The sequence below is a fragment of the Anabaena sp. FACHB-83 genome, from assembly GCF_014697485.1.
Taxonomy (GTDB): Bacteria; Cyanobacteriota; Cyanobacteriia; order Cyanobacteriales; family Nostocaceae; genus Nostoc_B.
Window position 1 is genome coordinate 57,672 of the sequence record NZ_JACJRY010000020.1, and the last position, 57,671, is coordinate 115,342.

Consider the following 57,671-nt stretch of genomic DNA (forward strand, 5'->3'; position numbering starts at 1 on the left):
GTTCAGCAGAGATGATTAAATACGCTGCTAATGCTTTCTTGGCTACCAAGATTAGTTTTATTAACGAAGTTGCTAACATTTGCGATCGCGTTGGTGCTGATGTGACTCAAGTAGCTAAAGGCATTGGTTTAGACTCCCGCATCGGTAACAAATTCTTACAAGCCGGCATTGGCTGGGGTGGTTCCTGCTTCCCCAAAGATGTTTCCGCTTTGATTCACACTGCTGATGATTATGGTTACGAAGCTCAACTACTCAAATCAGCCGTCAGCGTTAACGAACGTCAGCGTTTGATTGCTTTGGAAAAACTTCAGCAAGTTCTAAAAATCCTCAAAGGTAAAACAGTCGGCTTGCTTGGTTTAACCTTCAAACCCGATACCGACGACTTGCGCGATGCACCCGCCCTCAACTTAATTGAGCAACTCAACCGCTTAGGAGCCAAAGTTAAAGCTTACGACCCCATTATTTCTCAAACCGGGATGCGTCATGGGTTGTCTGGCGTTTTGGTAGAAACTGATGCCGAAAGACTCGCCGATGGTTGTGATGCTTTGGTTCTCGTAACCGAATGGCAACAATTCAGCCAGCTAGATTATGCCAAAATGGCACAACTGATGAACAACCCTGTCGTGATTGATGGTCGTAACTTCCTCGACCCTGAAACAATGGTAAGAGCAGGTTTCCAATACGTTGGTATCGGTAGATAATTCTCCAAATGTAGGGTAGGCAATGCTAATGACGTAAGAATTAGAGTTTACACTAATCTTGAGCATTGCCCGCCTGACAAAACTTGCAATTGATATGATCTATTCCCCATCCCTTCTCCAACGCGGAGAGGGGAATTTTAATGTCTGATGCACCTAAAATTGCGGAAAATAGCAAAAGCGATCGCCATCATTAACCCCAAGACAGGGATAATTATCCTCATGCTACAATTACAATCATCCGCTTTGGAAGAGCAAGCGATCGCCCATCCGCAAAGACAAACGATCGCCATCTGTTTTAAACCTCAATACACCGTATTGAATTAAAAGTTGTAACCAATACCGAAGAGTAAACCAACATCAGTCTGATCTAAAAAAGCAGCATTGACAGTACCATTTAGGGTAAAGCGATCGCCTAACGGTACATCCACACCACCAGTTAACAACAGTCCAACATCAGCATCATTGCTAGTTTCGATAGCGACACCAGCACCAACAAAAGGTGAAACAGGAAAACGTTGCTCACCTGTGGGATTAACAGAACGAGGTAAAAAGTCAAAGGTTACAGGTACTAAAACCACAGTGTCATCACCAAAGACGGCGGAAGGACGTACAGAAATATAGTTAGTTAGCCCGACTTTACTAATTACGGCAATATTTCCTTCACTTAAAGCGGAGTCTCCACCCAAACCGATGTTACCAGCAACACCAATATAACTAGAACCGCCACGGGTAGCTCTACCAGCCTCAATATCCGTAGTTGTGCTTCCAGGAGTAGTTTGATTGTTGTCTGGTGGTTGTTGACTCACATTCAAGTTGGGTGGAATTAGAACTTCATTAATAACGTGAATCACACCATTACTAGCTTGAACATTCGCTTGAATCACTCGTGCATCGTTGACAGCGATTTGATTATTTGCACTGTCCACCTTGATATTTACAGACTGATCCTCAGCCGTTCTCAATTCGCCTGGTGTCAGTTGACTAGAAGTTAATGAGCCAGGAACCACATGATATCTGAGAATTTTCACTAACACTTCTCTATTTTCTGGCCGTTGTAGCTGTTCAATAGTACCAGCAGGCAAAGCAGCAAACGCCTGATCTGTAGGCGCAAACACTGTATAAGGGCCTGGTTGTTGTAGAGTTTCAGCTAAACCTGCTGTCCGTAATAAAGTTGTTAAGGTAGTAAAAGAATTATTAGATGCGGCGACGGAAACAATATCGTTACCAGTTTGAGTATTACCAGTATTGCCAGCCACTATATAATTAGCAGCCGTCACATTACTAGCCAGAGGTTGGGCTTGTCCTTGTCTAACCAAGGCTTGATACAACAAACTTGCAGCTTCAGCACGAGTTAAAGGAACTTGGGGATTAAGTTGTTTAACATCGGGATAATTGACAACAATGTTAGCTTGAGTCGCCGCAGCTACAGTGTTGACTGCATAGTTAGGAACTGTTGAAGCATCTGTATAGTAAGTGGTGAGAACATCAGAAGCATTGCCGCTAGTATTTAAATTTAAACCACTAGACAAAGCTGCGATCGCCTGAACTTTGGGAATTTGCAAATTAGGGCGAAACTCATTACCAGGATATCCCGTCATAAACCCAGTTTCGTAAGCTTCTTGAATTGACGGAGCCGCCCAATAGCCAGCAGGTACATCTGTAAACCCACCCGCACTAATTTGCCGAACTGGATTTTGATTAAAAGCTTTTTGAATCATTGTTGCAAATTCGGCACGAGTTACAGCTTGATTCGGCCTAAATGAACCATCTGGAAATCCCGAAATGACATTTCTGGCTGCTAACGCTTGAATAAAAGGAGTTGCCCAGTAATCTGTACTCACATCAGAAAAATTACTAGCAGCAGTTGGAGAAGGTGTCACCGATGGCGCAGGTGTCACCGATGGCTCTGTTGTTTGTGCCGAAACTACTATGGGGTTAAATGCCGCCGTTGCTACTCCTAAAACCACCAAAGTTGTTTGTGCTAATGACCAACCAAGTAAACTACCCATGAAAATTTCCTCCAAAACAAAGTAGAAATATGAAAAATTCAAATATTCCCAGACATGACAAATTCACCCAACATGAAAAACCACAGGCTTTTCATACTAGGAAGCTCATTGCCGTTCATGAGCTAAAACAATACTTCCTTTAAGTAATTCAGTAATCTTCCTGCTGCATGATATTTAGTAATATTAGAAGTAACAAATCGCTGCTACATCTATAGTTAATATTTCCAAAAATTACTAAATTTCAACAACTAGCTAAAAGGTTACATTTTTTAAATAAATTCTCTTACCTTAGATAGTTGGTCTATTTATGATATTTTGCTAAAAAATCAGCCCAAACCAGCAATTACCCTGCATAATTAGAGTATAACCACCATCAGACTGCCAGCTTTTCAGGATGTAGTGCAGTATGCAAAATAATTTTTGAGTTTGTTTTGCTAAACTTCAAAACAAATAAAAAATCTATTTGATTAAGGTGTATAACTGCAAAAGTGTGGACAAGCACTTCCCTACCAGCAAAGTGCGTTTCTCTCCCTTGTCTCTTTTATCCACATATCAAACAGAACTGCGATATCTTTTATTCCCAATGATTCTGTGTCAAAACTCAGTCTGAAGGAGGGGAAATTGCCCCCGAAACAAAATCTCGAACAATTATGGATTGTACGTTGTGGTGCGGCTATTTTGCTGTTTGGTCAAGTTATACTTCATTTGCTTCAGGGAAAAGCTTACTATCGCAAAATTCTAGAACACATGGTGACAGCCGGGCCTGGTTCTATCTCGCCAGTGCTGCTGGTGAGTGGTTTTGCGGGGATGATTTTTACAATTCAAACCGCCAGAGAATTAGTTCAATTTGGTGCTGTGAGTGCGGTGGGGGGTGCGTTTGCTTTGGCTTTTTGCCGAGAATTAGCACCTATTTTGACGGCTAGTATTCTTGCAGGACAAGTCGGTTCTGCTTTTGCGGCTGAGTTGGGTGCAATGCGTGTTACAGAACAAATCGATGCACTTTACATGCTCAGAACTGATCCGATAGATTATTTAGTACTACCTAGAGTCATCGCCTGCTGTTTGATGATGCCTTTAATGATGATTTTTGCTTTAATTATCGGCATCATAGGCGGTGTATTTGCTGCATCACAGTTTTACCAGATTGTTCCAGAAGCCTTTTTAGAATCAGTCAGAAATTTTTTAGAACCCTCAGATTTAATGATTATTTTGTTAAAAGGATTCATTTTTGGAATTTTGGTGGCTGTTAATGGTTGCAGTTGGGGACTAACTACAAAAGGCGGTGCAAAGGAAGTTGGAGAATCAGCCACAACGGCAGTTGTTACTACTTGGGTATCAATTTTTATCATGGATTTTATCATCACTGTATTACTTTCTGGACAGCCTAATATTTAGTAATATTTCATTTTTTAAGTACTTCTGCGGAAGCAAAACTAGTGTTTTTATACTAACTTTCTCGAAGTAAAAAATTCTTGCCAAAATGACATTTGATTTAGCAATCTGGAAATTTGATTGTTATATTGTATTAAATGACTATGTAGCTAATTATGGGGAAAGCTGTGCGTGATGATTTACAGGGCTTAGAAATTAGTCAAAAAGAATTACAACAACTCACTAATTTGCCTGTCAAATATCAACTAGTTTTAATTACTAATCCTCTAAAAGAATTTAGTAAACAATTGGTATATAAAATGAAAGGTTCTGAAGGCGCTACAGTAGTCTTTATTAGCTTTTCTATATTTGTTTTCACTTATTTAATTCTGGATATTATTATTAAATTATTTGCCAATTGGCTCACGATTCCGTCTTGGATATTACTACTATTAATGTGTTTTTTCGGTAGTGCTGGCATACAGTTAATTTTCTATTTGCTGTGGCGCAATATTCAGAAAATATTAAAAGAGAATATGACTAGTTCTCTGCACATTCTCTTAAATGATGTTGACCGATATAATGCAGTGATTAAAGCCATAGATATTAATGACCAAATAGAAGCGGCGGGAAACCACGAAGTTAGTATTCAAGAACGAGAAAAAGTAATTGCTGCATTGCAATTTACTAGAGCCGATTTAGTACGAGCTTTGAAAACCGAAAGAATTCTGCGCGAAAATAAGAATTTTATTATTCATAATGCTGAATTATTTGCCAATAATTTAGCCGCTTTGGCAACAATGCAAGTTACAGAAAAAGCGAGTGAACATGGCAAGTTATTAAATGAAGCATTACAGATTGCTTTAGATGTGCAGTATGAAATGAAAAAATTGCAAAGTCAAGGATGAAGGTGAGACGGCAATTTTAGTGAGGGTGAAAAGGGAGACAAGGGAGACAAGGGGGACAAAGGGGACAAGGAAGATAGTCAATACTAGATTTTTGGGAACTTTTACTGTGACTGTTATAGTTGGAAGCAGGAGCTAAAATCATCGCTATGACTGCAACTACTAAGAAACTAACTTTTGCAGAGTATCTCAAGTATAGTGATGGCAAAGATACTCAATATGAATTAGTAGATGGAGAACTTATCCCCATGAGTCTTGGTACTGGCAAACATGACAGTATTTCCAAGTTTTTAGAAAGAACTTTTGATGATGAAAGTGCCAAGATGTGTAAGAATTGGACAGCACAAAAGTTCTCTGTGGGAGTGCGATCGCCACGCGGGGGACGTTGGGATACTTCACGCATTCCAGATGTAGTGGTGTTATTAACTGTGCAGTGGGAAGCAATGTTGAATCGAGAAGCTGTGATTGAACTTGATGAAACTCCTCCCATATTGGTTGTAGAAGTTGTCAGCGAATCGACTCAAACGACAGATTATCGCCACAAGCGTTCTGAGTATGCAGTGCGCGGAATTCCTGAATATTGGATTGTTGATCATCTTCAACAGGTAGTAACAGTATGCACGTTAGTAGAAGGTTTCTACGATGCTGTTGCATTCCGAGGAGAGGAACGGGTTATTTCTGCGACTTTCCCTGATTTGAATTTAAGTGCTGCACAAATTTTGGCAGGAAGGAACTGAGTTAAACGAGTTGAGTAAATCTGCGATCGCATTATTTTTTCTGTTGTTTAGTCTGCAAAGCTCAGTATTTCTCTGATTCTGACTCCTGATACTAATACCAATTCGCAATGACGCTCTCAGGCTCGCTAACGCTGCGCTAACGCAATTAAGAAATCTAGCTCCAGTAAGACTTTCCTGATTTCTATCTGTCGCATTCTTTTCTTAAATTGGTATAAGAGGATGTTTGGAAAGTCATGAAAGATACTAAAAACCCCTCTCCAAACCTCTCCCCGACGCGGAGAGAGGCTTTGAAACCCCCATTCCCTCGTGGGGGCTAGGGGGGTTAGGTTTTTCAGATTTTGATGTTAACAATAATACTTTTCAAACATCCTCTAAGTTGCGTTCAGAAATAGTATTCCTACTCCCCACTCCCTACTCCCTACTCCCAGCTCAAATTACTATCTTTGATTGCAACTTGGTATGAATTCCCCAGTGTCGCGGTTCCCAGTCTAATATAAAGAAGTGTAAATTAAGCGATCGCCTACAGGCATGGACTGGAAAGAAATTAGAGGTAACTGGGTACTGGTTCCCAAAAATCCTATAGGTATTGTCCATTTTTTAGGGGGTGCTTTTGTGGCTACTGCACCCCACCTAACTTACCGTTGGTTACTGGAAGAGGTAGCCAGTAAGGGATATCTTGTGATTGCGACTCCCTTTGTGAACACTTTAGATCACATAGCGATCGCCCAATCTGTTTTGTTAAACTTTGAACGCACCCTCGAACGCTTACACGACTCTGGTTTATTGCGTAAGCTGTATCTTCCTACTTATGGTATTGGCCATAGTATGGGTTGCAAACTCCATTTACTCATCGGTAGTTTGTATTCTGTAGAAAGAGCCGGAAATATCTTAATATCCTTTAATAATTATGCGGCTAAAGATGCTATTCCTTTAGTTGAGCAACTCAACTCTAGTTTGGCAATTGAGTTTACACCTTCGCCATTAGAAACTAATAAGATTGTCCAAGAAGGTTATAAAATCCGTCGGAATTTACTCATTAAATTCAATAACGATAACCTCGACCAATCAGCAGCTTTAACCAAAATTTTACAACAACGCTTTCCAGAAATGGTTACAGCACAAACCTTACCTGGAACTCATACAACTCCTCTCGGACAAGATATTCAATGGCAAATTGGTACTTCATTCACTCCTTTTGATGCTTTGGGACAATGGTTTAAGCAAGAAGTTTACCGCGATTTACATCAACTTAAGCGTGCTATTCTTCTCTGGATGAATCCTTTATCGCCACCGTAATTGTTGATATGTTCCTGAACAGATATGGCATTCCTAAAGATACCTGATTTTTTTGATAAATTCGGGTATCTGACAGCAAATAACTTTAGGAAAGTTGAGAAATTTTAAATTTGTTAGTTTGTTGATTTTTTATGATATCAAATAATAATTAATTATATCAAAATTTTTATGTTACAAATATTAGTAATCGATGATGATCCAACAATACAAGTATTTCTCAAAAGGCTGTTAGAAAAACAAGGGTATGAGGTGATTACAGCCTGTAATGGCGAAGAAGGCATTGAGAAAGCGATCGCCTACCATCCAGCCCTAATTATTTGTGATTGGATTATGCCTGGATTAAACGGGCTGGAAGTATGTAATTATATTAAGAATGATCCGAATTTATCCACCAGTTTTTTTATTTTATTAACATCATTAGATTCGGTTGCCGATCGCGTTAAGGGTTTAGATGCTGGTGCTGATGATTTTATCACTAAACCTATCGAGCAGAACGAATTAAAAGCCAGAGTTAGGGCTGGATTAAGACTCCATCAATTAAGTCGAGATTTACAAATTCAAAAGCAGCTTTTAGAAACAGAACTAGCACAAGCGGCTGAATATGTGCGCTCACTTTTACCTTTACCAACCACAGAACCATTTAAGATTAATTCCTGCTTTATTCCTTCACGGCAACTTGGTGGTGATTGTTTTGATTATTATTGGTTGGATGATGATTATTTGGCAGTTTATTTATTAGATACAGCCGGACATGGACTTAGGGCTACTCTCCCATCTATTTCGGTGTTAAATTTACTGCGATCGCGGGCTTTAAAAAGTTTAAATTACTATCAACCGAGTGATGTTCTGCGCGGATTAAATGAAACCTTCCAGATAGATTATCAAAATGATAAATACTTTACCATTTGGTATGGAGTTTATCACAAAGTCACCCAGCAGTTAGTTTATGCTAGTGCTGGGCATCCGCCAGCCGTATTAGTATCTGGCAAATCCCCAAAAAATCCCGAAGTGCAGCTATTGAGAACTCCTGGTATGCCCGTGGGGATGTTTCCTGAAGCAAAATATGTTGATGCTTGTTGTCAAATTACTGACTTTAGCAATCTCTATATTTTTAGTGATGGGGCTTACGAAATCACCAAAACTGATGGAACTCTTTGGAGTTTAGATGGGTTAATTCAAATATTAGTCAGCATACAAAATACCTTTGATTGCCCACTAGAACAAGTGCTAAATTACCTAATTGCTTTAAACTCCAAAGAGAATTTTGATGATGACTTATCAATCTTACAAATTCAATTTCAGTAATTAATTTTTAGAAAGTACAACTTGATGAAATTCATCTTGGCTAGGAAAAATTTCAAAAACTTTATCCATACCAGTCAATTCAAATAAAATTCTCACTTGTTCATTAATAGAACAAAGCACTAATTTTGTACCTGTAGCTCTTAATGTTTTGAAAGCTAAAACTAAAGCCCCCAGGGCTGAACTATCCATAAATGTCACATCTTGGCAGTCAACTAGCACAATTTTTGCACCAGTTCCTTGAAGTTCAGTAATATTTTCTCTAAGAATTTGTGAATTGTTAGTGTTGATAATACCATTGAGCTTTACAACTTGTACTTGATTATCCATAGTATTTCCCCATTGTTGTATGAAAAGATGCTGATTTTGTTAGTATTATATACTAATAGCCATTTTGAGCAGAATAAAAGTCATTAATACTAGTATTTGCTAAATTGATGGCATTATTTTGGCGATGTAACGGTTGATAATACATCCTCAATTTTATTTAAGAAGTATCCATAATTTCATTTATCAAGGTTAATAAATACCCAAACATTGCTGTATTCAGAGTACCGTAACTTAAATTACAAAATTATATTTTTGTAGTTAAGTTTTGCAGAATTGCCATCAAAAAGAGTTAGATATATGAACATAACCGAGAAGTAAAACTAATTTTTGTATCAATCGCGCCAGAATATGTAGCAATCTTATTTGATTTCTCAACTACTCGTTTAGGTAGAGAATCAGGAAGGGTATAGTAAATAAGATGGAGAGTCCCTGAATAAATTTACGGAGATTTGCAGCAGCGATCGCCTCGACTTTCTTAGTATTCCCAATATTTGTAATTTTTTTCACAAAATTCCGTTCAGTAATCAATTAAAAATTTAAATATCATTGCCTCAACCTGAATCAATGGGACTTACGGTGACTCGATAAAGTAATTTATCGCCTTGCAAGTAGCCACTGTAGCGGACTTTGACTAATTCACCAGGCTGTGCATTTCCTTTGCTTAATTGATGTTTTTGGGGATCATAGGGGATTTCTGCGCCGATTGGTGCGATCGCTTCTATCTCCCAGGCTTGTAACAGTTTTTTGAGTGAGTTTTCGATTAATGGTAGTATCTTCACCGCTTCCAACTGAGGATTTTCCCGTGCTTTTTGAGCCGCAGCCGGAAACTGCAATAATAAAGATTCCAGCAGTTGCAAACTCGACTGCTGGAATTCTTGGAGTAATAACTCTCGTTGTTGTTTGATTTGTAATTGCGATCGCTGGTATTCGGTTTTTAAATCAGCAATCTCTTGCAACATCTGTTGAGTAGCAACTTGATCAGCTTGATTCAACTCCAGAGATGAAAAAGCTGTAACCAGTTCATTTAACGACACCTGGAGAACAGAAGCCAACTTGAGTAACACATCAACTCTGATTTGTTCTACCTCTCCCCGTCGTAACCGCAATATTTGCCGTTCGGAGACACCGGTCGCTTTACTCAAAGCTTTAAAACTTGTAATCCCGACTTTTTGGGATAAATCTTGCAGTTTTTGCGTGAAATCAAGATTTGCCATCGCTCAGGAAAGAATAAAGGCTTAAGGATGAAGTATGAAACTCATACTTAAAATACTTCACGCTTCATCCTTCACATTCCTTATTCTTCCAGCAAACTTCTCAACATCCAAGCAGTTTTTTCATGGACTTGCATACGCTGAGTTAACAAATCGGCTGTGGGTTCGTCGTTGACTTCATCTACTATAGGAAAAATCGATCGCGCAGTTCGCACTACCGCTTCTTGTCCTTCCACCAGCAACTGAATCATCTCCTTAGCCTTGGGTACTCCTGGGGTTTCGGGAATGGAACTGAGTTTGGCATATTCGCTATAAGTTCCAGGTGCGGGATAACCCAAAGCCCGGATGCGTTCAGCAATTAAATCCACGGCTAAAGCTAGTTCTGTATACTGAGTCTCAAACATCAGGTGTAATGTTTGAAACATTGGCCCAGTAACATTCCAGTGGAAGTTATGAGTTTTAAGATACAGTGTATAAGTGTCTGCCAATAGACGGGACAATCCTTCGGCAATTTTGGTTCTATTTTCTTCGTCGATGCCAATATTTACATTTTTTACTGTTGCTTGAGATGACATAATTTTCTCCTAAACTTATTATTTGAGGATGAGGGGCTAAAAATGATGAAGTTCAAAGGCTGAATTATGAAATTCCATACTTCACCTTCATACTTTATACTTCTTTACGCTAAGTGCATCTTGAGAACGCTGCGAGGAGCTTTACGGACTCTGGCTAATATGGTTTCTTGTCCTAAACGCTGACAAGCTTCATAACGATGGCAGCCAGAAAAGCCATAATATTGGCCGTCTACTTCTAAAACATCGATGGGTTCTTGCTGTCCAATCTCCGCAATGGATTCCATTAAGGCTTTGACCTTGTTGGGATCGTTAACACGGGGTAGGGGACGTTTAATTTGATTTAAGGGAATTTCTTGGACTTTAGCCATCAGGAGTTAATCCAACTAATTCTGTTCTGTGCCTATAGATAAATCATAGTCGTTATGACTTTGATTTGCAAGTAATTTAGGTAGCTAAATTGGCAATGGTACTATTGGAGCGTTCATGCGACAAAACCACTACGCTACAAAGCAAATGGTAACTCTGCCCCAGCGCAATACGAAAAGGCAGAATCAAGTCACAGTCGAATTTTCGTTTTGGCGTTTGTCTTACACAGTAGTAACGACATTTTGCCTATTGGGGCTGACAGCCGCATCCGGGCCGGGAAGTAACAGCCAAGATGTAGAATTAAGAGTCGGAATTATTCAGAGATTTGGCGAAAAATCCACAGCCAAGCTGCAACTAGAACCGACAAAAGGCGATCGCTTGCGGTTAAGCTTTCCTCTAGGTAACAAGCAACAGACCATAGTCACTGACAAACCTGTAAAACTAGAAACAGTGATGCAAGCTGTGGCTAAACCTGTAGTTCAGGAAGTAGTGGTTTTAGGGACATACCGTACCTTTGAAACAGCAGAAGACAGTGCCAAAAAATGGCGATCGCAAGGGGTAGAAGTAGAAATTGCCCAGCCAGAACGTTGGCAAGTTTGGGCCAAGCGGGATGTTTACAGCACAGCTTTATTGCGTCGCTTGTTATTTGAGAACTTGCAAAAGTCTGGCGCAAAAATGGCATATATCGATACGAAAGTGCAGAAAGAAGTACCGCAAATCAGTTGGGTAGTAAATGGTAAACGTTACAACCCGATGAACTTAGCCATCAGCGCCGATAAAAACTTAATTCGCATCAACAAAGGTGAAAAATCGGGAACTGGGCGGGTGTATGCGGGGCGAATGGCGTTGCAGCCCAACGCTTACGGTACATATACATTAGTCAATGAAGTCTCCTTAGAAACGTATTTACGTGGTGTTGTTCCCAACGAAATTGGGTCAGATGCGCCCAAAGCCGCCTTAGAAGCCCAAGCAATTTTAGCCCGTACCTACGCTTTAAGAAATTTGCGGAGATTTGCTGTTGATAACTACCAATTGTGTGCTGATACCCACTGTCAAGTTTATTATGGGCTGAGTGGGGCAACTAGCAAAACCGATCAAGCGATCGCGGCGACTAGAGGCATGGTAGTAACTTATAACAACCAATTAATTGATGCCTTGTATTCTTCTACAACCGGGGGTGTCACAGCCTTTTTTAGTGATGTCTGGAATGGGGAAGATCGTCCTTATTTAAAACCAGTAGTTGATACGCCGATTAATTTTTGGGACTTATCACAACAGAGTTTGGCTGATGAAGAGAACTTCCGCAAATTTATTAACATGAAGCAAGGCTTCAATGAAAGCAACTGGGATGTATTTCGCTGGAATAAAGAAACTTCCATCGAAGATATAGCCAAAGATTTACAAAAATTCTTGCGCGTCAAAAACAGCCCCTACGCTAAATTTAAAACCATTGAAGCGATCGCAGTCACCAAACGTAGTCACAGTGGGCGTATCCTCGATTTAGCAGTCAAAACCGATATCGGCGTATTTACCTTACACAAAGATGAAGTACGCAGTGCCTTTGCTGCACCTGTGAGTACATTGTTTTACTTACAACCCTTAAATAAAGGCCAAGCCGAACTATGGGGTTACGCCTTTATTGGTGGAGGACTAGGACATGGTGTTGGCTTGAGTCAAACTGGCGCACAAAACTTAGCCAAACTGGGCTGGGAAACGTCAAAAATTCTCCAGTTTTACTATCCAGGGACGAAAATTCAAATCTTCAACGACAAGATTAAGTTGTAAATCGGGCTGATTGACATCAACTTATACTCTAATGACTTACGCCAGCAAACAAAAAATGTAAGAAGTTAGAAAGGTGTAGGGGTGTATGTATCCAAAGCCCTTACACCGTTCGGCTGACGCTCACGGCGAAGCCCCATACCCTTATACCCCTATACCTAATCTCCACAGACAAACTTTGTACGTAAATCCTCTATTAGTAGAGTTCTTCTTCTTTGTGAGTTTGGATTGTAACATCAGAGGTAGGATAAGCTACACAAGTTAGTACATATCCAGCTTCGATTTGATCATCATCTAAGAAAGACTGATCGGACTGGTCAACAGTACCACTTACCAACTTACCTGCACAGGTGGAGCAAGCACCAGCACGGCAAGAGTAAGGTAAATCTAAACCTTGGTCTTCAGCCACATCTAAAATATATTCATCATCTTTAACATCAATTGTCTTTTCATTGCCTTCTTGATCTATCAGAGTAACTTTGTAAGTAGTTGCCATTTCAGTTTCCTCTCTTTTTTAAACGGCGGTATAAGTTATGCTAAAGCAGCACTCACGGCTGAACTGATCAAATTAGCCGTCTATGCAAATTTCCTTCAACTTTGATACTAAGGGAAAATTTAAACCTTGTAACCGGAAATTGAATGCGATTAGGAATGAAATTTACTTATATATAAGTAATAAGTTTAATTTATGACTACCAACTTGTAGGTGAGCAGAAAAAACAGGAACGCACCTTTTAATCAGGGTACATTCCTGCTAATTTTTATTTGCTCTAATACTCAAGTCCTTACGTTGCAGTTACACATCTCACTTAAATCAATAACCTGTAAGAACTGATAGAACTTAACTTTTAGTAGAGGTCTTCTTCTTTGTGGGTTTCGATTACAACATCAGAGGTAGGATAAGCTACACAAGTCAGGACATAGCCTTTTTCGATTTGATCGTCATCCAAGAAAGACTGATCAGACTGGTCAACAGTACCAGAAACAAGTTTACCTGCACAGGTAGAGCAAGCACCAGCACGGCAAGAATAAGGTAAATCCAACCCTTTGTCTTCAGCAATATCTAAAATATATTCATCATCAGGAACTTCAATTGTGGTTTTATTACCTTCTTGGTCTATCAGTGTAACATTGTAAGTTGCCATTTCAGGATTCCTCTCTTTTGTAAACGGCAGTATAAGTTATGCTAAAGCAATACTTACGGCTTAACTTATAGGATTAGCCGGTCATGAAAATTTACTTCAATTCTGATACTACGGGAAAAACTAAACCTTGTAACTGGAAATTCAACGCGATTAGTAATGAAATTTAGTTACATCAAAATAATAAGTTTCATTTATACTTGAGAGTCAAAATAGGGGCGTGGAGAGTACGGATATGCAGAATGCAAGGGGCTTAGGGGTGTAAGGGTTTGTGGCGGAAGGGTTTTAGATACATACACCCCTGTTTCCTGTGAAAATCATGTATAATTCAGAGGCAGTTTTGGGACAAGCATAAGTGCGCGTCGGCTTGGTAGGTACTGGGTATGCAGCAAAACTCAGGGCAGAAGCACTGCTGCAAGATGAGAGAAGCCATCTCGTTGCAGTGGTTGGTCATACCCCAGAAACAACAGAAATTTTCGCAAAAGAATATCAAACCTCAGCTTTAAATTCTTGGCAAGAGTTAGTAGCGCGGGAAGATGTGGATATGGTGGTGATCTCCACAGTGAATCGAGATCATGGAGCGATCGCCCGTGCTGCCCTGACCCACGGCAAGCATGTAATTGTAGAATATCCTCTAGCAGTGGATTTCACAGAAGCCGAGGAGATTATCGCCTTAGCCAAAGCCCAAAAGAAATTACTGCATGTAGAACATATAGAACTTTTGGGTGGCTTACACCAAGCTTTAAAACAAAACTTAGAGCAAGTGGGGGACGTGTTTTATGTCCGCTACAGCACGATTAATCCCCAAAATCCGGCTCCGCGCAAATGGACTTATAATCATGAATTATTTGGCTTTCCGTTGATTGGAGCAATTTCTCGGTTACATCGCCTGATTGATTTGTTCGGTAAAGTCTTTACAGTTAACTGTCATCAGCGATATTGGGCAGTAGAATCAGAGTACTACCAAACTTGTATGTGTGTGAGTCAACTGTGCTTTCACAGTGGACTGTTAGCCCAAGTAATTTACGGCAAAGGTGAAACAATTTGGCAGCCAGAGCGAAAATTTGAGGTTCACGGCGAAAAAGGCGGTTTAATTTTTGATGGTAATACTGGCTACTTAATTAAATCAGGAGAAACCACAGCCATAGATTTGGGAACACGCCGGGGTTTGTTTGCCAAAGATACAACTATGGTCTTAGACCATTTGTTTGATGATGCTCCGTTGTATGTCACTCCCGAAGCAAGTTTATACACGCTCAAGGTGGCAGATGCTGTCCAAAGAGCAGCAAACTCAGGTTTAACTATATTTTTGAATGATGCTTTAGATTAATGCCCATGAAAACCGAAACAATTGTTATTTTATCCTCAAGAGAAATTGAAAAAATGCGTCGGGCAGGACGCTTGGCGGCTAAACTTCTAGAGCATCTGGAACCACTAGTGAAACCTGGGGTAAGTACACTGGAACTCAATGATGAAGCGGAACGTTGGACACAAGCGCACAATGCTAAAAGCGCACCCTTGGGTTACAAGGGTTTCCCAAAATCAATCTGCACCAGCGTGAATGAGGTCATCTGTCATGGCATTCCCAATGCTAAACAAATCCTCAAAGACGGTGACATTATTAATATCGATGTTACGCCGATTGTAGATGGATATCACGGTGATACATCAAAAACATTTATTGTTGGTAATGCTGCTGCTAAAACGCAACAATTGGTAGAAGTAACTCAAGAGTGCCTATATCGTGGAATCGCGGAAGTCAAACCAGGCGCAAAGGTTGGTGATATTGGCGCAGCGATTCAAGAATATGCAGAGTCTCAGGGTTTTTCTGTGGTGCGGGATTTTGTCGGACATGGCATTAGTAATATTTTCCATACAGCGCCTGACATACCCCATTATGGGACTCGCGGTAAAGGTAAGCGTCTCAGACCTGGAATGGTATTTACCATTGAGCCGATGATTAATGAAGGCACTTGGGAAGTAGAAATGTTGAGTGATGGTTGGACGGCTGTAACACACGATCGCAAGTTGTCAGCCCAATTTGAACATACAATTGTGGTGACAGAAGATGGGGTAGAAATTCTGACTCTGCCTGAAGCTGAGTAAAGGCTCTAGACCGCTTGGGCGTTTGCTAGTATATGAAGTAAAAAGCTGATGAGGTCTATGACTCTAGCAATTGCCCTTGAACCTACGCCTATAGAGACTGATTCTGATGGGGTTGTCAGAGTTGCAAAGACTCGTGTCACCCTAGACACTGTTGTGACAGCTTTTTTAGAGGGATGTACGCCAGAGGAAATAGCAGAACAGTATCCATCGCTGCAATTACCGGATATATATATGGTCATTGGTTACTATCTTAGACATCGAGATGAGGTTCATACCTATCTTGCAGAACGCCAGTATCAGGCAAACATGATTCAGCAGGAGGTTGAACAGCGTTTTAGTCCCATTGGGATACGCGATCGCCTATTGGCTAGGCAAAATCAATCCATCGGTGCCAGCAAAAGAAGTTCGTAAACAGCGATCGCTTCATCCTTACCTTTTAACTTTACTGCTTGCTCCACCAATTTTAATGAGAATAAATCTGGTTGAGATAAACTCTCAATCACTGCTTCTGTTACCAAAATTTTGCAGCCATATTGTTTAGTTAAGCCTTCAATGCGTGAGGCAATGTTCACAGCATCACCGATGACTGTAGAATCAATGCGGCCAGTAAATCCAACTGTCCCCATAACTACTTCACCGCGATGCAAGCCAATGCCAATGTTAATTTTGGGGAGGTTTTTTTGCATACGTTCTTGATTAAACTGATCTAGGGCTTGGTGCATTAAAATTGCTGCTTTGAGTGCGCCATCGGTGTTGTCATCATCAAATAATGCCATGACAGCATCGCCAATATATTTATCAATAAACCCACCTGAACGATCAATTACTTGCCCAATACAAGCTAGGTAGTCATTCAAAAATGTAAATATCTCTATTGGTGTCATCATTTCTGAGATGGAAGTGTAACCGCGAATGTCACAAAATAAAATTGTGATGTGGCGTGTGACTGCGATACCTACCTCAATATTTTCGATGCCTTGGGGTGCGATCGCTAAAATAAATTTATTCGGCACAAATAATTCAAACGATGCTAAAGTCTTCTGCAATTTATGAAATGAACTTTGCAATGCAGCAGACATCTCATTAAAAGAATTTGCTAATGCACCAATTTCATCGGCGTTGGTAATTTCGGCGCGGTGTTGCAAATCCCCAGATGCAATTTGAGCCGCACTGGTTTGCAAGCGGCGGATAGGGTTACTCAAGCGTCGCGCCAGAATATATGCACAAACCAAACTCACCAGCAGGCTAATAAAACCAACTATTAAGGCTTTATTCACCGCATTAGCGACAGCCAAGTTAACCTGACGTAGAGAAACACCGATGCGTAAAGTGCCGATTTTGTCCCCTGATAATCTGTAAATTGTCGAAGCAACTTCAATAATGCGATCGCCACGTTTAGCCCTGATATGATTGCCAAAGTTGATATCTGTTAATGCAAATGTTTCAATTGAGTTCGACTTTGGCGACGCTTTCCAGGCGGCATCACTGACTTTTAATGGCACAATATCGGGAATGTATTGTCCTTGTAAATATTCTGGATAGGCAGCAATAATTTGATTTTCTAGCCGCGCATCCGACACTAAAATATACACAAAATCTGCATTTTCTCGCAGCATCACATTTAAGTTGAGGCGCATTTGACTCCAGTTGCGCTCTTCCAGGTGATTCGCAAAGGTAGATGTTCCTAACACCCTAGATACAAATCTCGCTTCATTTAATTTCTGCTCTCGGTAAAGGGTATTTTCAGTTTTCGCCCATACCAAAACAATTGCACCTACTAACGCCACATTTAATAATGTCGTTGCAGTGATGATTCGCGTCCGAATCGAGCGGAAACTAAATAATTTCATGGTGTAGTAGTTAATTCTTCTACAAATGTTACCCAGCGCGACTGGCTAAGTTTAGCAGGACATTGAGAACTGAAAGCCAAAGTTAGAGGGCCTCCCATTTTGGCGGGAATCAATTCGCGGCTTTCTCCCCAACGGGTAACGAGTAAAATATCGCACTCAGATAAATCTTGAGTCGCCAACCGCACCGGAGCATCTTCATAAAAGGGTGCTTTACCCCGAATTATGACTCCTCCCTGGGCGGGTAATGGTTCTGGAAAACTAGAGAAAATATCCCGCAGTCTCACTCCAGAAAGCTTGACTTTACCACTAGGCCAAGAAATGCGATAACCAACAGTTTGTTCTAAAGTGACTTGCGGTAATTTATCTAAGGTAGCTAAGTTGACTTGATGTTGATTAACTCGTAATTTAACTGGTTCTGTTCCCACTATGATATTGCTTACGTAAAACGCCCAATTGGTGGAATCATACTTTTGTTTTAGCTGGGGATATTGAGTATAGGGAAAAACTAAATAAAGTGGCCCACCTTGAGCGCGAGCAATTGGTTTGTTATTTTTAGCGATCGCTAGTGTAATTGGATATTGCCATAAATCTTTCAGGCTGAGGGTAGTGTAGTAAGAATCAAAGGAAACAAAAGTTACATCGGTGACATGACTGGCGACAGCAAACTGTTGTAAAAGTACCGCCACAGGCACACCCCGAAAATCAAAAATCTCGTTAGAATGCAGGATGTCTAGAGGATCAGTTGTTTTGAGATGATTGGTTGCTAAAGTTTGTAACTGCTGCCAATTGAAATTTAAAGATTTGCCAGTAGTCGTTTCACCTTGAATAACCAAATTCCACTGACTTTGCTGTGCTTTTTTAGTGTTATTTGCAACAATTTCCGCATTGCGGGCGATCGCTTCTTTGCGCCATACTTCCAGTTGTTTATCTGTTGGTTGGTTTGTGCAACCACCCACACAGACAATTGCGATGGTTAAAGGTGTTAAGGCTAAGTTTTTCCACAAATTGAGATGCAACCACATTGTTAAGTTGATGAGTGCGGAGTTAATAGATGATCCCCCCGCCTGCGGCGACCCCCTTAAAAAGGGGGTTATAGAAGCTTGTTAGCCCCCCTTTTTAAGGGGGGTTGGGGGGATCTTAGTTGAGTGCTGAGAAAGATCCAAGCACCGTAATACTGTTTTACTCTGCGTGCCAGAATGTCCTAGAAAAACTTAACTATCCTAAGAATCTGGTAGCAACAAAATCTAAAAGCCACAATAGAAGACGCGGACTGTCCACAAACAGTTATGCACTAAATTAAGGAGATTATTATCTGTGGTATTACAAATACAAACCAGCATCTACGAACCTAAAACCCAGGAAATTGCTAAACAACTGTTAACAGCTACCCAAGAAAATCGTTCGTTTTTAGCTTCCTTGCGTGATCAGATGCGCTGGGATGATAAACTACTCGCTTGGGCAATGAGTAATCCGGGTTTAAGGGTGCAACTTTTCCGCTTTATTGATACTCTGCCAGCGTTACGCAGTAAGCCAGAAATTGCCGCCCATTTACAAGAATATTTAGGCGATGAAACTGTCGAATTGCCAGCTGCCCTCAAGGGGATGCTCAATTTTGCCAATCCTGATTCTATGCCGGGACAAGTGGCGGCAACAACTGTCTCAACGGCGGTGGAAACATTAGCACATAAATATATTTCTGGCGAAAACATTAAACAAGTCATCAAAACAGTTGAACGCCTGCGGAAAGAAAAAATGGCTTTCACCATTGATTTACTTGGTGAAGCTGTGATTACAGAAGTAGAGGCGCAGTCTTATCTAGAACGTTATCAAGAATTAATTGCTCAATTAGTCGAAGCATCGAAGAATTGGACGCATATTCCGGCGATTGATGAAGCTGATGGTGAAAAGCTACCAAAAGTCCAAGTTTCTGTGAAATTAACCGCTTTTTATTCGCAATTTGACCCTTTAGATGCTAAAGGTAGCGAGGAAAGAGTTAGCGATCGCATTCGTAACTTATTACGTTATGCCAAAGATTTAGGCGCAGCTATTCATTTTGATATGGAACAGTATGCGTATAAAGATTTAACGCTGAATATTTTGCAAAAGTTATTGTTAGAAGATGAGTTTCGCCAACGCACAGATATCGGCGTGACTATCCAAGCATACTTGCGTGACAGTGAGCAAGATGCCAGAAATGTGATTGCATGGTTAAAACAGCGCGGATATCCTTTAACAGTTCGCTTGGTGAAGGGTGCGTATTGGGATCAGGAAACGATTAAAGCAGCCCAAAAGCATTGGCCGCAACCTGTTTACAATGACAAGGTAGCAACAGACGCGAATTTTGAAACGATAACTCAGTTGTTGTTAGAAAATCATCAATATGTCTATGCTGCCATAGGTAGTCATAATGTGCGATCGCAAGCACGGGCAATTGCCATAGCGGAAAGTTTAAAGGTTCCCCGCCGTTGTTTTGAAATGCAAGTTTTGTATGGGATGGGGGATAAACTTGCTAAGGCTTTGGTTGATCAGGGTTATCGGGTGAGGGTTTATTGTCCTTACGGGGAATTATTGCCGGGGATGGCGTATTTAATTCGGCGGTTATTGGAGAATACGGCTAATAGTTCGTTCTTGCGGCAGAATTTGGAGAATCGGCCTGTGGAGGAATTACTAGCACCTCCAGTTATGTCTCACGCAGAGGCGCGGAGGCGCGGAGAGGAAGAGGGGAGATTTGAGGGGGCTGCGGATACGGATTTTGCGGAGGAGGAAAGGAGGAGGAGGGCGGCGCAGGCTTTTGAGGGTGTGCGTCGGGAGTTTGGGAAGAGTTATCTACCTTTGATTAATGGGGAGTATGTCAATACTCTGGAGGTGATTGATTCTGTTAATCCTTCTAATTACAGTCAGGTGATTGGTAAGGTTGGCTTGATTAGTGTGGAACAGGCTGAACAGGCGATGCAGGCGGCGAAGGCGGCGTTTCCTGGGTGGAAGAAAACGCCTGTGAAGCAACGGGCTGATATTTTACGCAAGGCGGGGGATTTGTTGGAACAACGTCGGGCGGAGTTGTCGGCTTGGATAGTGTTAGAGGTGGGTAAGCCAGTTAAGGAAGCTGACGCAGAGGTTTCAGAGGCGATAGATTTTTGTCGTTACTATGCTGATGAAATGGAACGGTTATATCAAGGTATTAATTATGATGTACCTGGAGAAACTAATCGTTATATCTACCAGCCACGGGGAATTGCGGTGGTAATTTCGCCGTGGAATTTCCCGTTAGCGATCGCCTGTGGAATGACTGTGGCTGCGTTGGTTACGGGTAACTGTACACTGCTCAAACCTGCGGAAACCTCTTCGATTATTACTGCCAAACTCACAGAAATCTTGGTTGAGGCGGGGATTCCCAATGGTGTTTTTCAATACGTCCCTGGTAAGGGTTCGCAAGTTGGGGCTTATTTGGTAAGTCATCCTGATACTCATGTAATTGCTTTTACTGGTTCTCAGGAAGTCGGCTGTCGGATTTACGCAGAGGCGGCAACTTTGAAGCCGTTGCAAAAGCACATGAAACGAGTGATTGCCGAGATGGGCGGCAAGAATGCGATCATTGTTGATGAAAGTGCTGATTTAGACCAAGCAGTTGTGGGTGTTGTACAGTCAGCCTTTGGTTACAGTGGGCAGAAATGCTCGGCTTGTTCGCGGGTGATAGTTGTGGAATCAATCTACGATGCTTTTGTTGGGCGGTTGGTTGAAGCGACAAAATCATTGAATATTGGGGAAGCTGAGTTACCTAGTACCCAAGTAGGGCCAGTGATTGATGCTAACGCCCGCGATCGCATCCGCGAGTATATTGAAAAAGGTAAGGCAGAAGCAAAACTAGCCTTAGAGTTACCATCGCCAGCCCAAGGTTATTTTATCGGCCCAGTTATCTTCAGTGAAGTCCCACCCGATGGCATCATTGCCCAACAAGAAATCTTCGGCCCTGTGTTAGCTGTAATTAAAGTGAGGGATTTTGCTGAAGCCTTACAAGTTGCTAACGGGACAAATTACGCCTTAACTGGCGGGTTATATTCCCGGACACCTTCCCACATCCAGCAAGCACAGGAAGAATTTGAAGTCGGCAACTTGTACATTAATAGGAATATTACGGGAGCGATCGTAGCTCGGCAACCCTTCGGCGGCTTCAAACTTTCTGGTGTCGGTTCTAAAGCAGGCGGCCCTGACTACTTGCTACAGTTCCTCGAACCACGGACAATTACAGAAAATATTCAGCGCCAAGGCTTTGCACCCATCGAAGGGGCAGAGTAATCTCGTCAAAACTCTCCGTGGCTCTGCGTGAGCTTTAAAACAGAAAAATCAGGTGGGTGATACTCACCTGATTTTTTATGTAGATAGAGCAAAAGATTGGAAATAAACTAAACGTTAAGAAAAACAATGTAAAAGCTTGTAATCTGTCAAAATTGAGAGCATAAGTTTAAGCAGTAGAAATTTTTGTAAGTCAAAAGTAAACAGTTCAAATGGCAAAATTTGCATTGCTGATTGGGGTTAGTGAATATCAGCCAGGGTTAGATGCTTTACCTGGGGCTGTGCAAGATGTCAAAGCAATGCAGCGAGTCTTACAGCATTCAGAAATGGGTGATTTTGCCGATGCTGATATGACAGTGCTGGAAAATCCCTCACGCCAGGTAATAGAAAAAGCAATTGAAACTTTGTTTTCTAGTCGTCAAAAAGATGACTTAGTGTTGTTTTATTTCTCTGGACACGGAATTAAAGATGATAGTGGCAAATTATATTTAGCAACTAGCGAAACCAGTAAGCATAAATCTGGTGAACTTATTCAAACTACTGCTACTGCTGCCAGTCTGATACATGGAATGATGGAAAGAAGCCGTTCCCGGCGACAGGTAATTATTCTTGACTGTTGTTTTAGCGGTGCTTTTGCTGAAGGTATGAAGGCAAAAGATGATAAAAGCGTAGATATCAAAAATCAGCTGGGAGGAGAAGGGCGGGTAGTACTAACTTCTTCTACATCTACTCAGTATTCTTTTGAACAAGAAGGAGAAGATTTATCAGTTTACACTCGCTACATTGTCGAAGGGATTGAGAAAGGCGCGGCTGACACTGATAACGATGGCATAATTTCTGTAGATGAACTGCATGAATATGCTTGTAAAAAAGTGCAGGAAGCAGCCCCGGCAATGAAGCCAGAGATTTATGCTGCGAGAGAAGGCTTTAAAATCAAGTTAGCAAAAGCTCCTGTGGGCGATCCGCAATTGGAGTACCGTAAGGAAGTAGAGCGAAGTGTCAGAGAGGGTAAGATTCCATCTGTGAGTCGTCGCATTTTAAAACGTCGCCAAAGTGAACTGGGTTTGTCCGTTGAGGTAGCAGCCCAAATTGAAAACGAAGTTTTGGAACCTTACCGCAAATATCAAGCAAATCTCAGAGAGTATGAAGAAGCATTAGCTGAGGCGATACAGGATGAAGGAACTCTAACTCAGCATACACGAGCAGAATTAAAGCGTTTTCAGCAACTTTTACAACTGAGAGATGAGGATATTGCACAGATTGAGGCGCAAGTTAACCCATCCCGAACACCTCAGAGCAAGCGAGAAGTAGAGCAAGAAGTTGCAAAAGATACTAAGCCTGAACCGCCTACAACCGAAGATGACCTCAGTTCAGAGAAAGGTGTAAACTACAACAAGCTACGCGACTTACTCGCAGCAGGAAACTGGAAAGACGCTGATTATGAAACTTATCTGGTAATGCTGCAAGCTGTTGGGCGTAAGGAAAATGACTGGATTAGGGATAAAGAATTATTAAACTTTCCCCGTACTGACCTCCGCACAATCGACCGTCTATGGGTCAAATACAGCAATGGCCACTTTGGCTTCAGCATTCAAAAGGAAATTTACTTGAGCGTAGGCGGTAAAGCAGACCGTATGTATTACAAAGAAGCCTGGGAGAAATTTCGTGAGCTTGTAGGATGGAAAAGAGAAAACTTCTTCTTGATAAATTATAGTATGCTTACTTTTGATATATCTGCCCCTGTTGGACACCTACCGGTTTGTGCAGTGGCAATGGGGAGGTTCTTGATATCAGATTTTTATGGACGCGCACTTCAAGAACAGATAGAGGCTCTATCATCGAGTAAAACGTTACAAGGAAGGCTTGTCCGGTGGAGTGTAGAGGTTCAAGGTAATAGACTTGATTTGGTGTCTCTTTTCTCGCATCGAGACTTATAAAGTTTAACATCTAAGGCTGTCAAATATTTACCAAGTGAATAGTAGGTTGGGTGTAGCGATAGCGTAACCCAACAGGTCTTGAGAATGTTGGGTTCCGTTCCTCCACCCAACCTACACCTGACTTTTAGCTACTCCAGATTCAAGTTCAGCAACAGTAACAGAGGAGACATCCACATCAGAAATGCTCAGGGTTTGAAATTTATCTAGCACTTTCTGAGGTTTTTACTTGATGAGATAAATGCAAATATTGGTATCAAGCAAGTACCGCATTTACAAACTCTCTCTGATGTCAATTTGTGGTTGATCCCTAGTAGTCATGAAATCTTCAGAGAAGTTGTCTAAACTCTCGATGAGAGATCGCCAAGGGTTATCTTTGGCAATAAGAACAATAGCGTTACCCATTTTTTTAATATAAACTTCTGTGCCAGTAAGTTGAAAATCTTCTGGCAAAATCACAACTTGGTGAGTGCCATCAGTGCTAAGTTTGGCAGTGTTCATAATTTATCTTTTCGCATTTTCTTTAAGCATATCTAAAGTTATAAACTTACCATTTCTATACTCAGCGCGAACAAATCCAATTTCTGCCTGTGTCTGAGCATCATCTTCATACAATGCTTCTTCAGCTTCAAAAATTTGTTGCTCAATTAGCTCTTGAAGTTGGCGTTTCTCTTTTAAATCAAGAGAAGATATTGCTTCTGCTAAAGCTTCTAGGGAAAGTTGTACTTTAACAATGGCTGGCATTTGCGTTTATGGGGTGTTTCCTGCACATTTACACCATTATGCTGATTTTAACAGCTATATTCCATTGTTTACTGATGTGCGACTTATTCTTTAAAGCCCTCTCCAAACCTCTCCCCGTTGGCGTTAGCCTGCCGTTAGGCAAGCGGAGAGAGGCTTTGAATCTTGCTCCCCTTCCCTAATATAGGACTTACGCATAAAAACGAAAAATCAAGGGTTTTGGCGAGGGTGTAGGGGTACAGGGGAGACACTGGCGTGGGCGGGTTTCCCGACTTGAGCCAAGTGGCGTGTGTATGTATCTAAAACCTTTACGCCACACACCCTCACACCCTTACACCCAATTTTCATAGACAATATTGGTGCGTAAGCCCTGTAATAATTGCTTTCAACTATGCTGGTGCTGGAACAATAAGACCTTTCTTCCTGCCTCTAGAATCCCGACACCTTCAGGCTAAAATTAAGTAAGAACACTCAAGGCTAGTCAGTGAACTTTTTTATTGGTTGTGCAGTTTGGGCGTATAAAGGTTGGGTGGGTGAATTTTATCCCCCAAGTACTCGTGCTACGGAGTTTCTGCGAGTTTACAGTCGTCGCTTCACTACGGTTGAAGGCAACACTACTTTTTATGCTGTGCCTAACCAAGAAACTGTGAGTCGTTGGGCGGCAGAAACACCTCTAGGTTTTGAATTTTGCCTGAAATTACCGCGCGATATCACCCATAAAGGTTTACTCCAACCCCATATTCCCGCAGCTTTGAAATTTTTAGAAGGAATGCAGCCTTTAGGGAAACGCTTGGGGCCGATGTTTGTGCAGTTACCTCCCAGTTATCCAGGGAAATTAATTGATGATTTAACTGCTTTTCTAGAAGCTTGGCCGAGAAAAACTGTACCTCTAGCTTTAGAGGTGAGACATTTAGACTGGTTTAAAGAACCTTACAGCAGTCAATTAACAGCGTTGCTAGAAAGTCTCGGTGTCGGAAGAGTGTTGTTAGATTCACGTCCAATTTACAATGGCGAAGATGACCCCCAGTTACAATCAGAACGACGCAAACCCAAATTGCCTGTACAATTCAGTGTAACTGCGCCTTTTAGCCTGGTTCGGTTCATTTCCCATCCCACATTATCTGAGAATCAGCAGTTTATGGCAGAATGGGTGACGCAGATTCAACAATGGTTGCAAGCAGGAACAAAAATCTACTTTTTTGTCCATTGTCCACTAGAAGAGCGATCGCCACACAACGCCCGTCACTTTCAACAGCTATTAGAACAAAGCGGTGTCCCAGTTTCGCCTTTACCTTGGAATCAACTAGAAAATCCACCAAGTCAGCTAAGTTTGTGGTAAGCTTTCTGGGAAATTTCTCTAATTTTTTGCTTTCATAACATTAGGACTTACGCATCAAAACAAAAAATCAAGGGTTTTGGCAAGGGTTCAGGGGTTCAGAGGTATATGGTAGCCAGTGGCGTGTGTACTGATTCAAAATCCTGACACCCCAAACCCTTTCACCCTTACACCCAATCTCCACAGATAATCTTTGTGCGTAAGTCCTGAACATATTCAACTCATACTCACTTCAAAAAGAGTAATAATAGTTATTGCAAGACATTTTTAATAAAGCTAAAGTCGTTCTCTTTTTTAAAAAGGAGATTATATATCCCTGGTTAAATTTGCCAAGAGGATATTAATAATGCTTAAAAATAGCTAACAGAAATGGCTTGATTTTTTATGTGGATTGTGATTAGGGCAATCATTGATAAGTAGTTTCATCAAAGGAGGTTCAGATGAGTCGTCTTCTTTATGAAAAATCAATTTCATATCAAGGATATCTCATCATTCCGTTTGTTTACGGTAAAGCTGATGCTTACGAAATCTATTCCTACAAGCTGTTGTCAGAAATTGGCAATAGAAGTAGATTTCATAAAACAGAAAATCCATCAGGCATCTACGGTAATAGCATTAATAATATTATTGATATTGCCAAAGAACATCTTGACAAAAATTTAGAATTTATCAGTCAACAAGATTGTTTTAAGTTGCGCTATATTTTCCGTAACAACCTGATCATCATCTTTCAACAAAACGGTAAATATTTCTACGATCATTATCCACCAGAGTTATTGAATAATATTGCCGCCCCAAAATTATTCAATTCCGAGTATGAATGCTTGAGTTGGATACAAGCAGGGTTAAATGGACAATATGTCCGACAGCAAGCAAGCTAAACCAAAGTCATACTTGACTTATAGGAGTTACACATAAAAACGAAAAATCAAGGGTTGGGAAGAGGGTGAAGGGGTTTATGGGTGTATGTATCTAAAAACCTTACATCCCACCCCCTTTCACCCATTCTTCACAGACAATCTTTGTGCGTAAATCCTGCTAACAATATTTTACTTACCAAGCTAAACTGGCATAAATTGGATGATTGCTAGTGCTTATACAATATTTGGGATGAGTGAAGTTAGTACCAGGATTCCCAGTGCGATCGCAGGAGTTTTGTGCTTATTTCTCATCTATGAAATCGGCAAAATTATTTTAAATCAAAAAGTAGCTTGGTTAGCTGCTGCTATTTCAAGTATGCACCTCTGGGTTTAATAGTGGGATTAAGCTGCTTGATTTTACCAAGTGTGTGGATTGCTCGTCACCACTACAATTACAAGTTTTTGACAGCAAGTTATTGGTTAGCTGGGTGGTTGATTCCCTGTTGGTTAGCTTTAGCGGTGGCTGGTAGTTTGGGGTTAATTGGTGATTATAATCCCGATTTTTTTAACATATAAAGACGTTATATATAACCAGGACTTACGCACCACAATTGTCTGTGGGGATTGGGTGTGGGGGTGAAAGGGTATGGGGTGTAAGGGTTTTGAATACTTACACCCTTACACTCTCATACCCCTGCACCCTTTACTAAAACCTTATTTTTTCGTTTTTTTGCGTAAGTCCTAATAACGTCTCTACATAGTTTTGGGTTTTGCTGGAAATAAAATTTTGATAATTTTCCAATATTTAATCACTTTTATTTATGAGATTAAAAAAAAAGAGTGTTTGATTTTACTAGTCAAAATGAATATTTTGAAGATGTACTAGTGTTCATCGCCTTAAAAGCAAATTTTTATATATACAACAGGATGCTTCTAACAAGGAGGAAGTCAATGAAAGCCTGGAAAATGCTGCTGGTTACTGTGTTATTTTTCGTGAATTTTTTCGTCGCTCAACCTTCTTGGGCAGATAAAATGTCAAAAATTAGTCCAGACTATCCGGTAGTAGTGCAGAATCTCAATAGTCTATTAATGGCTCAAAATAACCCAGAACAAGCTGGTTATACCGCAGAAGAATTACAGCAAAAAATTGCGGCACTACAATTACAAAAACAAACTCTAGAAACTTCCGAAGATTGGGCTAGTTGTCGAAACGAAACAGGAAAACCATTGGCGATTTATACTCGTAAACCAGAAGATGCAATTCCTAACAGTCTCTACTATTTAGGAAATCGCCAAACTACTGATGAAGACTGGGACTGTGATGCTGTTTATTTACCAAATGATGCTCAAGTTACAGGGTTAAATGTACCAGCAGGAGAACCAGCGATTTTGAAGCTTGTTGATGGCGCACAACTCATTGCTAGAATCAATCCCACTACGCAACAACTTCAATTTGATGTTCCACCTGCATTAGTCGAAGTTCTCAAGCCGGAACAAGTAACTTGGAATGTTCCGAATTTAACTCAAGCAGATATTGATGTCCAAATTCCTAACGCCCCAAATGATTGACATTAGATAAATCAACGGCGATATCGTGACTGATATCGCCGCTAATACACACCCTCAAGAATAAATTTATTGTGCTACCAGGTGGTGAAGATATTGTCGATTTCTGTGTAGGAATTTTAGGGAAAACCAGTGATATTAATTTATTTCGAGCAAACCAACATAAATTTATTGATACACAAAAGTTTCTCAGCAATAAAGCCTACATTAAATTACAATCGCCATCTTTTGTAGGTTGGGTGGAACGCAGTGTAACCGAACATTTTCCTGTAGTTAATTTACCATTTTTAAACTTCTATACAAGAATTTCTTGTTTACTAAAAGCATTGATGTAGAGCAAATGGTGCGATCGCCTGCCTAATTTATCCACAATTTTTTCTCACTTCTAACTTTTGCTGATGGCTAACTTCTAGAGGTAAGAAAATTGTTAAAACTTCGCCATATTGAGGTCTTTGACGCACAATCAGCTTACCGCCAATCGCTTGGAACAAGTGTTTAGTAGCATTTAAATTCAAACTAATTGTCCCTGTTTCTGGTTGAAACATCAGTAATTGCCCCAGAGCTTTCCGAATTGGTGGTGTAACAAATGTATCTGGCGTTTCTGAATTTTGGCATTGGAGTTGCGGTGACAATTGCAGTTTGAGTTGATCGCCGGCGGGAATAACTTGTACTTGAATATGGCTCCCAGCAGGTAAGCTACGGGTAAAATTCTCCATTAATCCCGTCAGTACCCGATCTAACATTGTCGGATTACTGACTACTGTAGGCAATTGTTGGGGAACCACCACTTCTAAGGTGAGGTTGCGTCGAGATGCAGCTTGTTGCCAACGGGGAATACTCTGTTGCAGAACTTGATGCAGCGACATCGGCGTAAGATGAGTCTTAGCCCCTTTTGTAGCAGTACAAGTTTCTAATTCTGCCGCCTTAAACAGCAACTCCATCCGATCAATTTGCTCAGTACACTCATGATCAATAATTTCTAAGCGGTTAACCACAGCCGCAGGTAAGTCACGCCGCTTGAGTAGCAGACGTGTCATGGTGCGAATGGTAGTTAAGGGAGTGCGAACCTCATGAGCAAAGGCTTGCAGCAATTCAACATCGGGAACTGGATGTTGGGTATTGGGAATTGAAGGTTGGGAATGAGGTATGTTGCTTGCGGTTTCCGACTCTTTCGCAACTTCTGGTTCTGGCAATTCTTGAAGTAGCAACTGACTAAACTGCATCGCAACGCGATAATCCGGCGCGACTGGGGAATATTGCTGTACTAACCCATCAAGTTCCGCGCAAAAATCAGGATTAGTCAGCATCACCCGCGCCCCGATCGCTCGCCATGCTTGGTGAACTATTTGGGGTTCAAAGGAAAATGAAAATCTTTTGTTGCCATTTTTGCATTCTGCCAAAACCAAGACTAATCGGAATTTCTCTGTAAATACCAAGCAAAACTGCTCGGAAACTAAAGGATCAGCAGGTAGTATCGGCAGTACTGCTTCTTGAAAAGAATGTTCTTGGGCTACCGTGGTTGTGGTAGGCATTTGAAACGGCATCAAAGCCAAAGGGTTAAAGGGCTTGGCTGTGAAAGTCACCGTCTGGATGTTTTGAGTTAAGATTGGTTGACTAAATAAAGGTGCTGGTGCGGCTAATACTAGTGCTGGTGTAGCCGATGAAGTGATTGCTAAACTCTCGATTAATAAATGTTCTGTTGCGGCTAAACTCATCCGCCACTGTCGCTCTGCCTTGGCTGGTGAACATTCAGCCATAGTTGATTGACTGTCGGCTAAAACTTCACTCAGACTTGGCAAGATCCATTCGTACACAGGTTTTCACCCCTTGGTTGAAGAGCGACTAAATTTTGACTACTACTTAAGAGGTTATAGTCATTTGTGTACAACAGACAGTCGTATAACCGAACAAGATAGGCGCGATTTCCGCGTCACTTAGGAAAATTTTACATTGCATTTTATAGGGAATAGGTTACAGGTTATAGGTTATAGGAAGAGAATGTGTTTGACGAAAATGAAAAGCCCGAAAAATCCCATAGATAAAACTAGATAGTAATGGGAACAATAAAGCATCAATTCCTTGCTCAATACATGAATGCTTAACCAAACAACATCTTTCACGGCATCAGAACTGAAATCTGCGATCGTTCCCCATCCGCTCATCGTGACACCAGCAACACTAGTAACGGAAGTGATTAACCAAATGAGTGGTATTCGCAATATTTGTGATGCTACTCCGCGTTTGGGTGAGCAACTAGATAAAGTTTATCTAGAAGCACGCTCCAGTTGCGTATTAGTAGTAGAAGATGGCAGCTTAATCGGGATCTTCACAGAAAGAGATGTTGTGCGGTTGAGTGCAGAACAGCATTCTTTGGCAAATTTGGTAATTCAGGAAGTGATGATTTCTCCAGTCGTCACCCTGTATGAATCTGATTTGACAGATTTATTTTCGGCGGTGAATTTGCTCCAGCAGTACCATATCCGCCATATACCCATTTTGAACGAGCAGGAGCAGGTGGTAGGGCTAGTAACTCATGAAAGTCTCAGCTATGCCTGTCGTCCGGTGGATTTGTTGCGGTTGCGTTTGGTGTCGGAGGTGATGATTACTGAGGTAATTACTGCCTCTGCTGATAGTTCAATGTTAGCGATCGCTCAACTGTTGGCTAAACATCGCATTAGTTCGGTAATGATTGTAGACACTGGTGGTAACGAAATTCAACCACTGCAATTTCCTCTGGGAATTATTACCGAGCGTGACATTGTGCAGTTTCAAGCCTTGGGCTTGAACTTGAAACATTGCCTAGCTCAGATAGTCATGAGTTCACCAGTATTTACAGTCAAACCCCATGATTCCTTGTTGGTGGTGCAGCAAATCATGGAACAACGCTTTATTAGAAGATTGGCAGTCATTGGCAAACAAGGTGAACTCTTGGGAATTGTTACCCAAAGCAATCTGCTACAAGCACTCAACCCCTTAGAACTATACAAGTTAGCAGGAATACTAGAAAAAAGGGTGGTGCAATTAGAAGCCGAACATCTGGCTACCTTAGAAAGTCACACTGTGGAACGAGAACAACAAGTTGACTTACAGACAAGCACCCTCCAAGCCAAAATCAGCCAGGAAAATTTAATTGCAGAAATCGCCGTCCAAATTCGCTCTTCTCTGAGTTTGCAAACTATTTTAAACACCACAGTCGAAAAGGTGCGGCATTTATTAGGCTGCGATCGCGTTAATATTTGGCAATTTCATCTAGATGGGCAAATGACGGTGGTGGCAGAGTCTACCAACTCAACACTATCACTAGTGGGTGAACAAATTCATGACCCCTGCTTTTCGCTACATAACACAGATAGTTATCGCCAGGGAAAAATTCGTGTTGTCTCAGATATCTACACAACACCATTATCTGATTGTCACCGCCAGATGCTGATACGCCTGCAAACAAGAGCCAAAATTTTAGTGCCACTGTTGTGCGGTCAGCAATTATGGGGTTTACTAAATGCAACTGAAAGTCAACACCCCCGTGAGTGGCAACCAGAAGAAATTGAACTGCTACAAATGTTATCAGTGCATTTAGCGATCGCACTTCAGCAAGCTACAACTCACCAAAAACTCCAAGATGAACTGCGTGATCGACAACGCATTGAATTGACTTTACAAAAATTGGTTGAAGGTACAGCCGCCGTCACTGGTGAGGAATTTTTTCCCGCCTTAGTCAGCCACATTGCCGAAGCTTTAAATGTCTCCTATGTGCTGGTGACGGAAAAACTTGGCGATCAACTACATACCTTGGGCTTTTGGGCAAAGGGAGCCTTGCAACCACCAATTTCCTACCCTATGGCTCTAACTCCTTGCGAATATGCTTTGAATAACGGGGAATTTTACTGCCAAAACCAAGTCCAAGCTTTTTTCCCTGACGATTTAGACTTAGTAAATATGCAAGCAGACAGTTATCTGGGAATTGCCCTCAAAGATAATGAAGGTAATAGCATTGGCACTCTGTGTATTTTAGATTTACAACCCATACAGGACAATCAATATACTGAAGCTATCCCTATTCTCCAAGTATTTGCAGCCAGAGCCGCCGCAGAATTACAGCGCAAAGCCGCCAATCAAGCACTACAACGTTTGAACCAAGACTTAGAGCAGAAAATTGCACAGCGCACCCAAGAACTCCAGGCGCGAGAAGCACAATTACGAGATTTCTTTGACAACGCCACCGATTTAATTCAAAGCATTGCCCCGGATGGGCGAATTTTATTTGTAAATCGGGCATGGAAGGAAGCTTTGGGATATGACGATAGCGACTTGGAGCAGTTATCAATTTTCCAAGTCATTCATCCCGATGAATTGGTACATTGCCAAACAGCAATGCACAGCTTGTTTGCAGGCACTTTGTGTTTAGGTATCGAAACCAGATTTCTCACCAAAGCCGGCAGAGAAATTATTGTTGAGGGGAATGTGAATTGTCAATGGCAAAATGGACTGCCGATCGCCACACAAGGTATTTTTCGAGATATTACCGCTCGTAAACAAACCGAAAAAACAATTTATCTCCAAATACAACGGGAAAAACTACTGCGAGAAATTTCCCAAAGGATTCGTGAATCATTAGACTTACAAACGATTTTTAACACTGCTTGTCAGGAAATTCGCCAAGTAATTCAAGCTGATCGGGTGGGTATTTTCAAGTTTTATCCTGACTCCAACTTTGATGACGGCGAATTTGTGGCGGAATCAGTAGGTGAGCGTTTTAATTCAGTTGTCGCCATTCCCATACATGATCACTGCTTTGGCAAAAATTATTCCTCCCTTTATGCCAAAGGCCGATTTTTTGCGGTTGATGATATATACAAAAGAGGAATGAGTTCTTGTCACAGCGATATTTTGGCTGAGTTTCAAGTGCGGAGTAATTTGGTGATGCCGTTACTTTGTGGTGATGAATTGTGGGGTTTGTTGTGTATTCATCAATGTGGCAAAACTCGCTCTTGGCGACAGTCGGAGATTGAGTTTACCCAAGAATTATCCTACCAGTTAGCGATCGCCATTCAACAAGCCAATCTCTACGAAAAAATTCAGGCAGAATTGTTAGTCCGCCAACGAGCCGAAGCGAAAATTGCCTTGCAACTGCGACGACAAGAAACCCTGGAAATTATCGTCCAAAAAATTCGTGAGTCATTAGATATTCACGAAATCCTCGCAACGGTAACTCAGCAAGTAAAAGAGGTATTACATTGCGATCGTGTGATCGTCTTCCGGCTGTTTGCTAACGGTAAGAGCCAAATTGTCGAAGAAGCTATATCTGAGGGATTGCCTAGACTCAAAGACCAACACTGGGAAAATGAAACTTGGTCTCAAGAAATCCTTGATTATTATTGGCAAGGCAAACCGCGCATTGTCTGTGATGTTATGCAAGATATCTGGACAAAGTGCCTAGTAGAATACTCCCAGACAGGTCAAATTCAGTCCAAAATCGTCGCACCAATTCTTCAAGAAGTGCGAGACAGCGAAGATCATCGCTGGGTAACTCCTTGGGCAAATAACAAACTCTGGGGCGTTTTAGTTGTTCATGCTTGCCAAGAAAAACGTGTCTGGAAAGATTCAGAAGCACAAGTTCTCCAACAAATTGCCAATCAGTTAGCGATCGCCATTCAGCAAGCAAGTTTATTTCAACAATTACAACTAGAACTCGCCGAACGCCAGCAAGCAGAGGCAAAACTCACCGAAAGCAATCAAAAACTAGCAATTTCTAACGAAGAACTAGCTCGCGCTACCCGTCTCAAAGATGAATTTTTAGCCAACATGAGTCATGAACTCCGCACTCCCCTCAATGCCATTTTGGGAATGACGGAAGGGCTACAAGAGGAAGTGTTTGGCATTATCAATGAGCAACAACTCAAAGCATTACAAACCATTGAGCGCAGTGGTTCCCATTTACTAGAGTTAATCAACGATATTTTAGACTTGTCCAAAATTGAAGCCGGTCAGATCAAACTTGACTACCTCTGGACTTCCGTGAATCATCTGTGCCAATCCAGTCTGGCATTTATCAAACAGCAGGCATTACGCAAGCAAATTCAAGTTGAACTAAAATTGCCAATGAATCTCCCAGAAATACTGGTAGATGAACGGCGGATTCGTCAAGTGTTGTTGAATCTGTTGAACAACGCCGTCAAATTTACTCCCGATGGCGGACGCATCACCTTGGCAGTAACGCAAATTTCCTCCCCGATATCAACTAGCGATGCAACCATGCAACACTTCTTGCACTTCGCCATCCAAGATACCGGCATTGGGATTTCACCAGAAAATATCCAGAAACTCTTTCAGCCTTTTGTGCAGATTGACAGCGCCTTAAATCGGCAATATACAGGTACAGGTTTAGGGCTGGCATTAGTCAAACAAATTGTCGAACTTCACGGTGGCCGGGTGGGACTGACGAGTGAATTAGGCGTGGGTAGTTGTTTTACAGTCGATCTACCCTGTCATCCTAGTGCTGATCTTGCACCGGAACTCATCACCAATTATCAAGTAATTAATACTCCAGAAGCTTGCTGCTGCAACACCAATGAATCACCAAGTCTTACCCCCCTCATCTTGCTGGTAGAAGATAACGAAGCCAATATTAGTACAGTTTCTAGCTACCTCGAAGCCAAGGGGTATCGCATTGTGCTGGCTAATAACGGTCAAGAAGCAATTGACTTGACAATAGCACACCGTCCTGACTTAATTTTGATGGATATTCAAATGCCAGGAATCGACGGTTTAGAAGCAATTCGACAAATTCGCCAAAATCCTGAGTTTGTCAATACTCCCATTATTGCCCTGACAGCCCTGGCTATGAGTGGCGATCGCGATCGCTGTTTAGCCGCAGGTGCTAACGACTACCTCTGCAAACCTGTCAAACTCAAGCAACTAGCAACCTTGATTAAAAAGTTTTTCACAGACGAAGAGGTGATCTAGTAGGTCAATAACTAATTATGTAGGGTATGGGGATGATAAATGTGGGTTGTTGATCAGGGGGACAAGGGAGACAGGGAAGATAAGGGAGATAAGGGGCTAATTTTGTTAATCCAAACGTTCTGATGAATTGGCTGAATTTTTCAACCGCGCATACTGTGGTTTACAAGGGCTACCCCAACAAACTTGTCCAGGGGGCATATTGGCAAATACAGTACTACGAGCGCCAATTACAGCATTGGCACCAATTTCGACTCCAGGGCCAACAAAACAATCGGCTGTAATCCATACCCCGTTATTAATAGTAATTGGTGCTGTTTTTAACCCAAAAGCCGGATCTTGGATGTCGTGGCTACCCGTACATAAGTAGGTTTTTTGGGAAATCACACAGTGTTCACCGATATTAATTTTATCCAAGCTGTATAAAACTACATCATCACCAATCCAACTGTAGTCACCAATGGTAACTTTCCACGGATACGTGAAGCGGGCTGTGGGTCGAATTAATACACCTTGACCAATACGCGCCCCGAATAGTCGCAGCAAAAAGCAACGCAAACCATTAAAAGGATGTGGAGTTAAGGGAAAGGCGATCGCCTGTACAAACCACCACAACAAAACATACCAGCTTGGACGACCACGGTCAAACCAGGATTGGTCATACTTGCGTAAATCTACAAAGGATTGGTTATTTGTCATGTGTCATTGGTTATTTGCTATTCGTCATTCACGCGATGTGCAACTTATTTTTGTAACCCCTCTCCAAACCTCTCCCCGAAACGGAGAGAGGCTTTGAGTTTTGCTCCCCTTCCCTGTCTGCGACACGCTGCGCGAACGTAGGGAAGGGGTTGGGGGTTAGGTTTGAGAAAAAGTCGCACACGGCGTTCATTCGTCAATAAACAAAAGAGACTGGGAAAATCATACTACCCAGTCTCTCACGTCTAAATAAAGCAGTCGGAGTATAAATTAGGACATTGAGAAAGCACGAATGCTAGTTATACCTCTGGTTGGTGAGCGTAGCCGAACCACTGCCTCCTTCAATCCATACTTCCTAAACTGCCGTTTGCTCAATTTTTTGGGGGAGAGATGGCGGTGCAGATTTAGCAGTATTGGCGGTATTTAATTTACCTCCACAACTGCGTAATTCATACAGTTTCACGCCAATTTGATATTCATATTGACTGAGTAGGCGGCCATAAATATATCCAGCTCTGCCATCTAAAAAACCACGCTGAATAATATAGAACAAAATAAACCGTAAAATTGGTTTAAAAGGTAAATGTACCCAGACTTTCTTGAGAAAACGTTTACGTTGAACGGCATCACCAAATAAGTTAGCGCCAATTGTACCTGTGTCACCTAGACCAGTAAGCAGATTGTAATAAACTCTCGCTTCCCAATTAGAATAGCGATTGTGTCTTTCTAGCCAGTGGAACAAATCACGAAAGTCTTCATGGAGCATATCATTGTTGAGATATCCCACTTGCCCTTGTAAAATCACATGTTCGTGAACTTCGTTATCACCAGTATTAGGGATATCTTCGGTATTGAGGTTTTCGTAGCGACCAGCTTTGTGTTTAAACAAACGCAAATTCCAATCAGGATATTTCCCACCATGACGAATCCATTGACCTAAGAAAAATACGCGGCGATTGAGATAATAACCGCTATATTCTTCATTTTGAATTGCTTGAGCAATTTCATCCCATAATTCGGGAGTAATGCGTTCATCGCAATCAACAATTAGTACCCATTCGTTACGGAAAGGTAAGCTATCTAAAGACCAATTTTTCTTTTTCGGCCAGCGTCCATTGAAGTGAAACTGTACAACATTCGCACCGTAACTATTAGCAATTTCTAAGCTTTTATCAGTGCTTTGAGAATCAACAATAAAGATTTCATCTGCTCTTTGGAGACTGGTCAAACAAGCCGGTAAATTGGCTTCTTCGTTTTTGGCAGGAATTAAGACTGAGACGGGAATTTTAGAGGACATATATGTTGTTATTTGTTATTTTTTATGGGATGTAGACAGCAGACCCTGAATAGCAGCATTTAAATAACCTATTTGACAATATGTATACACAAGTTTGTCGAAGCGTTCTGCTGGGTCAGAAAAATACTGTAATGATTTATATAAACCCCGAATCAAACGCTCACTACCGCGTAATAATTGACGGCTCCCTGTTTTGCCTGCAAGTTGTTCTCGGTAGCATTCACTGATACCTTGCCACCAGCCACGATTCAAAAACCAAGAGCGATTGAGCCGTTCGGGTGCAACGTTATGCGCTACTAAAGCTTCTGGCAGATAGGCCACTTGCCAGCCATGCTGGAGTGCAAATTCTGTCATTTGCAATTCTTCATTAGATAACAAGTTTTTGCCGACTCGACCAAGATGGGGGTCAAAACCACCAATTTCTGCCAAAAAGCTCTGTCGGATGGAATAATTTAAGCCTCTAGGGGTTAAGCCCGGTTGATCGATATAAACTATTTTGTCACCTAGATCATAAGCTCCCAAATTGCCGGCTAACCCAGAAGATAGCCATTTGGGTGGTTGGATTGTCGGTGGCCATAAAAGTGTGACTTTGCCACCCGCGATCGCTAGTTTGGGGTTGCTTTGATAGGCAGAATACAATACTTGCAACCAGCGATCGCTGGCGACCGCATCATCATCTAAATAAGCCAGAATTTCGGCACGCGCAACTTTAGCACCAGTGTTCCGGGCAACCGATAAGCCGGTGGTGGGTTCAAAGATATACTTTAAACGGGCATTGCAGGCTCTTTGTTCGACAACTTCGCGGGTGCGATCGCTGGAGTTGTTATCTACTACTATCACCTCAAAATCGCCAGCAAAGTCCTGCGCCAACAGGCTATCAATTGCTGCACCTAAATAGGTATCTCGATTGTGAGTACAGATAATGGCAGAGATTTGGATGTCTGACATAGGATTAAGTTTAACAACAGAGAATTCAGGACTTAGGAGGAGGCAGTGCGGTGGATGGTTACTGTATTCACAGTGAAACACCACACACTCATCAAAGATTCAGTGGTTGAACAATCAGTGCAGGATTATACCTATTACTTATTGCTTCTGAATTCTGAATTCTGCATTCTGTATTCTTTTTTAAGTTGTCACCCTTGGATTTGAGACTACAGTCTTCTATCCAACGGTCGCCTGCTCTGTGCTAATCTATAACAAAAAATTCCAACCCACCAACCGCGTTTCTTCGGAATTCGTCTTTAATTCTTTAAGCTTGTTGAATATGGCTGTGTAAAACTACGAGAGTTTCAGCTAATTGACTCAGACGGGTTTCGAGATATTGTTTGCGTGCTAATAATTGACGGAGTTTTTGATGCCGTGCGATCGCCATACTCACTGTCGGTACTTGATCTGGTGGACAGGGACGTGACCAAACTTTACCCGATCCATCCAAACCACACAGCCGATATCCTGTGCGCGAAAATTGATAAGCGTCTTTATTCCCAGTGGTGCAGATTTCTTCAACATAGTTCATCAGACGGTCAACTTCCGCGTGGCGTAGTGTGGCGGTTCCTGGTTGTTCTGGTTCTTTGGGATTAGACTCTAACCAACCGTTGACTATCGGCCCTTCTAAATACAGGTCTTGGATTTGTTGCAGGAGATTTTGCAGTTCTTGTTGCCAACCAGCTACATGAATTTGAATTTCTTGCAGCAAATTCATAGCTAAGGCTGGGTTAGCTCCGTGGCGATGGTTACTAAAGCTAGGAGTTTTAAACTTGGGTAGGCTGGGAGTTTTATTACCTGTTTCTTGAGCAGAAAATGTATCTACAGAATGATGTTCCGCAAATAAATCTGGTTCAACAGTGCTGTCATAGTTAGAATTTATCTCTAAATTTTCTGTGAGTTCTGGTGTCACACTTGGCTCATCAGATATATCTACATCTGGGGTAGCAGCTTTGCTAGAAACACTAATTCTAAAAGATACTGGCTGCTTGGGCGAATCTCCAGCTTCGACTGTGGCGTTGTCCCGATTTCCGAGATCATGTAGAGTCGCTTCAATCCGTTTTAGCCCTGTTTTCATAAGCATATCCTGTGAGTTTGCTGCCCTTTGTGGTATTTAACTTTTCACAAAGGTTAGTTGGGAGTCTTGGCTTTTGCCAATTTTGGCACAAATTAATCTGGTGCTAATTTTATCTTTTAAAAGATATTTGCAACAAACAAACTCAAAATTATCATCCCTAGGTATGGGGCTTTGAAGCTGTTTTTGATGGCAATTGGCGATTACATTACATTTCTTTACAAAAAATTCATATTCAATGTATTTCAGAAAACGTTCATATTAAGCAATTTAATGATTTATTTATATTTGTTAAGGTCTTTTGTCTTAGGTCAAATCTCAAGACATATTTCACCAAGGGAAATCCTAATCAATGACTACACCTGTGCAATTAGTAACTAATCAAGATCAGGTCTTGACAACCTCGCTTGTATTCGACCTGAATACCTTGAGTCAAGAATTAGTTTCAGGCAAGATAGCTGCTGCGGATTTCGCTGGTTTATTCAGTAAGACAGATGTTGTAGAAGCAACTCGGTTAGCCAATCCACCTGCTGAAATTATTGAAACTACTATTGACGCTGCAACTGAGTTTGTACTCAAATTTGCACCTGATGTCGCAAATGACCCGATCGCCTTTAAAATATTTTCGGCTGCTAATTCTGATACAGCCTCTTTAGTAAGTAAGCTAGTTCACATCATTCTTGGTACTGAAAGCAATGACATTTTGATCGGTAAAGCCACCCGTGATTATATTTTTGGACTGGGTGGTAATGATCTGTTATTGGGAGAAGGTGAAAATGACTTTCTGTTTGGCGGCAAAGGCAATGATATCCTCCTTGGTGGAGACGGTAACGATACTGTCTTTGGCGAAAGCGGCGATGACACTTTATTTAATGATGCAGGCAGCGATAATCTGATTGGTGGTACTGGTAATGATTACTTTTATGTATTAGATGCCAGTGGGAGCAGTTTGCTAAATGGTGGGACTGGCATTGATACAGCCGACTACAGTGCTTTAAGCCAAGCAATCACCTTGAAATCTACTGGGATTGTTAGCAAAGGAGTAGGCTTTGGTACAGATCAACTAGTTCAAGTCGAGAGAATTTTTGCGACCTCATCACTCAACGACTGGATTGATGCTTCAGATGCTACCGCGCCAACTTCCATAACTGTTAATTTATTAACCAATTCCCTGATTGTAAATAATGTTCCTGGTTTGGGAACCCTCACTTTTACAGTCAGTGGTTTTGAGAATGTCAGAGGTACAAACCAAAACGACAGCATTACTGGTGACAATGCCAATAACATTCTCAATGGTGGTGCGGGTAATGATGTGTTGGGTGGTAGTAACGGTAATGATACCCTCAACGGTGATGTAGGAACTGATACAGCAGACTATAGTGCGCTGGGACAAACTATCGTTCTCGGCCCCACAGGTACAGTCAGCAAATCAGGTGGAGGAATTGACCAATTAAACGGAATTGAAACCATCACAGCCTCTGCCTTACTCGGCGATACAATTAATTCCTCAACAGCAACGGGTAGCGTCAGCATTACCGCCAACTTGGGTACAAATAGTTTGACAGTGAATAATGTGTTGATTGGTGGTGTGACTACCAACCTCAACTTTACTGTCAACAACTTTGAGAATGTCACAGGTACTGGGAATAATGACATTATTACTGGTAACAACGGTAATAATATTCTCAATGGTGGTGCTGGCAATGATGTGTTGCGCGGTAGTAATGGTAATGATACCCTCAACGGTGATGCAGGCACTGACACGGTAAACTACAGTGGATTAGGGCAATCCATTATTCTTGGCCCCACAGGTACAGTCAACAAATCTGGTGGAGGAACTGACCAGTTAAATGGCATTGAAGCGATCGTTGCATCTAACTTGCTGAATGATACTATTAATGCCTCAGCAGCAACAGGTAGTACCTCCATTACCGCCAACTTGGGTACAAATAGCTTGATAGTAAATAATGTGGTGATTGGTAGTGCGACTACTAATCTCAATTTCACTGTCAGTAACTTTGAGAATGTTACAGGTACTGCGAATAATGACACTATTACTGGTAATGCTGCTAACAACATTCTCAATGGTGGTGCGGGTAATGATGTGTTGCGCGGTAGTAACGGTAATGATACCCTCAACGGTGATGCAGGCACTGATACAACAGACTATAGTGCGCTGGGACAAACTATCGTTCTCGGCCCCACAGGTACAGTCAACAAATCAGGTGGAGGAATTGACCAATTAAACGGGATTGAAACCATCACAGCTTCTACCTTACTCGGCGATACAATTAATTCCTCAACAGCAACGGGTAGTGTCAGTATTACCGCCAACTTGGGTACAAATAGTTTGACAGTGAATAATGTGTTGATTGGTGGTGTGACTACCAACCTCAACTTCACTGTGAATAACTTTGAGAATGTCATTGGTACTGGGAATAATGACATTATTACTGGTAACAACGGTAATAATATTCTCAATGGTGGTGCTGGCAATGATGTGTTGCGCGGTAGTAATGGTAATGATACCCTCAACGGTGATGCCGGTACTGACACGGTAAACTACAGTGGATTAGGACAGTCCATTATTCTTGGCCCCACAGGTACAGTTAGCAAATCTGGTGGAGGAACTGACCAGTTAAATGGCATTGAAGCGATCGTTGCATCTAACTTGCTGAATGATACTATTAATGCCTCAGCAGCAACAGGTAGTACCTCCATTACCGCCAACTTGGGTACAAATAGCTTGATAGTAAATAATGTGGTGATTGGTAGTGCGACTACTAACCTCAATTTCACTGTCAGTAACTTTGAGAATGTTACAGGTACTGCGAATAATGACACTATTACTGGTAATGCTGCTAACAACATTCTCAATGGTGGTGCGGGTAATGATGTATTAGTAGGTGGTGCTGGTAACGATAATCTCATCGGTGGTAGTGGTGCAGATGTTTTAACTGGCGGTATTGGCAATGATCAGTTCACCTTCTTAAAACCTGGGGAAGGTGTAGATATCATCACTGATTTTGCTTCTGTCCCTGATACGATCGCAGTTTCTGCTTCTGGTTTTGGTGGTGGTCTATCCTTGGGTGTGCTTTCCAGTCTTCAGTTCTTTGTAGGTACAGGTGCAACAACCGCAAATCAGAGATTTATCTATAACAGTATTACTGGTGGACTATTCTTTGATATTGACGGTAATGGTGTGACGGCACAACAGCAAATTGCTAGTCTCACTCTCGCACCAACTCTGACATCCGATGACATTCTAGTGATTGCTTAACAGAGATAGGATTTACGTACAAAGGTTATCTGTTAAGAATGGGTGTAAGAGTGTGAGGCTGTACTTATAGCGTTTCTCGGTTGAGTGCAGTAAAAGTAGATGGGGAAAAGAGGCTAGGGAAATATATTTATTTCACTGGAATGAAAGCCGCTATAACTTTATTGCTCTATACTCCTTTACCCTCTTCCAAATAGTTGTGATCAAAGGATTGGAACATGAAAGGATGTAGAAGTAAAATTCTACATCTTTTTGCTTAAGTATTTCCTAGGAAAAATCGTGGGTAAAGTCATTTTAATTACAGGGGCTGCTCGGTCGGGCAAAAGTGAATGGGCAGAATATCTTGCCCAGCAGTCAGGTAAACAAGTGGTTTATGTTGCCACTGCTACCGAAAATCCTAATGATCCTGAGTGGCAAAAACGCATTGCGGCACATCAACAACGCCGTCCGCAAAATTGGGTAACTTTAGCAGTGCCTAGAGAATTATCAGCGACTTTGGCTGATGCTAAACCCCAGAGTTGTTTGTTAGTTGATTCTTTGGGAACTTGGGTGACAAATTTTTTAGATGAGGATGAAATTAGTTGGCAAAATACAATTGCCGAGTTTTTAGACACAGTACAACTCGTAGCTGCCGATATGCTGTTTGTGGCGGAAGAAGTCGGCTGGGGTGTGGTTCCTGCTTACCCTATCGGTAGACAATTCCGCGATCGCCTGGGTGCTTTGGTGCGGCAATTAGGCGTTGTTTGTGACACGGTTTATCTTGTAGCTGGTGGTCATGTATTGAATTTGAGTGTGCTGGGTACACCATTGCCAACAGCGATAAATGAGGAATTGTAAAGTATTAAATTAAGAAAAATGAAGAGAGCTTGATTATTATTTTGCCTACCGATTGAGGGTCAAATTTTTAATAGAAAATTAATATTATATACAGAGCAAGTCTCCTCATGCCGAATGTACAATCGTGGTATGGCAAACACAGAAGATGTCAAAAAGTATCTCGCCTACTGGTTTCAGTTGGGTAAGAGAGTAGTGGTTGGTAATGGGGTAGCAAGCTTGTTGCCTCAACCTGTATATAAAGGCGATCGCTATAGCCAGGAATTTGAAGAGTGTTGGCAGAAAATTATCTCGCCAGAATTCGGTGATTGTTATTTAGAAGGCACTCACGAAACCATTGCAGAATTGCTGACCTCTGTATGGGAAATTATGCCTTGTGGTCGTTGCAATATGCCGATTCCGATGAGAAACGTAGGAATGCCGGCTGAGACTTGCCCATGCAATAATTTACCTGGTTGGCCGAACACTGATTTACCAGCGCCACGTTCGGCAGTGGATAACCAAGCCAGACTGATGGGAATCCGCGATCGCTTGTTAGAAAATCTTTCCGCCAAAAGTAAGTAACTAGGACTTACGCACAGGTTGTCTATCCAGAATGGGTGTAAGGGTATAAGGGTATGGGGTGTAAGGGTTTTGTATAATTACACGCCTACAATCTTCCCCAAACTATTGATTTTTCGTCTTATTGCTAGTCCTACACATGATCAAACTCTCTTATACCATTTTGGATTTTAGATTTTGCGAAAAGTTGCGTGGGCGGGTTCCCCGACTTGAGCAAACTTTTCAAGACAGATTTTAGATTGAGACAGGCTTTACTGGTAAGCTTTTGGGCAATTTATTTGTCGCAATCATTCTTCAATTTGGTATTACAATTCTGACTTGTGGATTCTGGATTCTGTTATGTCACCATATAGAATAAAGAGCCAAAATCAGTAATAGGGAAACAAAAAAACGCTGTGCAAATAACATTTTTAGGGACAAGTTCCGGTGTACCGACGCGATCGCGTAATGTTTCTAGTGTCGCCCTAAGATTACCCCAAAGGGCAGAACTGTGGTTATTCGATTGTGGTGAAGGTACTCAGCACCAAATTTTGCGGAGTGACCTAAAAATCAGTCAACTTTCCCGAATTTTTATTACCCATCTGCACGGCGACCATATTTTTGGCTTGATGGGTTTGTTGGCTAGTTGTGGTTTAGCTGGCAATGTTGACAGAATTGATATTTACGGGCCGCCGGGATTAAATGAATATATCCAATCGGCATCAAAATATTCTCATACACACTTTTCTTACCCGATTAAAGTTCATACTATCCGTCCTGGAGTAATTTACGAAGATCAGGAATTTACCGTCACCTGTGGCCAGTTGCATCATCGAATTACCGCATTTGGTTATCGGGTTGCCGAAAAAGACCGCGCTGGACGTTTTGATGTCGAAAAAGCCAAAACGCTGCAAATTCCTGCTGGTCGGATTTATGGTCAACTCAAACGGGGTGAAACTGTCACCTTGGACGACGGAAGAGTAATTAACGGCGCTGAACTTTGTGGCCCCACAGAAATTGGCCGCAAAATAGCTTACTGCACAGATACAATTTATACAGAAGGTGCGGTAGAACTAGCTAAAGATGCGGATGTATTAATTCACGAAGCGACCTTTGCCCATGCAGACGCAGAGATGGCTTTTCAAAGATTACATTCGACAACCACAATGGCAGCACAAACAGCTTTAGCAGGTGGTTCCCATCGGTTAATCATGACTCATTTTAGCCCTCGCTACGCTCCAGGCAACCCCATAGAATTGAAAGATTTACTTCAAGAAGCACGGGCGATTTTTCCTAAGACAGATATGGCTTATGATTTTATGACTTATGATGTCCCTCGACGGCGGGAAGTAGAGTTAAAACAAATGCCTGTAAGTTAAGCGATCGCCCCAAGTCCAGCGATAATTACAATAGACCGATTTGAATTAAATCTAGACAATCATTGCAAAACCGACCCCCAAATTTGAAGGAGTCGGTCAAAGAGAAGGTCAGTTGTTATTTAAAAGAAGAAGGATGAAGGGGTTAACTACACAGCCTCAAATTTCCATTTGTGGTGATCAACGTTTTGTCTTGTCCATTGATCGACTTTTGCTCCATTCTCTTTGTTGCCACCATTTACCTGTAGAACCTTACCACTTTGTTTGCCGATAATGTAGAAGTAGCCGTCACCTGCATCTTCCAATAGCCATTTAGAGTTATCGTTATTTCCTTTCTGATACTGAACAGCATTGCTACCATCAACACTACCACCACCTGCTATATTTGCAACTTTGCCGCTATGTTTAGCAACAAGGTAGTAAGAGCCATCACCAGTATCTTCCAACAGCCATTTAGAGTTATCACTATCTGACTTGTCATACTGAATAAGCTGGATATTGTCTTCCTTACTACCACCTGTCACATTTAAAACTTTGCCAGTATGTTTAACAACAAGGTAGTAGTATTTTCCTGCTGTCGGACGTGGTGTTTTCGCAGACGCAGGCTCAATAGCAATCCAATTGATGTGCCATTCATTTTGATTTGCTACTGCTGGGGTAACGGCTGTTCCACTCTGGCTATAGCCTTGTTCCCACCTGATTTCTACTTCAAAACCTTTGGCAGTGGGATTGTAGATAGAACTAGAACCAGAAATTCCCCAATGATGGTTCTTACCCCCAACTGTTATTACGTAAGTTGGTACTGAGGTGAAACCCGCAGCACTAGTGTCAATATAGACATAAACACCATCGCTACCAACATTGCCACCCGTCTTCCAGTCAGTTGCACCTGGTGTTGTCTTACCCGATGCAATTTTTGTACCATCTGTTCCATAAGTTACTGACAAATTCTGAGTTTTAATTGGTGTTGCTACCATGATTTGACCTCTGAAAATTACTCGATTTTGAAAATGAATAAGTGTGGGTTTTGTCAATGCCAAAGACAACTCAGCACAACAATATTCGTCACAAGACATTAGTCTTGTGCGGAATACTATTGCCACAGTGCATGTATTTGCTAGATCAGAGCGTTTAGCTTGACAAATGCTTTAGTGGAAGTCGCTTGAAGTGCGTTCTCGATACACTTCATGCTTCTAATATTCCAAAATTTTTATGAGAATTCAAGGACAGTTAAAACAGTTAAAAAACAGTTAAAAAAGCATTAAGACAGTTAAGACACTTAAGTAATCAGGACTTACGCAAAAGTTCCCGAAAAGCTTAATTTATCGTAGACGCGAAGCGGCTTCCCGCAGGGTACCGCCAAGTCGCCAAGAACGCCAAGAAATCGTAGAGTCTGCGTAAGTCCTAGTAATATTGAATAAATACTTAGGGCTGGACGAAAAAGACCTTTGGTGCTGGTAGGGAAAACTTCTCCTATCGGAGACGCTACGCGAACGACAGGCTCAGGGGAGCGCGGGAAACAAGAACCAGGAACAGTTTTTTCCTGATTGATGAGTGCGATCGCTCCAAATCCAGCGATAATTACAATGACCTAGATAAGCGAGTGCGATCGCTCCAAATCCAGCGATAATTACAATGCCTTCAAAGTAAGCAAATTCCACCCTGAATTTCTTACTAGCACTGGTCACACTCAGATAAATCAATGCTTTTGAGAGCCATTATGGTGCATTTATATGATGCGAAATCTTGCGGAAACTATAATCACCGTATAGCTACTTCACTATGTATCTAATCTTGCACAAGTAAATTTTACCAAATCATTGATATTGATGTCTCCCGGTAAATTAACATCTAGCTCAATAATAATATTTCCTACTCGTACTAAATTCTCTTCTACACTTATCACTTGCCCTAATATTTCATGAGCAAAACCACTCTTCTTACGGCTAATATAAGGAGTTTTATTTATGGTTTCCAAAACAGGGTATTGGCTATTAAAAGATAAAAGTGGTTCTTCAATAAAATAACCTATACATTTATTACAAGGCTGACAAAAGGCAGCACACTCATAAACACCATCAGTTATATGTAATAAAGCCTCTTCAGCATCTTCTGAAAGAATTTCAATATTTTTAATTAACATATTATTAATAAATTCTTTTCCTCATTTTTCTCTAAATACCTGACACCATTCTCTTTGAAAATGCTCTTGAATTTCAACACTTACAGGCTCTACATCATCACCAGTTTTAAATATATCTACACGAGTTAATTGACCATCTTCACCCACTTTATAAACTCTTCGTCCCAATGCCATATCGATTGCCATACCCGTTATTATGATTTTTCTACTAGCTCCGTAGCAAATAGGCAAAAGACGGTGTAAAGCAAGTCTCTCTCGAACCCGCTTAAAAGACTCGAAAAAATGCCAATCTGTTTCTTCGATTACACCGTTAGCCCACTGTAATTTAATACGACATTCGGTGCGTCGTCCGCCAACTTCAGTCCAATCTCGGCAACCTAATTCAATCTTTGCTGGAAGCAAATTATTATCTGCATCTTTCAAGAAGATTTCATACTCACCAACAGCTTTTTCTGGTGCTTGTGACATTTAACCTTCCAAGTTTAGGTTTTCAATAATATCTTGAAGCCATTATCGCGTAAGGAAGTTGCTCCATATTGGCAGATGAAAGCTTTACCATTCAAGCATTTGAGTAAATAAACAGATTTTTTCTGGAATTAATTTTCTGACTTGCACCATATTTGATAAGTCAATATGGCGTTTCCTCGTCTGTTGAGGTACAAATTTATCTGTTTCCATCTGTATAGCCTGCGGCAAGCCGCTTACTCACCTAAATTTGCGGTTAACTGTTATTGCTTGTATCTCAGTAGAATAAGAACCGATATAAATATAATTTTCGCACCATCATTATAGTAATTGTGTTGGATTTTACAAACAATATTCTTGTTCACTTCCTAAAATACCAGTAATTATGAGCTATATTGAACTTTTTATAGCTTTTAATGCTGAAAGGAAAAACATCCTATGCGTTATTTATCACTTTATTTATTCAGTATCTTAACGGTTATTGGTTTGAGTGCTAATACTGTGGTGCAGGCAAATACACAAACCCAACCGACAAAAACATATTTAGCACAAAAACCCAACTGTAATGACCCGCAAACTCAATTGGAAATTAATATCTGCTCACAATTGTCATATCAAAATGCAGATAAAAAATTGAACCAAGTTTATAAACAACTGTTACCAAAGTTGTCAAAGACTAGACAGCAAAAATTAATTGCTGCACAGTTAGCCTGGATTAAGTTTCGTGACGCTAGTTGTGAGTTTGAAAGAAGTGCATACGAAGGAGGAAGTATTGCACCTGCGATTTATGCTGGCTGCTTAGAAGAAGCGACAAAACAGCGAACTCAACAATTGCGCGAGTATCTTCAACATGATGGTTGATAACTATCAGGTCGCTATGCTTGAACATAAAGAGGCAAGGTAGACAAGGAAGATAGGGGAGACAAGGGAGATAGGTTTGTTAATGACTATAGAAGCAGAAGCTACAAGAGAAAAGTAGTTTATGAAGCAGTCTTTTGCTGGGATGCTTCACTTAAACGAGGCGCAGATTTTTTGTTAAAAAATGTAAATGAAATTCAAGCTAAAGTTGCGTTTAATTAAGCGATCGCAATGCGGGAAGTCACTCACTGCGGTAGTCTAGATGAATGTGAATGTATCGCCTGGTTTGACATAACGTTATTATGACTTCAGTTGTTTCCAGTGCAACCCGCACGATTCGTATTGGTTCTCGTAAAAGTCAACTTGCTCTAGTTCAAACATACTGGGTAAGAGAGCAACTACAAAAAAGTTTCCCAGATATCAATTTTGAAGTCCACACCATGTCTACCCAAGGCGACAAAATCCTGGATGTAGCGTTGGCGAAGATTGGCGATAAAGGACTATTTACAAAAGAACTCGAACTGGGAATGATCAACCAAGAAATTGACTTTGCAGTTCATTCCCTCAAGGATCTGCCGACTAATTTACCAGAAGGCTTAACCTTAGCAGCAATTACCGAACGGGAAAACCCCGCAGATGCTTTAGTTGTGCATGAAAAGTACAAAGACAAGCAAATTGACACTTTGCCAGAGGGTGCAGTCATTGGCACATCCTCACTGCGACGATTGGCACAGTTACGCAATCAATTTCCCCACTTTACCTTTAAAGATGTGCGCGGTAACTTGAATACCCGCTTGGCAAAACTTGATGCTGGTGAATATGATGCCCTGATTTTAGCAGCTGCTGGGTTACAACGCTTGGGTATGGGCGATCGCGTTCATCAAGTTATTCCCAAAGAAATTTCCCTCCACGCTGTCGGACAAGGCGCTTTAGGGATAGAATGTCGCGCTGATGACCAAGATTTGATATCTTTACTCAAAGCAATTGAACATCCCCAGACACGCGATCGTTGTTTAGCAGAAAGAGCATTCTTACGTGACCTTGAAGGTGGTTGCCAAGTACCCATCGGTGTAAATACAGAAATTGTTGATGGTAATTTAACATTAACAGGTGTAGTCGCCAGTGTAGATGGTCAAAAACTTGTTAAAGATACCGTCACGGGTGCAGCCAGCAACGCCGAAGCATTAGGGACAGAATTAGCTAACCTTCTACGGGAACAAGGCGCTCAAGAAATTCTTGAGGAAATCTTTGCTGAAATCCAACGGGGTTCTTAGGATACTGGCAAACAGATGTGGTTAGATAAGAGTTGAGATTAAAGGATGAAGTGTAAAGGATCAAGATTCTTTGATTAAACTGCCTTTATACTTCAGACTTCTTGTGAAAATATAGGCAGAACCGGGGAAACAACAAAGACCATGCGGATTCTATTCGTTGCAGCAGAAGCAGCTCCCGTTGCGAAAGTAGGAGGAATGGGTGATGTTGTGGGAGCATTACCTAAAGTCTTGAGAGAAATGGGGCATGATGTCCGCATCTTCTTGCCTTACTACGGGTTTTTACCAGACAAAATGGAAATCCCCAAAGACCCGATTTGGTGGGGATATGCCATGTTTCAGGACTTTGCAGTTTACGAAAGTGTGCTGCCCGGTACGGATGTGCCTTTGTATTTATTTGGACATCCTGTATTTAATCCCCGCCGCATCTATTCGGGAGAAGACGAAGATTGGCGGTTCACCTTTTTTGCCAATGGTGCGGCTGAGTTCTGCTGGAATTACTGGAAGCCAGACATCATCCACTGTCACGACTGGCATACAGGAATGATACCCGTGTGGATGCACCAAGACCCAGATATCACCACGGTGTTTACGATTCATAACCTGGCTTATCAAGGGCCGTGGCGTTGGTATCTGGATAAAATTACTTGGTGTCCTTGGTATATGCAAGGACACAACACAATGGCAGCAGCAGTGCAGTTTGCTGACAGGGTAAATACCGTTTCCCCAACTTATGCCGAACAAATCAAAACACCCGCGTATGGTGAAACTATCGAAGGTTTGCTGTCATTTATCAGTGGGAAGTTATCAGGGATTGTCAACGGTATAGATACTGAGGTTTACAACCCAGTTGATGATAAATATATTGCACAGACATTCTCGCCAGACACTTTAGATCAGCGTAAGAAAAACAAAGTTGCTCTACAAGAAGAAATGGGGTTAGAGGTCAACTCTCAAGCCTTTTTAATTGGTATGGTGAGCCGATTAGTCGAGCAAAAAGGCTTGGATTTGGTCATCCAAATTTTAGACCGCTTCATGGCGTATACAGATGCCCAATTTGTGTTGTTAGGGACAGGCGATCGCTATTATGAAACTCAAATGTGGCAATTAGCATCCCGGTATTCTGGACGTATGGCAACTTACCTGTTATATAACGATGCCCTATCACGTCGGATATATGCGGGTACTGATGCCTTTTTAATGCCCAGCCGTTTTGAACCTTGCGGAATTAGCCAAATGATGGCGATGCGCTACGGTTCAGTTCCCATCGTCCGCCGCACCGGGGGATTAGTTGACACCGTATCCCACCACGACCCAGTTAATGAAGCTGGTACAGGTTATTGCTTTGACCGCTACGAACCCTTAGATTTGTTTACCTGCATGATCCGCGCTTGGGAAGGTTTTCGTTTCAAACCTCAGTGGGGCGAACTGCAAAAACGCGGGATGAATCAAGACTTTAGCTGGTATCGTTCAGCCAAGCAGTACGATAAACTGTATCGTTCAATGTTTGGTTTACCAGACCCAGAGGAACAAGCAGCACAGCCAGAGTTAGTTTTGAATCAGTAGGTTTTTTAACGCAAAGTGGCGCAGAGGTTAACGCAGAGGAAAACAGAGAGTTTTTGTTTTTTATCTGCGTTTATCTGCGTTTAATTATTCTCTAAATACAATGACTGAGGAACTCCAAAGAGCCGATAATGATTCGCCGTGGAAAGAAATTTTAGAAGCATACTTTCCCCAAGCAATGCAGTTTTTCTTTCCCCAAACAGCAGCCCTAATTAATTGGCAACGTCCCCACGAATTTCTCGACAAGGAATTTCAACAAATTGCCCGCGAAGCCGAACTTGGAAGAAGATACGCCGATAAATTAGTTAAAGTTTGGCAAATTGACGGGGAAGAAGTTTGGCTGTTAATTCATGTCGAAATTCAGGCGAAACCAGAAGATAAATTCGCCGAAAGAATGTTTTTGTATAACCTGCGAATTTTTGATAAATTTGCCAAACCAGCCATCAGCCTAGCAATTTTATGTGACGCTGACTCTACTTGGAGACCGAATCAATACAGTTACAATTATCCTGATTGCAGTCTGGTTTTTCAATTCGGCACTGTCAAATTGCTAGATTATCAAAATCTCTGGACAGAATTAGAAACCAGCAATAATCCTTTTGCGACAGTTGTCATGGCGCATTTAAAAACGCAGCAAACCAGCAAAAATCCAGGAGAACGGAAAAATTGGAAATTCAGCTTAATTCGCCGACTTTATGAACAAGGGCTAGAAGAAAGAGACATTCGTAACCTCTATCGTTTTATCGATTGGGTTATGATTTTACCAAAAGCACTAGAAGCAGAATTTTGGCAAGACTTTAAGTTATTCGAGCAGGAGCTTACTATGCCTTACATAACTACAGGCGAGCGCATTGGCTACGAGCGAGGCAAGGAAGAAGGGAAGCAGGAAGGTAAACAGGAAGGTAAACAGGAACAAACACAAATACTGGTCTTACGACTACTGCAAAGAAAGGTGGGCAATTTACCCGACGAAGTTCGTCAACAAGTTCAAAGTCTTTCTTTAGAACAATTGGAAGCACTGAGTGAGGCTTTATTAGATTTTAGTGCGATCGCTGATTTACACAACTGGTTACAAACCAATCAAACAGCATAGTTTAAGTTTTGTAACTAATAAAAGTAAAAAATAATCCTCACTTCTTTTGGTGAACCTAAAGCTAAGAGTTTCTCAAAAAAATAATCAAGAAATTCAGAACCAACAAATTCTCTATAACTTTCTACCCAACTGACTTGTACAATATCCGCTTTAGGAAGATAATTCGGATTAAGAGAATATAATTTCGCTTCCTCTGGCCATTGTTCGTAAGGAAATGGTTGATTATCAGAAAATAAATTCGCGTACTGTGGTTCAACCAAGCCGTAAAATGTAATGGGTTTTTCCCAATCAAAATTGATCAGTTCTTGAACCAAAAGCCAAGACGCATCCCAACAATCATCATCTTCAGTATGCGATTTCAAAAAAGGTGAAAGGTCTTGTGGAAGACCTCGTGGTCGAGATATAGGTCTGATATCTGCACCATACCACTTTAAAAATCTTTCCCGGCGCACACCTGCTAGAACAGTAAAAAACTCATAGTGTGTGCCGATATCTATTCTTTCTAGAGGTGAAAATTCTGCTGTTGATTTTTTTAGACCGCGACCTTTTGGTTTTAGCACTGCTGTCCATTGTCCATCTTGTAGAAACTCTACAAATATTTGGATTTGAGTACTCATAATTTGTGCAAATAAATTATTTTTTTGGGAAAGGCGTTTTGCCTCTCCCTATTTATCAACTCACTCCCAAATAATTCTTTACAATTTGCAAAATTCTCTCGGCTGCATGACCATCACCGAAAGGATTAATCGCATTAGCCATTGCATCATACGCCGCAGAATTACTCAATAACTCAGCCGCCGCCGCCAAAATACTCGCGCTTTCAGTCCCGACTAATTTAGCTGTACCCGCCGTTACTGCTTCAGGACGTTCTGTAGTTTCTCGCAAAACTAACACTGGTTTACCTAAACTTGGTGCTTCTTCTTGCAAACCACCAGAGTCAGTTAATAAAAAATGCGATCGCCCAATTGCACCCACTAATTCGGCATAATCTAAAGGTTCGGTCAAAAATACGCGCGGATGTTGCCCTAATAATGCTTGCAATGGTTCCCTAACTGTGGGGTTGCGGTGCAGGGGTAACACCAAAGCAGTATCAGGAAACTTATCTAATATTTGCAGAAAACCTTGAGCGATCGCTTGTAATGGTTCTCCCCAATTTTCCCGGCGGTGAACTGTGGACAACAACACGCGATATTCATTCCAATTCAACCCCGGAACATTACAAGCTGGCTGACTCGCCGCCACATTTAACAGTGCATCAATCACAGTATTTCCAGTCAAGTGAATTTCGCCCAACACCCCAGAACGTTGCAAATTCTCCACCGCCAAAGTTGTTGGTGCAAAATGCAGTTGTGTAATTTGGGAAATTAACCTGCGATTCGCTTCTTCTGGATAAGGATTGTAAATATTATCAGTTCTTAACCCAGCTTCGACATGACCCACAGGAATTTTTTGATAAAAAGCTGCCAAGGCTGCGGCAAAAGCTGTGGTCGTATCTCCTTGGACGATAACTAAATCTGGTTTACTCTTTTGAAATAATTCTTCTAATCCGCGCAAGCTGCGACAAGTAATATCGCTTAAAGATTGTTTCGGCTGCATAATCTCTAAGTCATCATCGGCTTTGAGGTTAAACAGTTGCATCACTTGTTCAACCATTTCACGATGCTGTCCAGTTAAAATTACTTGCAACGCAAATTCAGGAGATTGCTGGAAAACCTGAATTACAGGCGCTAGTTTAATCGCCTCTGGACGTGTACCTAAAATAATGCCAACTCGCTTTTTATTAGTCATGGCTGGTAGTCATTAGTCATGGGTCATTGGTCAATAGTAAATGTTTCATCCCTACAAATGACAAATGACTAAGGACTAATGACTAAAAATGAAAAAACCCGGCTGAACCGGGCAGATGTACTGTTTGTCGTGTTTAACGCAATAGTTTTATTTGATTTCACAAGTTAAAGGGCAAGCTGCATATATAGAGGTCTTTTGTAATTCTTCAGTCTCTCCGTGCAACCAGCTTAACCATTTGATGTCACTGGGATGTACACCTTTGAGGGTGAGAACACCAGCTGCGATCGCCACTGCCAAAATATTGAACAAAATTAACCCACCACCTACTAGTAAAACCGCACTAACAGGCATGACAGATTGTAAAACAATCGACAACAGACATCCGACCGTAGCCATCAAAACCACTAATGGAAAACCGACAACTAACAAACATACTGCCAACGTGAAAGTCCATATCAAGAAGCTTTTAATCATCATTAAGGAGTAGGTCTTTCCGAGATTAGAGCCTTGAGCCGAAACCATGACTTTTCCTCCTAAGTACACAGCAATCAATTTAATATCAGTGAGATAACGCTGTTGGCGAATCAACTGATTGTTTCAGTGAATCCCAGTATATAAAAAGGAATAGGAAAAATGAGCATTTAGTAACTTAACTTTACAGTTAAGTTTTTCTAATTATGAATGTAAAGTTCCGTTGATTTCTTGCTAGAGAACTGGTTTGTGCCATCTATCTCAAGGAGTAGAAGCTAGTTCTTAACAGCCTCATCAGAATGTTTTCCACCCCGCAAATTGATCCCCTTAATATTTCTTATAAAAACTGGGGATGTCTCTCATAAATCACTAATTTGTCTGAAAAAAATACCTGCTGCTGATTTGGCTTTTAGCTGCTAGTCAATTGCCGGAATTTTGCGGAGAAATTTCTCATCTAATCGCCGGATGTTTTCACATTTGATTAAATGTATTATATATTGCTTTTATTTATAAGGGTTATTACTGAAGGATATATCAGGTTGCAGTGTGCTAAACAAGTTTATATAGACTTCAGGATTTTTTAACCTAATGGAGAGATTTGCACATTATCTAAAAAAATATACTAACTGACAAGCTAGGTGTAACGAAATGTTGCGATAAAGTTCTCAGCTAAGGAGCAGCAACAAACCTGCTGTCTGCCGTCCTTAGAACCACCAAGACAGATTTTTTGCAGATTCAAGTTCATAACTCCCTAATTTTGAAGATATATGACAGAAACACAAAACTCTGCCAATTCCCATCCGGCTGCTCCTCGGAATGTGCCACCTATGCCGCCGCCACCACCATCATTAGCGACACAACGGCAGCATACACAAACATTAGATATGTCTGCCCACCGGAATACAACTCAACCTGCACCACCGCCACCAGTTGCAGGTAATCGTCCCGCAAGTCCACCACCAGCAGCAAAAAATCCTTCTGGGTTAACTTTGGGAGCAATTATTAAAGAAGCTTTTGATAATGGTTATTCCGATATTCACTTGGGTGTAGGTGAAGTTCCCCGCTTCCGCAACCGTGGCGAAATTAGTCCCACAGAATATCCCGAAACAGATAATGCAACTTTCATGAGTTGGTTACGGGAAGTGATGACAGAGAAAGAAATTCAGCAATTTGAAGAAAACCTCGAATTTGATGGTGCAACTCAATATGAATTCGCCCGTGTTCGGTTGAACGTTTTTGGCTCGCTGAAAGGCCATGCAATGGTACTGCGGTTGATTCCCCTGAAAATTTTATCAATGGAACAGTTGCGCTTACCGCCAGTTTTCCGAGATATCTGCCACTCTCATAAAGGCTTAATCTTAGTCACTGGGCCGACTGGTTCTGGTAAATCCACCACAATGGCGGCGATGATTGACTATATTAATCGGGAAATGGCCAAGCACATCATCACCATCGAAGACCCAGTAGAATTTGTTCACCAAAGCCGCAAGTCATTGGTCAAACAACGGGAAGTGGGGATGCACACCCGCAAATTTGACAACGCTTTAAAAGCAGCTTTGCGGGAAGATCCAGATTTGATTCTGGTGGGGGAAATGCGGGATAAGGAAACCGTCAACACCGCCTTAAAAGCTGCCCAAACAGGTCACTTGGTAATGGGAACTCTGCACACCAACAGCGCCGTAAAAACCATTGAACGGATTTTGAATTTATACTCTGGTGCAGAACAGGATGCGATGCGGGTAGCCTTGGCCGAATCGTTGGTAGCAGTCATCGCCCAAGGATTGTGTCGAACGACTGATGGTAAACGAGCTGCATTCCACGATATCTTAATTAACACTGAGGCGGTTAAAGAATGGGTCAAAGACGGTAAATATGATGAAATTACCGAATTGATGAAACAAGCCAGTTTCGACGGCATGATTACCATGAATCAGTCGTTGCTCAATCTTTATCAAGAAGGTCGCATTACTGAAGAAATCGCTTTAGAAATGTCACCAACTCCTAACGAAATGGCTCAGTTTCTCCGAGGACGAGTTTAATTACAGTAAAGGTAAAAAGTTATCGCCTCGGCTTTTTACCTCCAAGTTCCCCAACCCCTGTAACTAGCTTGACTACACCTAAACTCTTTTTACCTAAAGTTTTTAAAGGCATTGCCTTATTCACACCCGGAGGCGATTTAATTTATTGCATCGACCCGAATAAACAGGGTCGATGGCATTTGCATTTGTGTGCTGCTTTACAAGAAATTCTCGATTTATCGGAACCGCCACATTTTTTAGTTCCTTGTTATACTGCCACAGTTGACCACTGGTTAGATCCCCATACGCAACAAATTCGGACTTTTGCCGAGGCTTATCCGGCAGTATTACAACATCAAGCTTTACTGAATACAATTTTTCATACGGGCGATTTAATCTGGCAAGCTGCACCTTGGCAAGATGGTTTGTGCGATCGCATGGTGTTAGGCACTTATCGTTCCACATTTCCCCAACTTTGGGAAGACCACGACTTAATTGTGAATTTAGATTTATCCGAAAAGGCTCCCAAATACTATCCACCAGTCAGAG

General features: G+C 41.5%; 53 protein-coding genes and 1 pseudogene (2 of these 54 cut by a window edge). 30 read left to right on the forward strand and 24 right to left on the reverse strand.

Annotated features, from left to right (window positions below; translation table 11 throughout):
* A protein-coding gene (locus tag H6G79_RS21990; protein WP_190591935.1) for a UDP-glucose/GDP-mannose dehydrogenase family protein crosses the window boundary here: on the forward strand, nt 1-701 show its 3' portion. It extends 691 nt beyond the left edge of the window; only the last 701 of its 1,392 coding nucleotides appear in the window; its start codon lies beyond the left edge, outside the window; its stop codon occupies nt 699-701.
* Nucleotides 702-848: 147 nt separating this feature from the next.
* Nucleotides 849-1,025, forward strand: coding sequence for a hypothetical protein (locus H6G79_RS21995; protein ID WP_190591936.1), 177 nt, complete (start codon nt 849-851; stop codon nt 1,023-1,025).
* Here H6G79_RS21995 and H6G79_RS22000 read toward each other — a convergent pair.
* Nucleotides 1,022-2,710 (reverse strand): fasciclin domain-containing protein, encoded by a 1,689-nt coding sequence (locus tag H6G79_RS22000; RefSeq protein WP_190591937.1) that lies wholly within the window; start codon nt 2,708-2,710, stop codon nt 1,022-1,024. The genes H6G79_RS21995 and H6G79_RS22000 overlap by 4 nt on opposite strands.
* Before the next feature lie 621 nt (nt 2,711-3,331).
* On the opposite strand from H6G79_RS22000, the gene H6G79_RS22005 reads away from it, so the two are divergent.
* The 5 genes from H6G79_RS22005 to H6G79_RS22025 all read left to right on the forward strand — a co-directional run bounded on the left by H6G79_RS22005 (nt 3,332) and on the right by H6G79_RS22025 (nt 8,324).
* Nucleotides 3,332-4,105 (forward strand): ABC transporter permease, encoded by a 774-nt coding sequence (locus H6G79_RS22005; RefSeq protein WP_190591938.1) that lies wholly within the window; start codon nt 3,332-3,334, stop codon nt 4,103-4,105.
* A gap of 152 nt (nt 4,106-4,257) precedes the next feature.
* Nucleotides 4,258-4,989 carry a hypothetical protein gene (locus H6G79_RS22010; RefSeq protein ID WP_190591939.1) on the forward strand — a complete coding sequence of 244 codons (732 nt, stop codon included), beginning with the start codon at nt 4,258-4,260 and terminating at the stop codon, nt 4,987-4,989.
* Nucleotides 4,990-5,135: 146 nt separating this feature from the next.
* Nucleotides 5,136-5,723: a Uma2 family endonuclease gene (locus H6G79_RS22015; protein WP_190591940.1), complete on the forward strand. Its 588-nt coding sequence runs from the start codon at nt 5,136-5,138 to the stop codon at nt 5,721-5,723.
* Nucleotides 5,724-6,251: 528 nt separating this feature from the next.
* Entirely contained in the window at nt 6,252-7,019 is a 768-nt protein-coding gene (locus H6G79_RS22020; RefSeq protein WP_190591941.1) for a DUF1350 family protein, read from the forward strand.
* Nucleotides 7,020-7,187: 168 nt separating this feature from the next.
* The gene (locus H6G79_RS22025; protein WP_190591942.1) at nt 7,188-8,324 is read left to right on the forward strand and encodes a PP2C family protein-serine/threonine phosphatase; all 1,137 of its coding nucleotides are present in this window, start codon (nt 7,188-7,190) and stop codon (nt 8,322-8,324) included.
* On the opposite strand, the gene H6G79_RS22030 is transcribed toward H6G79_RS22025, so the two are convergent.
* The 5 genes from H6G79_RS22030 to H6G79_RS22045 form a co-directional block, all read right to left on the reverse strand.
* Nucleotides 8,325-8,651: an STAS domain-containing protein gene (locus H6G79_RS22030; protein WP_190591943.1), complete on the reverse strand. Its 327-nt coding sequence runs from the start codon at nt 8,649-8,651 to the stop codon at nt 8,325-8,327. It abuts the gene before it with no gap.
* 375 nt (nt 8,652-9,026) lie between these two features.
* A complete protein-coding gene (locus tag H6G79_RS37430) occupies nt 9,027-9,158 on the reverse strand; it encodes a hypothetical protein (protein WP_277877311.1) in 132 nt (43 codons plus the stop codon).
* Nucleotides 9,159-9,202: 44 nt separating this feature from the next.
* Entirely contained in the window at nt 9,203-9,865 is a 663-nt protein-coding gene (gene grpE / locus H6G79_RS22035) for a nucleotide exchange factor GrpE (RefSeq protein ID WP_190591944.1), read from the reverse strand.
* An 80-nt stretch (nt 9,866-9,945) separates the two neighbouring features.
* Nucleotides 9,946-10,437 carry a Dps family protein gene (locus tag H6G79_RS22040; RefSeq protein WP_190591945.1) on the reverse strand — a complete coding sequence of 164 codons (492 nt, stop codon included), beginning with the start codon at nt 10,435-10,437 and terminating at the stop codon, nt 9,946-9,948.
* A gap of 104 nt (nt 10,438-10,541) precedes the next feature.
* Nucleotides 10,542-10,805 carry a ParB N-terminal domain-containing protein gene (locus H6G79_RS22045; RefSeq protein ID WP_190591946.1) on the reverse strand — a complete coding sequence of 88 codons (264 nt, stop codon included), beginning with the start codon at nt 10,803-10,805 and terminating at the stop codon, nt 10,542-10,544.
* Between the two features lie 115 nt (nt 10,806-10,920).
* Between H6G79_RS22045 and H6G79_RS22050 the strand changes: the two genes are divergently transcribed.
* Entirely contained in the window at nt 10,921-12,588 is a 1,668-nt protein-coding gene (locus H6G79_RS22050; RefSeq protein ID WP_190591947.1) for a SpoIID/LytB domain-containing protein, read from the forward strand.
* A gap of 193 nt (nt 12,589-12,781) precedes the next feature.
* Here the strand turns inward: H6G79_RS22050 and H6G79_RS22055 are convergent, their stop codons facing one another.
* Both H6G79_RS22055 and H6G79_RS22060 read right to left on the reverse strand, forming a co-directional pair.
* Nucleotides 12,782-13,081: a ferredoxin gene (locus H6G79_RS22055; RefSeq protein WP_190591948.1), complete on the reverse strand. Its 300-nt coding sequence runs from the start codon at nt 13,079-13,081 to the stop codon at nt 12,782-12,784.
* A gap of 352 nt (nt 13,082-13,433) precedes the next feature.
* Nucleotides 13,434-13,730 (reverse strand): ferredoxin, encoded by a 297-nt coding sequence (locus H6G79_RS22060; protein ID WP_190591949.1) that lies wholly within the window; start codon nt 13,728-13,730, stop codon nt 13,434-13,436.
* Between the two features lie 352 nt (nt 13,731-14,082).
* Here H6G79_RS22060 and H6G79_RS22065 point away from each other — a divergent pair, with 352 nt between their 5' ends.
* The 3 genes from H6G79_RS22065 to H6G79_RS22075 are packed head-to-tail and all read left to right on the forward strand — an operon-like array spanning nt 14,083 to nt 16,244.
* Nucleotides 14,083-15,057, forward strand: a complete 975-nt coding sequence (locus H6G79_RS22065) for a Gfo/Idh/MocA family oxidoreductase (protein ID WP_190591950.1) — start codon at nt 14,083-14,085, stop codon at nt 15,055-15,057.
* Nucleotides 15,058-15,062: 5 nt separating this feature from the next.
* Entirely contained in the window at nt 15,063-15,833 is a 771-nt protein-coding gene (map, locus tag H6G79_RS22070) for a type I methionyl aminopeptidase (RefSeq protein ID WP_190591951.1), read from the forward strand.
* A gap of 57 nt (nt 15,834-15,890) precedes the next feature.
* Complete coding sequence (locus H6G79_RS22075) at nt 15,891-16,244, forward strand: DUF433 domain-containing protein (protein ID WP_190591952.1); 354 nt, start codon at nt 15,891-15,893, stop codon at nt 16,242-16,244.
* On the opposite strand, the gene H6G79_RS22080 is transcribed toward H6G79_RS22075, so the two are convergent.
* Both H6G79_RS22080 and H6G79_RS22085 read right to left on the reverse strand, forming a co-directional pair.
* Nucleotides 16,211-17,683, reverse strand: coding sequence for an adenylate/guanylate cyclase domain-containing protein (locus tag H6G79_RS22080; RefSeq protein ID WP_190591953.1), 1,473 nt, complete (start codon nt 17,681-17,683; stop codon nt 16,211-16,213). The genes H6G79_RS22075 and H6G79_RS22080 overlap by 34 nt on opposite strands.
* A complete protein-coding gene (locus H6G79_RS22085) occupies nt 17,680-18,705 on the reverse strand; it encodes a molybdopterin-dependent oxidoreductase (RefSeq protein ID WP_190591954.1) in 1,026 nt (341 codons plus the stop codon). The genes H6G79_RS22080 and H6G79_RS22085 overlap by 4 nt, the downstream gene beginning before the upstream one ends.
* 292 nt (nt 18,706-18,997) lie before the next feature.
* Here H6G79_RS22085 and pruA point away from each other — a divergent pair, with 292 nt between their 5' ends.
* Nucleotides 18,998-21,976 (forward strand): L-glutamate gamma-semialdehyde dehydrogenase, encoded by a 2,979-nt coding sequence (gene pruA / locus H6G79_RS22090; RefSeq protein ID WP_190591955.1) that lies wholly within the window; start codon nt 18,998-19,000, stop codon nt 21,974-21,976.
* A 209-nt stretch (nt 21,977-22,185) separates the two neighbouring features.
* Nucleotides 22,186-23,910, forward strand: a complete 1,725-nt coding sequence (locus H6G79_RS37670; protein ID WP_313933950.1) for a caspase, EACC1-associated type — start codon at nt 22,186-22,188, stop codon at nt 23,908-23,910.
* A 270-nt stretch (nt 23,911-24,180) separates the two neighbouring features.
* Here the strand turns inward: H6G79_RS37670 and H6G79_RS22100 are convergent, their stop codons facing one another.
* Complete coding sequence (locus tag H6G79_RS22100; protein ID WP_190591956.1) at nt 24,181-24,408, reverse strand: antitoxin; 228 nt, start codon at nt 24,406-24,408, stop codon at nt 24,181-24,183.
* A 3-nt stretch (nt 24,409-24,411) separates the two neighbouring features.
* Nucleotides 24,412-24,651 carry a hypothetical protein gene (locus tag H6G79_RS22105; protein ID WP_190591957.1) on the reverse strand — a complete coding sequence of 80 codons (240 nt, stop codon included), beginning with the start codon at nt 24,649-24,651 and terminating at the stop codon, nt 24,412-24,414.
* 481 nt (nt 24,652-25,132) lie between these two features.
* On the opposite strand from H6G79_RS22105, the gene H6G79_RS22110 reads away from it, so the two are divergent.
* The 6 genes and pseudogenes from H6G79_RS22110 (at nt 25,133) to H6G79_RS22135 (ending at nt 28,745) form a co-directional block, all read left to right on the forward strand.
* Entirely contained in the window at nt 25,133-25,987 is an 855-nt protein-coding gene (locus H6G79_RS22110) for a DUF72 domain-containing protein (RefSeq protein WP_190591958.1), read from the forward strand.
* A gap of 437 nt (nt 25,988-26,424) precedes the next feature.
* On the forward strand, nt 26,425-26,865 hold the full coding sequence (locus tag H6G79_RS22115) for a hypothetical protein (RefSeq protein ID WP_190591959.1): 441 nt from the start codon (nt 26,425-26,427) through the stop codon (nt 26,863-26,865).
* A 229-nt stretch (nt 26,866-27,094) separates the two neighbouring features.
* Nucleotides 27,095-27,238 (forward strand): glycosyltransferase family 39 protein, encoded by a 144-nt coding sequence (locus H6G79_RS22120; protein WP_242048512.1) that lies wholly within the window; start codon nt 27,095-27,097, stop codon nt 27,236-27,238.
* Nucleotides 27,217-27,405, forward strand: a pseudogene (locus tag H6G79_RS22125) (phospholipid carrier-dependent glycosyltransferase); the annotation flags it as partial. The gene H6G79_RS22120 and the pseudogene H6G79_RS22125, both read left to right, overlap by 22 nt.
* A 390-nt stretch (nt 27,406-27,795) precedes the next feature.
* Entirely contained in the window at nt 27,796-28,413 is a 618-nt protein-coding gene (locus tag H6G79_RS22130; RefSeq protein ID WP_190591962.1) for a hypothetical protein, read from the forward strand.
* Between the two features lie 71 nt (nt 28,414-28,484).
* Nucleotides 28,485-28,745 (forward strand): hypothetical protein, encoded by a 261-nt coding sequence (locus H6G79_RS22135; protein ID WP_190591963.1) that lies wholly within the window; start codon nt 28,485-28,487, stop codon nt 28,743-28,745.
* Between the two features lie 27 nt (nt 28,746-28,772).
* Here H6G79_RS22135 and H6G79_RS22140 read toward each other — a convergent pair whose 3' ends face one another.
* Nucleotides 28,773-30,224: a sensor histidine kinase KdpD gene (locus H6G79_RS22140; protein ID WP_190591964.1), complete on the reverse strand. Its 1,452-nt coding sequence runs from the start codon at nt 30,222-30,224 to the stop codon at nt 28,773-28,775.
* A gap of 280 nt (nt 30,225-30,504) precedes the next feature.
* On the opposite strand from H6G79_RS22140, the gene H6G79_RS22145 reads away from it, so the two are divergent.
* A complete protein-coding gene (locus tag H6G79_RS22145; protein ID WP_190591965.1) occupies nt 30,505-35,373 on the forward strand; it encodes a GAF domain-containing protein in 4,869 nt (1,622 codons plus the stop codon).
* A 105-nt stretch (nt 35,374-35,478) separates the two neighbouring features.
* On the opposite strand, the gene hpsU is transcribed toward H6G79_RS22145, so the two are convergent.
* The 4 genes from hpsU to H6G79_RS22165 all read right to left on the reverse strand — a co-directional run bounded on the left by hpsU (nt 35,479) and on the right by H6G79_RS22165 (nt 39,428).
* Complete coding sequence (gene hpsU / locus H6G79_RS22150) at nt 35,479-36,069, reverse strand: hormogonium polysaccharide biosynthesis acetyltransferase HpsU (RefSeq protein WP_190591966.1); 591 nt, start codon at nt 36,067-36,069, stop codon at nt 35,479-35,481.
* 352 nt (nt 36,070-36,421) lie between these two features.
* Nucleotides 36,422-37,363 carry a glycosyltransferase family 2 protein gene (locus tag H6G79_RS22155; protein WP_190591967.1) on the reverse strand — a complete coding sequence of 314 codons (942 nt, stop codon included), beginning with the start codon at nt 37,361-37,363 and terminating at the stop codon, nt 36,422-36,424.
* A 15-nt stretch (nt 37,364-37,378) separates the two neighbouring features.
* Complete coding sequence (locus H6G79_RS22160) at nt 37,379-38,311, reverse strand: glycosyltransferase family 2 protein (RefSeq protein ID WP_190591968.1); 933 nt, start codon at nt 38,309-38,311, stop codon at nt 37,379-37,381.
* A 304-nt stretch (nt 38,312-38,615) separates the two neighbouring features.
* Nucleotides 38,616-39,428, reverse strand: a complete 813-nt coding sequence (locus H6G79_RS22165) for a hypothetical protein (protein ID WP_190591969.1) — start codon at nt 39,426-39,428, stop codon at nt 38,616-38,618.
* A gap of 349 nt (nt 39,429-39,777) precedes the next feature.
* Here H6G79_RS22165 and H6G79_RS22170 point away from each other — a divergent pair, with 349 nt between their 5' ends.
* From H6G79_RS22170 to H6G79_RS22185, 4 genes are all read left to right on the forward strand, one after another.
* Complete coding sequence (locus tag H6G79_RS22170) at nt 39,778-42,705, forward strand: calcium-binding protein (RefSeq protein WP_191049370.1); 2,928 nt, start codon at nt 39,778-39,780, stop codon at nt 42,703-42,705.
* A 276-nt stretch (nt 42,706-42,981) separates the two neighbouring features.
* On the forward strand, nt 42,982-43,539 hold the full coding sequence (gene cobU / locus H6G79_RS22175) for a bifunctional adenosylcobinamide kinase/adenosylcobinamide-phosphate guanylyltransferase (protein ID WP_190591971.1): 558 nt from the start codon (nt 42,982-42,984) through the stop codon (nt 43,537-43,539).
* Between the two features lie 129 nt (nt 43,540-43,668).
* Nucleotides 43,669-44,100, forward strand: a complete 432-nt coding sequence (locus H6G79_RS22180; protein ID WP_190591972.1) for a hypothetical protein — start codon at nt 43,669-43,671, stop codon at nt 44,098-44,100.
* A gap of 392 nt (nt 44,101-44,492) precedes the next feature.
* Nucleotides 44,493-45,455: a ribonuclease Z gene (locus tag H6G79_RS22185; RefSeq protein WP_190591973.1), complete on the forward strand. Its 963-nt coding sequence runs from the start codon at nt 44,493-44,495 to the stop codon at nt 45,453-45,455.
* A gap of 146 nt (nt 45,456-45,601) precedes the next feature.
* On the opposite strand, the gene H6G79_RS22190 is transcribed toward H6G79_RS22185, so the two are convergent.
* From H6G79_RS22190 to H6G79_RS22205, 4 genes are all read right to left on the reverse strand, one after another.
* Complete coding sequence (locus H6G79_RS22190) at nt 45,602-46,429, reverse strand: RICIN domain-containing protein (RefSeq protein WP_190591974.1); 828 nt, start codon at nt 46,427-46,429, stop codon at nt 45,602-45,604.
* Between the two features lie 525 nt (nt 46,430-46,954).
* Nucleotides 46,955-47,140 carry a hypothetical protein gene (locus H6G79_RS22195; RefSeq protein ID WP_190591975.1) on the reverse strand — a complete coding sequence of 62 codons (186 nt, stop codon included), beginning with the start codon at nt 47,138-47,140 and terminating at the stop codon, nt 46,955-46,957.
* 92 nt (nt 47,141-47,232) lie between these two features.
* Entirely contained in the window at nt 47,233-47,595 is a 363-nt protein-coding gene (locus tag H6G79_RS22200) for a hypothetical protein (RefSeq protein ID WP_190591976.1), read from the reverse strand.
* A gap of 21 nt (nt 47,596-47,616) precedes the next feature.
* Nucleotides 47,617-48,063 carry a hypothetical protein gene (locus H6G79_RS22205; RefSeq protein WP_190591977.1) on the reverse strand — a complete coding sequence of 149 codons (447 nt, stop codon included), beginning with the start codon at nt 48,061-48,063 and terminating at the stop codon, nt 47,617-47,619.
* 435 nt (nt 48,064-48,498) lie between these two features.
* Here H6G79_RS22205 and H6G79_RS22210 point away from each other — a divergent pair, with 435 nt between their 5' ends.
* From H6G79_RS22210 to H6G79_RS22225, 4 genes are all read left to right on the forward strand, one after another.
* Nucleotides 48,499-48,921, forward strand: coding sequence for a lysozyme inhibitor LprI family protein (locus H6G79_RS22210; RefSeq protein WP_190591978.1), 423 nt, complete (start codon nt 48,499-48,501; stop codon nt 48,919-48,921).
* 299 nt (nt 48,922-49,220) lie between these two features.
* On the forward strand, nt 49,221-50,192 hold the full coding sequence (hemC, locus tag H6G79_RS22215; RefSeq protein ID WP_190591979.1) for a hydroxymethylbilane synthase: 972 nt from the start codon (nt 49,221-49,223) through the stop codon (nt 50,190-50,192).
* Nucleotides 50,193-50,333: 141 nt separating this feature from the next.
* A complete protein-coding gene (glgA, locus tag H6G79_RS22220) occupies nt 50,334-51,755 on the forward strand; it encodes a glycogen synthase GlgA (protein WP_190591980.1) in 1,422 nt (473 codons plus the stop codon).
* 100 nt (nt 51,756-51,855) lie between these two features.
* Nucleotides 51,856-52,845 (forward strand): DUF4351 domain-containing protein, encoded by a 990-nt coding sequence (locus tag H6G79_RS22225; protein ID WP_190591981.1) that lies wholly within the window; start codon nt 51,856-51,858, stop codon nt 52,843-52,845.
* A 14-nt stretch (nt 52,846-52,859) separates the two neighbouring features.
* Here the strand turns inward: H6G79_RS22225 and H6G79_RS22230 are convergent, their stop codons facing one another.
* The 3 genes from H6G79_RS22230 to H6G79_RS22240 form a co-directional block, all read right to left on the reverse strand.
* A complete protein-coding gene (locus H6G79_RS22230; RefSeq protein ID WP_190591982.1) occupies nt 52,860-53,462 on the reverse strand; it encodes a hypothetical protein in 603 nt (200 codons plus the stop codon).
* Between the two features lie 55 nt (nt 53,463-53,517).
* Entirely contained in the window at nt 53,518-54,633 is a 1,116-nt protein-coding gene (gene wecB, locus H6G79_RS22235) for a non-hydrolyzing UDP-N-acetylglucosamine 2-epimerase (RefSeq protein ID WP_190591983.1), read from the reverse strand.
* 147 nt (nt 54,634-54,780) lie between these two features.
* Nucleotides 54,781-55,155 (reverse strand): hypothetical protein, encoded by a 375-nt coding sequence (locus tag H6G79_RS22240; RefSeq protein WP_190591984.1) that lies wholly within the window; start codon nt 55,153-55,155, stop codon nt 54,781-54,783.
* 716 nt (nt 55,156-55,871) lie between these two features.
* Between H6G79_RS22240 and H6G79_RS22245 the strand changes: the two genes are divergently transcribed.
* Both H6G79_RS22245 and H6G79_RS22250 read left to right on the forward strand, forming a co-directional pair.
* Nucleotides 55,872-57,143 (forward strand): type IV pilus twitching motility protein PilT, encoded by a 1,272-nt coding sequence (locus tag H6G79_RS22245; protein WP_190591985.1) that lies wholly within the window; start codon nt 55,872-55,874, stop codon nt 57,141-57,143.
* A 68-nt stretch (nt 57,144-57,211) separates the two neighbouring features.
* Nucleotides 57,212-57,671, forward strand: partial view of a circadian clock KaiB family protein gene (locus H6G79_RS22250; RefSeq protein ID WP_190591986.1) — the 5' portion only. It continues 302 nt past the right edge of the window; 460 of the gene's 762 nt are visible here — the first part of the coding sequence; its start codon is at nt 57,212-57,214; the stop codon falls past the right edge of the window.

Bases quoted from the DNA above. Each gene is read 5' to 3' on its own strand.
- H6G79_RS21995 (WP_190591936.1), top strand. From the start codon at position 849: ATGCACCTAAAATTGCGGAAAATAGCAAAAGCGATCGCCATCATTAAC.
- H6G79_RS22000 (WP_190591937.1), bottom strand. From the start codon at position 2,710: ATGGGTAGTTTACTTGGTTGGTCATTAGCACAAACAACTTTGGTGGTT.
- H6G79_RS22010 (WP_190591939.1), top strand. From the start codon at position 4,258: ATGGGGAAAGCTGTGCGTGATGATTTACAGGGCTTAGAAATTAGTCAA.
- H6G79_RS22015 (WP_190591940.1), top strand. From the start codon at position 5,136: ATGACTGCAACTACTAAGAAACTAACTTTTGCAGAGTATCTCAAGTAT.
- H6G79_RS22020 (WP_190591941.1), top strand. From the start codon at position 6,252: ATGGACTGGAAAGAAATTAGAGGTAACTGGGTACTGGTTCCCAAAAAT.
- H6G79_RS22025 (WP_190591942.1), top strand. From the start codon at position 7,188: ATGTTACAAATATTAGTAATCGATGATGATCCAACAATACAAGTATTT.
- H6G79_RS22030 (WP_190591943.1), bottom strand. From the start codon at position 8,651: ATGGATAATCAAGTACAAGTTGTAAAGCTCAATGGTATTATCAACACT.
- grpE (WP_190591944.1), bottom strand. From the start codon at position 9,865: ATGGCAAATCTTGATTTCACGCAAAAACTGCAAGATTTATCCCAAAAA.
- H6G79_RS22040 (WP_190591945.1), bottom strand. From the start codon at position 10,437: ATGTCATCTCAAGCAACAGTAAAAAATGTAAATATTGGCATCGACGAA.
- H6G79_RS22045 (WP_190591946.1), bottom strand. From the start codon at position 10,805: ATGGCTAAAGTCCAAGAAATTCCCTTAAATCAAATTAAACGTCCCCTA.
- H6G79_RS22050 (WP_190591947.1), top strand. From the start codon at position 10,921: ATGCGACAAAACCACTACGCTACAAAGCAAATGGTAACTCTGCCCCAG.
- H6G79_RS22055 (WP_190591948.1), bottom strand. From the start codon at position 13,081: ATGGCAACTACTTACAAAGTTACTCTGATAGATCAAGAAGGCAATGAA.
- H6G79_RS22060 (WP_190591949.1), bottom strand. From the start codon at position 13,730: ATGGCAACTTACAATGTTACACTGATAGACCAAGAAGGTAATAAAACC.
- map (WP_190591951.1), top strand. From the start codon at position 15,063: ATGAAAACCGAAACAATTGTTATTTTATCCTCAAGAGAAATTGAAAAA.
- H6G79_RS22075 (WP_190591952.1), top strand. From the start codon at position 15,891: ATGACTCTAGCAATTGCCCTTGAACCTACGCCTATAGAGACTGATTCT.
- H6G79_RS22080 (WP_190591953.1), bottom strand. From the start codon at position 17,683: ATGAAATTATTTAGTTTCCGCTCGATTCGGACGCGAATCATCACTGCA.
- H6G79_RS22085 (WP_190591954.1), bottom strand. From the start codon at position 18,705: ATGTGGTTGCATCTCAATTTGTGGAAAAACTTAGCCTTAACACCTTTA.
- H6G79_RS37670 (WP_313933950.1), top strand. From the start codon at position 22,186: ATGGCAAAATTTGCATTGCTGATTGGGGTTAGTGAATATCAGCCAGGG.
- H6G79_RS22100 (WP_190591956.1), bottom strand. From the start codon at position 24,408: ATGAACACTGCCAAACTTAGCACTGATGGCACTCACCAAGTTGTGATT.
- H6G79_RS22105 (WP_190591957.1), bottom strand. From the start codon at position 24,651: ATGCCAGCCATTGTTAAAGTACAACTTTCCCTAGAAGCTTTAGCAGAA.
- H6G79_RS22115 (WP_190591959.1), top strand. From the start codon at position 26,425: ATGAGTCGTCTTCTTTATGAAAAATCAATTTCATATCAAGGATATCTC.
- H6G79_RS22120 (WP_242048512.1), top strand. From the start codon at position 27,095: ATGAGTGAAGTTAGTACCAGGATTCCCAGTGCGATCGCAGGAGTTTTG.
- H6G79_RS22130 (WP_190591962.1), top strand. From the start codon at position 27,796: ATGAAAGCCTGGAAAATGCTGCTGGTTACTGTGTTATTTTTCGTGAAT.
- H6G79_RS22145 (WP_190591965.1), top strand. From the start codon at position 30,505: ATGCTTAACCAAACAACATCTTTCACGGCATCAGAACTGAAATCTGCG.
- hpsU (WP_190591966.1), bottom strand. From the start codon at position 36,069: ATGACAAATAACCAATCCTTTGTAGATTTACGCAAGTATGACCAATCC.
- H6G79_RS22155 (WP_190591967.1), bottom strand. From the start codon at position 37,363: ATGTCCTCTAAAATTCCCGTCTCAGTCTTAATTCCTGCCAAAAACGAA.
- H6G79_RS22160 (WP_190591968.1), bottom strand. From the start codon at position 38,311: ATGTCAGACATCCAAATCTCTGCCATTATCTGTACTCACAATCGAGAT.
- H6G79_RS22165 (WP_190591969.1), bottom strand. From the start codon at position 39,428: ATGAAAACAGGGCTAAAACGGATTGAAGCGACTCTACATGATCTCGGA.
- H6G79_RS22170 (WP_191049370.1), top strand. From the start codon at position 39,778: ATGACTACACCTGTGCAATTAGTAACTAATCAAGATCAGGTCTTGACA.
- H6G79_RS22180 (WP_190591972.1), top strand. From the start codon at position 43,669: ATGGCAAACACAGAAGATGTCAAAAAGTATCTCGCCTACTGGTTTCAG.
- H6G79_RS22190 (WP_190591974.1), bottom strand. From the start codon at position 46,429: ATGGTAGCAACACCAATTAAAACTCAGAATTTGTCAGTAACTTATGGA.
- H6G79_RS22200 (WP_190591976.1), bottom strand. From the start codon at position 47,595: ATGTTAATTAAAAATATTGAAATTCTTTCAGAAGATGCTGAAGAGGCT.
- H6G79_RS22205 (WP_190591977.1), bottom strand. From the start codon at position 48,063: ATGTCACAAGCACCAGAAAAAGCTGTTGGTGAGTATGAAATCTTCTTG.
- H6G79_RS22210 (WP_190591978.1), top strand. From the start codon at position 48,499: ATGCGTTATTTATCACTTTATTTATTCAGTATCTTAACGGTTATTGGT.
- hemC (WP_190591979.1), top strand. From the start codon at position 49,221: ATGACTTCAGTTGTTTCCAGTGCAACCCGCACGATTCGTATTGGTTCT.
- glgA (WP_190591980.1), top strand. From the start codon at position 50,334: ATGCGGATTCTATTCGTTGCAGCAGAAGCAGCTCCCGTTGCGAAAGTA.
- H6G79_RS22225 (WP_190591981.1), top strand. From the start codon at position 51,856: ATGACTGAGGAACTCCAAAGAGCCGATAATGATTCGCCGTGGAAAGAA.
- H6G79_RS22230 (WP_190591982.1), bottom strand. From the start codon at position 53,462: ATGAGTACTCAAATCCAAATATTTGTAGAGTTTCTACAAGATGGACAA.
- wecB (WP_190591983.1), bottom strand. From the start codon at position 54,633: ATGACTAATAAAAAGCGAGTTGGCATTATTTTAGGTACACGTCCAGAG.
- H6G79_RS22240 (WP_190591984.1), bottom strand. From the start codon at position 55,155: ATGGTTTCGGCTCAAGGCTCTAATCTCGGAAAGACCTACTCCTTAATG.
- H6G79_RS22245 (WP_190591985.1), top strand. From the start codon at position 55,872: ATGACAGAAACACAAAACTCTGCCAATTCCCATCCGGCTGCTCCTCGG.